The organism is Pseudomonas orientalis (assembly GCF_001439815.1).
In the GTDB taxonomy this organism is placed as follows: Bacteria; Pseudomonadota; Gammaproteobacteria; order Pseudomonadales; family Pseudomonadaceae; genus Aquipseudomonas; species Aquipseudomonas orientalis.
The window spans coordinates 1-57,671 of record NZ_JYLM01000010.1 but is presented as its reverse complement, the minus strand read 5'-3'; the positions used below and the strand labels follow the sequence as shown (position 1 = coordinate 57,671).

Annotated in this window: 30 protein-coding genes and 2 rRNA genes (1 of these 32 running past the window's edge); 9 read left to right on the top strand and 23 right to left on the bottom strand. The window is 60.4% G+C overall.

The window, feature by feature from the left end; all coding sequences use genetic code 11:
• From pgaA to TU82_RS21895, 10 genes are all read right to left on the bottom strand, one after another.
• Positions 1–1,615, bottom strand: partial view of a poly-beta-1,6 N-acetyl-D-glucosamine export porin PgaA gene (gene pgaA, locus TU82_RS21940; RefSeq protein WP_057725320.1) — the 5' portion only. 866 nt of this gene lie to the left of the window's left edge; only the first 1,615 of its 2,481 coding nucleotides appear in the window; its start codon is at positions 1,613–1,615; its stop codon lies beyond the left edge, outside the window.
• A gap of 301 nt (positions 1,616–1,916) precedes the next feature.
• Positions 1,917–3,413 carry a YdgA family protein gene (locus tag TU82_RS21935; protein WP_057725319.1) on the bottom strand — a complete coding sequence of 499 codons (1,497 nt, stop codon included), beginning with the start codon at positions 3,411–3,413 and terminating at the stop codon, positions 1,917–1,919.
• Positions 3,414–3,666: 253 nt separating this feature from the next.
• Positions 3,667–4,299: a hypothetical protein gene (locus tag TU82_RS21930; protein WP_057725318.1), complete on the bottom strand. Its 633-nt coding sequence runs from the start codon at positions 4,297–4,299 to the stop codon at positions 3,667–3,669.
• A gap of 76 nt (positions 4,300–4,375) precedes the next feature.
• On the bottom strand, positions 4,376–5,818 hold the full coding sequence (locus TU82_RS21925; protein ID WP_057725317.1) for an efflux transporter outer membrane subunit: 1,443 nt from the start codon (positions 5,816–5,818) through the stop codon (positions 4,376–4,378).
• Positions 5,815–6,705: an efflux RND transporter periplasmic adaptor subunit gene (locus tag TU82_RS21920; protein ID WP_057725316.1), complete on the bottom strand. Its 891-nt coding sequence runs from the start codon at positions 6,703–6,705 to the stop codon at positions 5,815–5,817. Before TU82_RS21920 ends, TU82_RS21925 begins: the two co-directional genes overlap by 4 nt.
• Positions 6,702–6,911, bottom strand: coding sequence for a DUF1656 domain-containing protein (locus TU82_RS21915; RefSeq protein WP_003187469.1), 210 nt, complete (start codon positions 6,909–6,911; stop codon positions 6,702–6,704). The genes TU82_RS21920 and TU82_RS21915 overlap by 4 nt, the downstream gene beginning before the upstream one ends.
• Positions 6,908–8,986: an FUSC family protein gene (locus TU82_RS21910; RefSeq protein WP_057725315.1), complete on the bottom strand. Its 2,079-nt coding sequence runs from the start codon at positions 8,984–8,986 to the stop codon at positions 6,908–6,910. Before TU82_RS21910 ends, TU82_RS21915 begins: the two co-directional genes overlap by 4 nt.
• Positions 8,983–9,402 (bottom strand): MarR family winged helix-turn-helix transcriptional regulator, encoded by a 420-nt coding sequence (locus tag TU82_RS21905; protein WP_057725314.1) that lies wholly within the window; start codon positions 9,400–9,402, stop codon positions 8,983–8,985. The genes TU82_RS21910 and TU82_RS21905 overlap by 4 nt, the downstream gene beginning before the upstream one ends.
• A 178-nt stretch (positions 9,403–9,580) precedes the next feature.
• Positions 9,581–11,053 carry a Fic family protein gene (locus tag TU82_RS21900; RefSeq protein ID WP_057725313.1) on the bottom strand — a complete coding sequence of 491 codons (1,473 nt, stop codon included), beginning with the start codon at positions 11,051–11,053 and terminating at the stop codon, positions 9,581–9,583.
• Positions 11,054–11,261: 208 nt separating this feature from the next.
• Positions 11,262–12,842 carry a glycosyltransferase family 39 protein gene (locus tag TU82_RS21895; RefSeq protein WP_057725312.1) on the bottom strand — a complete coding sequence of 527 codons (1,581 nt, stop codon included), beginning with the start codon at positions 12,840–12,842 and terminating at the stop codon, positions 11,262–11,264.
• 191 nt (positions 12,843–13,033) lie between these two features.
• On the opposite strand from TU82_RS21895, the gene TU82_RS21890 reads away from it, so the two are divergent.
• From TU82_RS21890 to TU82_RS21880, 3 genes are all read left to right on the top strand, one after another.
• Positions 13,034–15,196 (top strand): PA5441 family protein, encoded by a 2,163-nt coding sequence (locus TU82_RS21890; RefSeq protein WP_057725311.1) that lies wholly within the window; start codon positions 13,034–13,036, stop codon positions 15,194–15,196.
• Positions 15,193–15,897, top strand: coding sequence for a DUF3142 domain-containing protein (locus TU82_RS21885; RefSeq protein WP_057725310.1), 705 nt, complete (start codon positions 15,193–15,195; stop codon positions 15,895–15,897). Before TU82_RS21890 ends, TU82_RS21885 begins: the two co-directional genes overlap by 4 nt.
• 240 nt (positions 15,898–16,137) lie before the next feature.
• Positions 16,138–16,539 (top strand): helix-turn-helix domain-containing protein, encoded by a 402-nt coding sequence (locus TU82_RS21880; protein WP_231982719.1) that lies wholly within the window; start codon positions 16,138–16,140, stop codon positions 16,537–16,539.
• Between the two features lie 26 nt (positions 16,540–16,565).
• Here TU82_RS21880 and TU82_RS21875 read toward each other — a convergent pair whose 3' ends face one another.
• The 8 genes from TU82_RS21875 to TU82_RS21840 form a co-directional block, all read right to left on the bottom strand.
• Entirely contained in the window at positions 16,566–18,008 is a 1,443-nt protein-coding gene (locus TU82_RS21875; RefSeq protein ID WP_057725309.1) for an efflux transporter outer membrane subunit, read from the bottom strand.
• Positions 18,005–19,063: an HlyD family secretion protein gene (locus TU82_RS21870; RefSeq protein WP_057725308.1), complete on the bottom strand. Its 1,059-nt coding sequence runs from the start codon at positions 19,061–19,063 to the stop codon at positions 18,005–18,007. Before TU82_RS21870 ends, TU82_RS21875 begins: the two co-directional genes overlap by 4 nt.
• A 15-nt stretch (positions 19,064–19,078) precedes the next feature.
• Positions 19,079–20,614 (bottom strand): MFS transporter, encoded by a 1,536-nt coding sequence (locus tag TU82_RS21865; RefSeq protein ID WP_057725307.1) that lies wholly within the window; start codon positions 20,612–20,614, stop codon positions 19,079–19,081.
• Between the two features lie 221 nt (positions 20,615–20,835).
• A complete protein-coding gene (locus TU82_RS21860; protein ID WP_057725306.1) occupies positions 20,836–21,765 on the bottom strand; it encodes a LysR family transcriptional regulator in 930 nt (309 codons plus the stop codon).
• Positions 21,766–21,825: 60 nt separating this feature from the next.
• Positions 21,826–22,692: a TauD/TfdA dioxygenase family protein gene (locus tag TU82_RS21855; protein WP_057725305.1), complete on the bottom strand. Its 867-nt coding sequence runs from the start codon at positions 22,690–22,692 to the stop codon at positions 21,826–21,828.
• Positions 22,693–22,906: 214 nt separating this feature from the next.
• Positions 22,907–24,271 (bottom strand): HlyD family type I secretion periplasmic adaptor subunit, encoded by a 1,365-nt coding sequence (locus TU82_RS21850; protein WP_057725304.1) that lies wholly within the window; start codon positions 24,269–24,271, stop codon positions 22,907–22,909.
• Positions 24,261–26,417: a type I secretion system permease/ATPase gene (locus tag TU82_RS21845; protein ID WP_057725303.1), complete on the bottom strand. Its 2,157-nt coding sequence runs from the start codon at positions 26,415–26,417 to the stop codon at positions 24,261–24,263. The genes TU82_RS21850 and TU82_RS21845 overlap by 11 nt, the downstream gene beginning before the upstream one ends.
• Before the next feature lie 41 nt (positions 26,418–26,458).
• Positions 26,459–27,817, bottom strand: a complete 1,359-nt coding sequence (locus TU82_RS21840) for a TolC family outer membrane protein (RefSeq protein ID WP_057725302.1) — start codon at positions 27,815–27,817, stop codon at positions 26,459–26,461.
• 339 nt (positions 27,818–28,156) lie between these two features.
• Between TU82_RS21840 and TU82_RS21835 the strand changes: the two genes are divergently transcribed.
• Positions 28,157–45,223, top strand: a complete 17,067-nt coding sequence (locus TU82_RS21835; RefSeq protein WP_057725301.1) for a retention module-containing protein — start codon at positions 28,157–28,159, stop codon at positions 45,221–45,223.
• Between the two features lie 151 nt (positions 45,224–45,374).
• A complete protein-coding gene (locus tag TU82_RS21830) occupies positions 45,375–45,713 on the top strand; it encodes a hypothetical protein (protein WP_057725300.1) in 339 nt (112 codons plus the stop codon).
• Between the two features lie 166 nt (positions 45,714–45,879).
• On the opposite strand, the gene lapD is transcribed toward TU82_RS21830, so the two are convergent.
• Both lapD and lapG read right to left on the bottom strand, forming a co-directional pair.
• A complete protein-coding gene (gene lapD / locus TU82_RS21825; protein WP_057725299.1) occupies positions 45,880–47,826 on the bottom strand; it encodes a cyclic di-GMP receptor LapD in 1,947 nt (648 codons plus the stop codon).
• 14 nt (positions 47,827–47,840) lie between these two features.
• On the bottom strand, positions 47,841–48,464 hold the full coding sequence (lapG, locus tag TU82_RS21820) for a cysteine protease LapG (protein WP_231982718.1): 624 nt from the start codon (positions 48,462–48,464) through the stop codon (positions 47,841–47,843).
• Between the two features lie 322 nt (positions 48,465–48,786).
• On the opposite strand from lapG, the gene TU82_RS21815 reads away from it, so the two are divergent.
• The 4 genes from TU82_RS21815 (at position 48,787) to TU82_RS21800 (ending at position 54,945) form a co-directional block, all read left to right on the top strand.
• Positions 48,787–49,497: a GntR family transcriptional regulator gene (locus tag TU82_RS21815; protein WP_057725297.1), complete on the top strand. Its 711-nt coding sequence runs from the start codon at positions 48,787–48,789 to the stop codon at positions 49,495–49,497.
• Between the two features lie 371 nt (positions 49,498–49,868).
• Positions 49,869–50,627 (top strand): DUF3050 domain-containing protein, encoded by a 759-nt coding sequence (locus TU82_RS21810; RefSeq protein WP_057725296.1) that lies wholly within the window; start codon positions 49,869–49,871, stop codon positions 50,625–50,627.
• Positions 50,624–51,571 carry a diiron oxygenase gene (locus TU82_RS21805; protein ID WP_057725295.1) on the top strand — a complete coding sequence of 316 codons (948 nt, stop codon included), beginning with the start codon at positions 50,624–50,626 and terminating at the stop codon, positions 51,569–51,571. Before TU82_RS21810 ends, TU82_RS21805 begins: the two co-directional genes overlap by 4 nt.
• Positions 51,568–54,945, top strand: a complete 3,378-nt coding sequence (locus tag TU82_RS21800) for an amino acid adenylation domain-containing protein (protein WP_057725294.1) — start codon at positions 51,568–51,570, stop codon at positions 54,943–54,945. The genes TU82_RS21805 and TU82_RS21800 overlap by 4 nt, the downstream gene beginning before the upstream one ends.
• Positions 54,946–54,996: 51 nt before the next feature.
• Here the strand turns inward: TU82_RS21800 and TU82_RS21795 are convergent, their stop codons facing one another.
• The 3 genes from TU82_RS21795 to rrf (TU82_RS21785) all read right to left on the bottom strand — a co-directional run bounded on the left by TU82_RS21795 (position 54,997) and on the right by rrf (TU82_RS21785) (position 57,492).
• Positions 54,997–56,877, bottom strand: a complete 1,881-nt coding sequence (locus tag TU82_RS21795; RefSeq protein ID WP_057725293.1) for a methyl-accepting chemotaxis protein — start codon at positions 56,875–56,877, stop codon at positions 54,997–54,999.
• Between the two features lie 274 nt (positions 56,878–57,151).
• Positions 57,152–57,267 (bottom strand): 5S ribosomal RNA (rrf, locus tag TU82_RS21790).
• A gap of 109 nt (positions 57,268–57,376) precedes the next feature.
• Positions 57,377–57,492: ribosomal RNA gene (gene rrf / locus TU82_RS21785) — 5S ribosomal RNA — on the bottom strand.
• Positions 57,493–57,671 lie beyond the last annotated feature (179 nt).

The window sequence follows — 57,671 nt, the reverse complement described above, 5'->3', positions numbered from 1 at the left end:
CGGTGTAGGCCTCGACGCGCAGTTCGGCCATGTCATGCACATCGCGCAGGCGGCGCAGACGTTGCACCTGGCGGTTGTCCGGGTTGCGCGCGACCACGTCGTCGGTGAGGGCGTCCATCTGGCGCCACTCCTGCAGGTCCATGGCGGTGTAGGCCTGGGACACTTGCAGGCCGATGTCGCGGGGCGCCTGGGCTTCGGTTTCCTTGAGGGTGCCTTCGGCGCGGCGCGGCCAGTCACGGGCGCGGTACATGTCGGCCTGGGCGATGCGCAGGCCGACATTGCCTGGCGCCTTGGCCACCAGCGCTTCCAGGTTGACTTCGCTGCCCGGCAGGTCGCCGCCGAAGGTGCCGGCCTGGGCGGAGAGTTGCTGCGCGTCCATCCAGTTGTCGTTGGGGTTGCCAATCGGCAAGCCCTTGAGTTCGACGCGGGGTTTCTGTTCCCTGGCCAGGGTGTCGGCGACCTGGCGGGCGTCCTCGACCTTGTCGCTTTCCAGCAGGGCGTAGAACAACGCGGTGCTGTCGTCGACGCGGTAACTGGCGTCGGCGTCCGGCGCGCTCAGCACCTGGCGATACAAGGGTTCGGCTTGTTCCGGCTGGCGCTGGTCGAGGTATGAGGCGGCCACCCAACGCAACGCATACGTGGGCAATTGCACGCCTTCGCGGTTAAAAGTCTGGTACTCGCGGATCACCTCGGCCGTACGTGCCCTGGCCTTCAGCGCGCCCAGGCGGTCGATGCGCCAGCGCACCACGTCGTCATGGGCACTGGCGTCCGGGGTCCAGCGTGCGATCAGTCGGTCGTAGTCACTGAGGGCGCGGTCGGCGACCACGTAGCGTTCTTTTTCGGTGCGCGTGGCGAACTCGGCGATGCGCACGCGCTCGGCGGCCAGGTCGCCTTCCAGGCGGCGCCGGGTCACCGCGTCCACCAGGCCCGGACGCCTGGCCGACAGGCGCAGCGCGGCTTCCGGCAAGCGCGCCTTTTGCAGGGCGACGAGGTATTCACGCGCCACGTCGGGCTTGTCGCCGGCGCGGATGAACGCCTGGTCGAACTCGAACAGCGCGTCGTAGTTCAGCCCGGCGCGGGTCAGCGCGTAGCCCAGGGCCATGCGGCGGTTGGGGTCATTGGGTTGCGCCGCCACCAGCGCGCGCAGGCGTTGCACCGCCTCGCCGGCCTTGCCGCCATCGGCCTGGGTGAGCGCCAGGCCCAGTTGCAGGTCGATATTATTCGGCTCACGCAACAGCGTCTGGCGATAGACCGCCTCGGCCTGGGCCCACTGCTTCTGATTGCGATAGGTGCGCGCCACCGTGGCCAGTGCCTGGGTGGTCAGGTTGCGATGCTTGCCCTGTGCCTCATACACCGTCAACACTTCCACGTCCTGCCCGGCCCAACCGGCAATCACCAGGTGATCGCTGACCTGGCCTGGGGTCTGGCGTTCAGCGGACAGCTGGCGCAGCTGGGTCAGTGCCGGCGCGAAGTGACCGTTGCGCGCCTGGATGATCAGGGCGTCATAGGCGGGGTCGGCCACGGCACAGGCGGGCATCAGCAATTGGCTGCACAGGGCTGCTGCGATAAGCAACCGCAACCGGCCTGAAGCGCTGAGTGGAGGGATTGGCAACATGTCGTCGGCTTCCTTACAAGGAAAGCTGCAACGATGGGTGATCCTGAGCGATGTGCATCAGGGTGTCGGCGTCTCGGGACCCGACCTAGCTTTCCTGGGGGAACTATCCCTTAGCCAGGCAGGGGCAAGGGCAATTCAGAACAATTGTTCAGAATTGACCGGCAGGGATCTTTCGACAGGCACAAAACACAATGTGGGAGGGGGCTTGCCCCCGATAGCGGTGGGTCAGCTGAAAATTTACTGACTGACACTCCGCCATCGGGGGCAAGCCCCCTCCCACAGTTTTAACTGTATTCCAGGGTTACTGCGCGCCGCCCATTGCACCGGCTTTGGACATCACGAAGCTGATGAACTGCTCGACGGTCATTTTCTGGCCGTTGAAGGTCACTTCGTTGTTGGCATAGTGCAGCTTGGACACCACGTCGGTGCCTACCAGGGCTGCCAGTTGCGTACCCACGGCCACACCGCTGACCATCTCGGCCGCCATTTGCGATTGCTGTTCGATGGCTTTCGGGTCGGTCACGCCGCCGACCTGGGCTTGCAGCGCGGCCACGTCGCTGATCATCGGTTTGGACAGGGTGAGGTTGGCGTCCAGCAGCGCAATCATCTGCTTGCCCAGTTCAACCGGTGGCAGTTCCATGGAGGCCGGCTTGGCCAGGTCCAGGACAAGGTTGAACCTGCTCTCGCCATGGGTGGTTTTCAGCGACAGGTTTTCCACCGCCACTTGCGGCTTGGCGGCCAGCACCTGGTTGACGTTGGCTTCGGCCAGGGTCTGCTCGGCTTCGGTCAGTTGCAGCTCGGGCGCGGGTTGGCCGGCAGCGGCGGCGGCTTGCACCGGCTGCATCTTGTCCTGGTAGAGCTTGGTCAACACCAGCATCGCCGGGATGTCGACATTTTTCATGCTGACGGCCATGGCGGCCGAGCCCACAGGCTTACCCTGGTAACCGATCTCGTCGATCTTGTAGTCGACGCGGCCGGCCAGGTTGTTGTCCTGGGTCTCGCTGGAATCTTTCTGCTCGAAGCCCTTGAGGGTCAGCACAGACTTCTGCGGGCCGAAGGTGACCTTGGTGTCGGTCAGTTCGATGGTGTTCTGGCCGGTGTAGAAACCGAACGTGGATTTGGCCAGGTTGCTGGCGACGGTCAGGCCGGCCAGTTCAGCTTCGAACGCGTCGCCATTGGCATCGACGGCCGCGACCTTGAGGCTGTTCATGTAGCCGTCGGCCTTGACCTTCTGGCCTTCGGCGCTGCTGTCGAATTCGAGGTTGGCGCCGGAGAAGCTCACCGAGGACTTGTCGTCCTTGAACTCCAGGGGCAGCAGTTCGACGTTGCCGTTGACCGAACGGCTGTAACCGATATTGGCCACGCCTTTGAGCGGCGACACGTCTTTGGCGGCAGCGAACCATGGTTCGGTGGTGGCGTTCTTTTCCAGTGCGTAGTGACTGGTGGCCATTACCGGCAGCCATTTCAGGCTGACCAGGCGCGAGAACGGCAGCGGGCCGTGTTCGATATGGTCGACGAACAGCAGCTCGGGGTTCGGGTTTTGCTCGCCGAACACACTGCCCTGGCCCTTGAGGCGGTAATGGGCGGTGCTGCTGAACACGCCACGGTCCAGGGAGACCAGCTCCAGGGAGACGCTACCGTCCACGCCGGCCATGGAGGTCTGCAGTTCCTTGTTGGCGTTCTGGATCGCGGTTTGCAGCACCGGCTCCAGTTGTTTACCGGTGTACCAGGCGCCGCCTGCACTGACGACGCCAACGGCGACAACGAAACCCAAAAGAACGACTGCTGGCTTATTCATGAAGTGACCTGATCAAATCCTGTGAGAAGTGGGCTGTCTTCCTTGAACCCCGGAGGGGTCCTTGTAGGAGCGAGCTTGCTCGCGAAGAACTCATAGGCACCGCGTTTATTCAGAATGCACGCGTTATCGTTGACGTTTTTCGCGAGCAAGCTCGCTCCTGCAGTAGTGGCCCGTGTGGCCGAAAGGCTGGGGAAGATTAGCACTGGCGGGCGCAAACGGCCCAGCCTTTCAGAGGGATCAGTTGCGCAGGAGTTCAGGAGTACTCCAGCTCGATTTCATCCAATTGGTGATCGAAGCTCTTCAAGCGCGCCGTCCAAGTGTAGACCAACACCTCAAACTCGCGGTGTATGACCGCATTGCCGGGGGTGTCGGCCTTGGGGTCGCAGAAGTCCAGCTGGTAGCGCTCACGGGCCATTTGCGTGGCGACATCGGACAATTCCCGCGCGTTATTCAGCCAGTGCCTGCCGTCGGCGACCTGCCGGTCGAGCACGACGCATTGCTTCTTCAGCACCTCGAGGCTTTTTTCCAGGGGCGTGCCGGTAAGGTCGCCCATGACTTCCTGGAAGGTGCGACCGGGTTGCCAGTAGCTGCCCCAGAAATAGCGGTCGAACACGGTTTCGACACGGCGCAGCGCCACCTTGGTGTCCCAGATCGCGACGCGGGTCTTGCCTTGTTCCAGCAACTTTCGCTTCACCCGTTGGTTTTGATAGGAGGCCCAGGCCACCACGCCGATGGACAAGGTGCCGATCACCAGGCAGGCGCTGTCGAGAAACACCATGGCCTTGTCGAGTTGGTGGGCGAGCATGACCCCGTAGAAATACGCGGCCGATAACAGCACCAGTGCGAAGAGCACGCACCAGAAAGCGGGAGCATAAGGGTTTTTCATTATTCGAATCCCCATGAGCAACGCGAGCAGTGTCCAGCGAGGCTTGACGCCCCTTGGACAAAGCATAGCTATCACCTCACGGTTTGCCGGGTTTTACCCCTTGCGTTCGTCCGCTTTCCCAGCCGCCGCCCAGGGCCAGGAACAGGTCGATCTGGCTCATCGCAACCTGGGTGTTGGCCGCCGCCAATTGCGCGCGCATGGTGGTGTAGGTGCGCGTGGCTTGCAGGTCTGCCAGGAACGACTCGCGCCCGGCCTGGAAGAAGCGGTGGGTCTGGTCCGCCGCCTCGCGAGCAGAGCGCTCGGCGTCGGCCAACGCTTCACGGCGCTGCAGCATGGCGGTGTACTGCGCCAGGCCGGTCTGGGTTTCGCGGATAGCGTTGAGCACCACCCCGTCGAAATGCGCCAGGGCACCCTGGGTCGCGGCTTCGGCTTCGTGGATGCGTGCACGGGCACCGTTGGTCGGCACCGTCCAGCTGATCATCGGGCCAAAGCCCCAGCGATTGGTCGCCGGCTGGCCGAGGTTGTCGAGCAGGCCCACCGTGCCCACCGTGGCGCCGATGGCGATGTCCGGGTACAAGGCGCCGGTGGCCACGCCGATGCGCGCCGTCGCAGCGGCCAGTTGGCGTTCGGCCTGGCGCACATCCGGGCGGCGCTTGAGCAACGCCGCACCGTCGCCCACCGGCAACAGCTGGGCGATGTGCGGCAACTCGGCGCAACTGGCGGTGCCGGCCGGCAGTTGATCGAGGGGTTTGGCCAGCAGCATCGACAGACGGAACAACCCCGCCTGGCGCGCCGCTTCGTAGCGCGGCATATCGGCGCGCAGGGATTTGTATTGGGTTTGAGAGCGCGTGACCTGGGTTTCGTCGCCACGGCCGGCGTCGCGCAGGCGTTGGGTCAGTTTGGTGCTTTGGGCTTGCAGGTCGAGGGACTCGTTGGCTATTGCCAGCTCTTCGTTGGCGGCGCAGACCTGGGTGTAGGAGCGCACCACATCGGCCACCAGGGTAATGCGCGCGATATCGGCGGCCGCCTGGGCCGCATCGGCGCTGGCCTGGGCGCTTTCGATGCCGCGCTGCAAGGTGCCGAACAGATCGAATTGGTACGAGGTGGTGATGCCCACGCTGCCGATGTTGTCCACCGGGACTTTGTCCGCCAGCAAAAAGGCTTCGCCGGATTCCTGCAACCGCTGCGCTTCAGCCTTGGCCCCGGCACTCCAGCCGCCGGCGGATTCGGCCTGCTGGGTCTGGTAGCGCGCGCGTTGCAAGTTGGCGGCGGCCACGCGCAGGTCGGTGTTGGAAGCCATGGCCTGGCGCACCAGTTCATCCAGGCGCGGGTCTTTGTACAGCTTCCACCAGTCGGTCGGCACGGGCGCCGACACCACGTTATTACCCTCCCCCGCGATAGTCCCTTGCAGGTCGTCACGGTTGACGGCGGCCGTGTCCGGCAGCTTGTAATCCGGGCCTACCACCTGGCAGGCCGACAGCAACAACCCCAGCGCAGCGGTGGCCAGCAGTTGTTTCATGGCTGGTCTCCGGCGTGGGCCGTGTCGTCGATGATCGACACGGTCGCGGTACGCCCGGCGATCATGCGAAAGTCCGCCGGCACCTCATCGAAGGCAATGCGTACCGGAATCCGCTGGGCCAGGCGCACCCAGCTGAACGCCGGATTGACGTTGGGCAGCAGGTTGGAACCGCTGCTGCGGTCGCGGTCTTCGATACCGGCGACGATGCTCTGCACGTGACCATGCAGGCGGGCGTTGTCGCCGATCACGCGGATGTCCACGCCCATGCCGACGCGGATGCCGTCCAGCTTGGTTTCTTCGAAGTAGCCGTCGATATGGAAGGAGTTGCTGTCCACCACCGACAGCACCGGGCGCCCGGCGGTGACGAATTCCTGGGCGCGCGGCGCGCGGTCGTTGACGTAGCCGTCCACCGGGCTGCGGATCACCGAGCGGTCGAGGTTGAGCTGGGCGGAATCCACCGTCACTTGCGCCTCGGCCAGGGCCGATTGGGCACGGGCCACGCGGGACTGGCTTTCTTCCAGTTGCTCGCTGGGCACCAGGTTGCCCAGGCCACGGTTACGCTTGTACTCGCGCTGGGCCTGGGCCAGGGTTTCCTGGCGGTCGGCCACGGCGGCCTGGGCCTGGCGCAGGGCCAGCTTGAAACGGTCCTGGTCGACGGCGAACAGCACCTGGCCTTTGGTCACCAACTGGTTGTCGCGCACGTCGACGCGCTGGATCAGCCCGGACACGTCCGGGGCGATCTGCACGATGTCGGCGCGGATGTGGCCGTCACGGGTCCAGGGCGCAAACATGTAGTACATGACCATGCGCCACACGACGACGACCGCAAACGTCACGATCAACAGCGTGAGGACAACACGGCCGATGGTCAAAAAAGGTTTTTTCATGTCATCAGATATCGACTGAGTGAGTCCACCGCGCCCAGCAACAGCGCGTAGAGCCCCACATTGAACAATGCCCGGTGCCAGACCAGGCGATAGAAGTGCATGCGCGTCAACAGCCCGTGCACCACCAGAAACAACACATAGGTAATGCCCATCAGCACCAGCAGCGTGGGCAGGAAGACGCCGCTGATATCCAGGTCACCGATCATAAAGGCGCTCCATCAGGTAGCGGCGCTTCGATTTCCGTGCCGCCAATAAACTCCACGCCAGGCAACAGCGCCAGGCGCAGGCCGGCCAGGGCATGCAGCAGGTGCAGGCGCGTGTCATCGGCGTCTTGCAGGCCCTGGCCGTTGAGGGCGCGGCGCGTGCGGTCCAGGGTCATCAGCAGACCGCTGGGCGCGGGCAAGCGTTCACCGGCCTTGAGGCAGGCTTTGAAATAACCGCCCACGCCTTCCACCACCTGGTTGAGCAACACACGCGGCACGCCGAGGATGCGCGGCGAGTAGGCGAGCAGATCGAGCAGGTTCAGCGCCACGCGCAGGTCGCGCAGGGCGGTGCCGGTGTCCTGGCCGGTGAGGGCCAGGCGCGGCAGGTGCTGCATCAGGCGGTCGAGCATTTGTGCGGCCATGTGTCGGTGTTCGGCCAGGGTGGCGGGCTCGGTGAGGCTGACGATGTCGCGCCAGCTGAAACGGGTCAGGCGCTTGGCCGCCAGTTCGGCGCCGAAGGGCCGTGCGATCAGGGTCCATACAAAGGCAAACAGCAGGCCCACGGGACCGGCCAGGTTGACATTGGCGAAGTTGAGAAAGTCCGCGTCATAGGCGCCCTGGATGCTGATGAAGGACGAAGTATTGACTAGCGTCAGCAGCATGCCCAGGTAAAACCGTGGCTGCACAGTGAGGGTGCCGATGCAGATGAACGGCACGGCGAACGCCAGCACCAGCATGGGGAAATCGTGCAGGTTGGGCAGCACCAGGAACAGATACAGGCTGGCGAACAGCACCGACATGGCAGTCCAGAAAAAGAACCGGTAGATCTGCGGCGCGGGGTCGTCCATCGAGGCGAAAAAGCTGCACGCCACGGCAGCGAGGATTACCGCGCTGCCGCCATCAGTCCAGCCCAGCAAAATCCACAGCACCGAGGCAACGATGATCGCGGTGACGGTGGAAAACGCCGAGTAGAACATCAGCCCACGGTCGAGGAACGGCGTGAGCCGGCCCAGGCGCCAGTGGCGGTAGACGGCGCGCCAGGTGTCCTGGCTTTCGCACTGAATGGCGGCTTGCAGGCTGCGGCAGTCTTGCCACAGGTCGACCCACTCGCCCAGGCGGTACAGGGCGTTGGAGAACAGCAGCGTGTGACGGTCGTCCAGCGCCTCGCCCTGAGGTTGCGCGGCATCGATCGTGTCGCGTAGTACGCGCCAGCGTTCCAGGGGGGCGGTTTCGGTGGTGCCTTGCAGCCAGGCGCTGGCGGCTTGCAGCAACGGCGTGAGCTGAGCGAGAAATTCCGGCGCGCGATGTTCGATGGCGTACACCGCATCGTCCAGGGCATCGATCACCGGCAACAGGTGGACCATGCGCCCGCGCAATTCCTTAGTGTTGCGCACCGTCTGCGGCCGCGCGCCTTCGTGGGGCAACTGGCCGATCATCAATTCGAGGGTGTTGAAGGTGGCGACCATGCCACCGCGCAGGCTGCTGACCGCTTCAGGCTCCACATCGCGGGTGAGAAAGCGCTGGCTGTAGACCTGGGCGTCGCTGAACCACTTGGCGACCGAGCCATCGAACACCGGCATCAGGCGACGCGGCCAGAACATCGCGCCCACCACGGCGGCCACGGCGATACCGAGAAAGATTTCCTCGGTACGCGCCTCGGCCACATCCCACACCGCCAGGGGGTTGTCCACCACCGGCAGGGCAATCAGCGGCAAGGTGTAGCCGGCCAGCATCAGGGCGTAGCTGTTGGCTGTGCGCAGATGCAGGGAAAGGAACAGCAGGGTGCCCGTCCACAGAGCGATCACCACCACCAGAATGTAGGGTGACTGCACGAACATCGGTACAAAAAACACCGCCGCCGCCGCGCCCATCAAAGTGCCGATCGCGCGGTACAAGGCTTTGGAACTGGTGGGCCCGACAAACGGGCTGGAGACGATATACACCGTGGCCATCGCCCAATACGGACGCGGCATTTGCATGAGCATGGCGATGTACAGCGCGATCATCGACGCGGCGAAGGTACGCACCCCGTAGAACCAGTCGCGGGCAGGTGGAAAACCGGTAAGGAATCCGTTCAAGGCGACACAGCCTCGGCCGCTTCGAAGGCCCGCAGCACCCGCAGCGCGGCTTCCAGATCCGGCGTGGCAATATCCGCCAGGACTTCGTTACGCAGGCGCACCAGTTGCGCCTCCACCGCCTGCACCAGCTCACGGCCACGCTCGGTGAGGCTAAGGGCCTTGGCACGGCGGTCGTGGATGTCTTCGGTGCGGCAGACGTAACCGTCACCGCACAGCCGGTCGAGCAGGCGCACCAGTGATGGGCTTTCCATACCGGAAGCCTGGGCTACTTTGACTTGATGCACACCGTCGCCCAAGCGACCGATCATCAGTAACGGCACGGCGCAGGCTTCGGAGATGCCATAGCTCACCAGCGTGGTCTGGCAGATCTTGCGCCAGTTACGGGCGCCCACCACCATGCTGCTGCTGAGGTTCATCTGGAGTTGTTCGAGGGACTGAGGCATTGGATAGCTTGCATACAGTTAGTTTGCTAACTATTAATATGATGGAGGGACGAGTCGTCGTCAAGTTTTGAAACAGTTTCTCGATGGATGGAGCGATTCAGCGGCACACCACGGCCTCCTCCCACATTTAGATCTGTGAGCAATCGCCCTTTTACTCGCCAATCAACCTCATGGTCTCCTCTTCAATAAACCCGAACACCTCTTCCGCCACGCTGTACTGAAACTGCTTACGCCGGTGCTTCGAGACCTTCCCCCCGTTATCCAGGCACATCATTACCAGCTTCGACAAATCACTCCCACGTACGTCGTAGCGTTGGTTCACCGCCTTGATCACACGGTCGTAGCGGTCGAGGAATTCGGTTTCTTCGCGCAGTTCCACTTCCAGGGCACGGCGGGCCATTTGCAGGGTGAATTCGACGCAGCGGGTCGCATCCCAGTAGCGGTAGATCGAGGGATGGCCGATGAAGTCAAAGGCCATATGCTCCGCATCCAGCCAGGTGACGTTCCAGAATTCACGGGTTGGCTGGGAAAAGGTTTTCAGCGCCTCCAGGTAGGCTTGCTCTTCGTGCTTCATGGCGACGGAGACCGGTAACAACAAGCCGTTTTCCAATGCACCGTAGTGGCAAAGCGTCTGGTGAATCAGGAAGCGAGACAGGCGCCCATTACCGTCCATGAACGGGTGCAGGAAGACGAAGCCGAAAGCGGTGACCGCCGCCGCAACCAAAGGATCGACGTCTCGCACGGGCTGGTTGGCGAAGGCCATCAGCTCCTCCATCAATTCCTGGCAAAGCGCGGGGGCGGGCGGTACGTAGCTCACACCGGCTGCGCCGCGCAGCCCGTTGTGCAGATGGTTCTGTTCGTGGCGAAACGCGACGGCTTTGTCGAAGGGGTTGGAGACGGTGCTGTTTTGCAGCTCGACCAAGTAGTCCTCGGTGAGCAAACGGCCTTCGTGGGCCTGGCGCAGGAGTTGAACGAAGCGACGGGATTTTTCTTCGCTGGGTTGTTCTTTTTCGATGGCAAATGAATCGCGGGTTTCGTGCAGGTACGCCCACTGGATGGCGCGGTCCATCATTTCGGGTGGGAGGGTGGCCATGAAGGATTTGGCGCGAGCCAATACATCAAGCGCCAACAACGCTTCCAGCTCAGGCGTTCGCTCTACGGTGGCGCAATAATGCAAAGAGCCCAAACCATTGAAATCCACTCGCCAACGACTGTTGCGAATACTGGGGCCAGTCACATAGCGCTGGGGATCGAACAAGGGAACGACGCGCCCACGAACAGGAAGGGCGTGATCAAGCATTTTCCCGGTAAAGCCTTCCCAAAGAAAACAGGCTTTTCGGATAAACGCACCGTTGGGCGAGTCGGCCAGCGCCTCTAGGAACGGCTCTGGGCCGAGCTGTTCGAACACTTGGGCAAGTATCGCCAGATTCACCCCTTCATGCTTAAGTGCAAACAGTACGTGCTCAAACAGCGCATGCTGGGCAGGCGCCACCGAATGGGGCACCGCCAGGCAGCCACCGATCAGAGAAATCCTGGTCACCGGCTTGATCATCGCAGCCCGCAGCGGTGCGATCACCTTTAGATCCAGCGCCTCACACAGATGAGCGTATCCGACTGTCGGCATGGCGAGCCCTTCCAGAAAAAATTCACTTGAGCGATTAAAGCCCAGTTTTTTTTACCGCTCACCATTTTTTTTTACATCCCTGCATTTCTTTGGATATTTTTTTACACCGCTCGCCCACCCTGCGACTTCAGATTCAACTCGCTGCCCAGGGCGACTCCATGGAATGTTCCTCACAAGCCTGTTCAAGAGCGAGCCCTTTCAGGAGCGTCTAGCGACAGCCTTCAGGCTGCGGCGCCGGTACGTTGCATAACACGAACAACCGCGCCCTCGCGCCACCGCCGTCCTGGCGACTGAGTTCGCGCCAGCCGTTGGGCAGTGGCGCGAATTCGTCCGGCGCTTCGTTGCTGCTGATCAACCATACCCGCCGCGTTTGGACAGGCAGTGCTGACAGGCGATCCAGATAGATGCGTCCGCCGTCCTGATCCACCAGCGTGCCGAAGCCGTAGGCATTCGGGCGGGTCGAGGTGCCGTCAGGTTTGGGCGGGGTGTAAAGCTGCAACTGCGCATCGGTCTGATCGTAATACACGTAGCTCAGATACCACATCATGTCGCTGAGGACGATGCGGTCGTCCTCCTGGTAATTGCGATTGACGAACTCCACCGGCACGTTGAATTGATCCTGCTCATCCACCTCGAAGTTGTTCTTCAGGCCCAGCAGTTCCATGCCAATAAACAGCACCAACAGCGCTGCGCCCAGCCATGACAGGCGTGACGGCAAGCGGTCGATGGCAAGCGCAAGGGTGATTGGCAGACCCAGGGCATACACCGTGAGGTAGCGCTCGATAAAGACCGGCGAGATAAACGACACGCCGTACACCAACAGCAACGGCAGCAGGAAAAACAATGCAGGCAAATGAGCCCCGGGGTTGCGCCATGCCGTCACCAGGACCACCGCGACCAACAACAGCGGAAAAATCCAGAACAGCGGCGCCCAGAAATCAACGCCTTCATCCTGCAACACGAACTGCCAGATCATCGAGGGCAGGGACAGCAGGTTGACCGGCTCTTCCCAACCAATGTCCCCGCCTACCTTGAGCTGTTCGACGTGCTGCACCAGGTCCAGAAGGTTCGGCAGCCAGGGCAGGTACAACACCACAATCGTGGCGTTGGCCGCCCACCATGCCGGGCGCGTGAGCAAACGCTGGCCGGGCGGCTGCAGCCCCAGGTATGCCCAGTGCACCAGCACGCACAGCGCGGTGAAGTAATGGGTATAGAAACCGGCACTCATCAGCAGCACGTAAGCGGCCAGGTAACGCGTGCGCTCGGGCTGCCTCATCCAGTACACCAGCGCCAGCGTCGCCCCCAACAGCCATACGCCGAGCAGCGAATACATGCGCACTTCCTGGCTGTAGCGCACCGCCGTCGGCAGCAGCGCCAGCAGGATACCCGCCAGCAGCGCGGCGCGACGGCTGGACAATTGACGCGTCAGCCAGACCCCCAGGCCCACCACGACGGCACCGGGGATGGCACTCATGCTTCTGATCGACCAGATGCTGTCGCCAAACACTTCGATCCAGCCGCGCAGCAGCAGAAAATACAGCGGCGGATGCACATCGTGGGCGGCGTGAAACCACAGGTCGGCCACCGCATATTCGCTGAGCAAGAGGCTCGAGCCCTCGTCACCCCAGATCGCCGCCGACGTCATGTGGTAGAACCGCAGGGCCATGGCCAGCGCCAGGATCGGCACCCACCAGAGACGGCTGAGCCATCCGGCACCGTCCCGGGTCAGGCGATTGAACGCAGGCAAGGCCCGGACTTTTTCATTTTGCTCTACCACAGACCGACGCATATCGACTCCGTTACGACTGCCCACTACGGGACAAATACTGCGCATATGCAAACACCGCCACTGTAGGGCAAAAGCCCTGGGGCCGTTGCTGGAATCGGACAAATCAACAATTTGCGTAGGCCTTCACCGAAGCACTCGTAGGATCAGGCTATGATTGCCCTCCTCCACGGACTCAGGATCAAGGAAACGTTATGCGCATCGGTTTGCTGTCACCTCTGGCTCTGGCCCTGCTGGCCGGTATTCCCCTGGCGGCCCAGGCCAGTTCCGACGACTCGTGCTACCCCGACTGGCGGGTGTCGCGTGACAGTCTTGAACCCTGCAGCAACCAGCCTTTTCTCAGCCCTGGCAACGATAGCCGGGTCAACCTGCGCCTGTTGCTGGCCGATAAAAAAGCCGCGCCGCTGACCCCTAATGCCTTGGGCGAAGACGACCTGGCCCAGGGCTTCGGCCCGGTGCCGTTTCCGGTATACCGCCTGGTGCCGATCCCGGCCGCGAGCGATGAACCCGATAACCAGGCGGACGACTCGCGCACCGCCGAACTCGACACCCTGCTTCAACCGCTGGGCATCAAGCGTGAGGAATACAAGACCGCCGGCGAAGCCTTCCTCAATGGTGAGGGCAGCCGCTGCCGCAGCAACGATGACGACAGCGCCACGGCGTTTATCAGCCAGGTGATCAAGGCCGATATGCCGCCGGCCGAGCGCGACGTGTTGGTCAAAGCACGTTTGCAGTTGCTGACAACCTGTGACTGGGACGGCCAGGTGGTGGACGCACCGTTGACGCCCTCGCCCAATGCCCAACTGTTTCGCACTTATTTGCAGGCCGCCGCTGATTTCTACAGTGGCCGCTTCGGTGATGCCGAGCGCGGTTTCGCCGCCGCACGGGCCAGCGATGTACCCTGGCTGAAGGAAACCGCGCTGTACATGAGCGCGCGTACCGCGCTGAACCAGGCCCAGGCCCAGGCGTTCGACGAATACGGCATGCCGCAGCGCGAGCAGGTGGACAAGCCCGCGTTGAACGCCGCCGAACAAGGCTTTCTCGGTTACCTGAAAACGTATCCACAAGGCGATTACGTGGCCTCCGCCCGTGGCCTGCTGCGCCGGGTGCATTGGCTGGCGAAGGACGATGCCAAGCTTGCCGAAGACTTCACCTGGCAGTTCACCGAGGCCACCGACGCACAGCGCAATGTCAGCGTGGACGAACTGGTGGAAGAGGCCGACCTCAAGCTGTTGATGGTCGGCAACCAGTCGGCGAACAGCCCGATGCTGCAGGTGGTCAGCGACCTGATGGCGATGCGTGCCCACACCCCGCCCCTGTTGAGCCGCGAAGACCTCGACAAGCAAAAGAGCACCTTCGCCAACGAGCCGGCGTTGTTCGACTACCTGCAAGCGGCGTATGCCCTGTACGTCGAGCATCAGCCCGATACGGCCCTCAAGCATCTGCCGGCGGACGTGCCGTCAAACCTGGACTATTTCGCCTTCAGCCAGCAGACCCTGCGCGCCCTGGCCCTGGAAGCCAAACAAGACTGGGCAGGTGCGCAAGCCCTGTGGCTGCAACTGTTGCCCCTGGCCAAGCAACCGCTGCAACGCGACCAACTGGAGCTGGCCCTGGCGATGAACTACGAGCGCAGCGGCCAGTTGGTCAAAGTGTTCGCAACCGACTCGCCGATCAGCGCCAAACAGGTGCGTTACATCCTGCTGCGCAACGTCGCCGGCCCCGAGCTGCTGCGCCAGCAGATCGCCAATGCCAGCGACCCGACCGAACGCCAGACCGCACAGTTCGTGCTGCTCTACAAAGACCTGCTGCACAGCCAGTTTGCGACCTTCGCCGACGACCTCAAGCAAGCCTCGTTCTCCGAAGACAAGCTCGGCACCAGCCTGGGCTACACCTACACCAGCGGCCAGACCTTGAAGCTGTTCCAGTGGAACGGCGACAAAGCAGAATCCGGCTACGCCTGCCCAAGCATCGCGCAAACCGCCGCGACCTTGCAGAACGACGCCAAAGACCCGCACGCACTGAATTGCTTCGGTGAATTCATCCTGCGCAACGGCCTGGACGGCATGCCCCTGGAACAACCCCGCGCCGCCGGCAGCCTGGGCAGCACCGCCTCGCAGTTCAAAGGTGAAACCTTCTCGCGTCTGGACGGCTACAAGCAGGTGATCGCCAACGCCAAGGCACCGAAAACCGACAAGGCCTACGCACTGTTTCGCGCCATCAATTGCTACGCGCCGGCCGGCTACAACAGTTGCGGGGGTGAAGACGTGGCGCCGACGGTGCGCAAGGGCTGGTTCCGCCAGCTCAAGAGCGGTTACGCCGACACCCAGTGGGGCAAATCGCTGCAGTACTACTGGTGAAAACCCTGTGGCTGGGCTTGCTGCTGCTGGCAAGCCCGGCCTTCGGCGGCGTCGACGCCCGCGACTATGACGCCTTCTGGCTGTGGAGCGGTGTCACGCCCCAGCCGGTGATCAAGCAGGCCAGAACCCTGTATATTCTGCAAGGCCAGATCAATTCCACCCGCCGCGCGCCCCAGCGCGGCGTGCAGCTGATCGCCCAGGGCATCAGCGTGCCACGCATTACCCAAGGCGAAGTCTGGGTGGTCTACCGCGCCCACACTCTGCGATGGCCGGAGCAGGTCTACACCCAACTGCTCGGTCAGGTGCAACGCTGGCGTGACGCGGGCAATCCGGTAATTGGCATCCAGATCGACTTCGACGCCCGCACCCAGTACCTGCACGAATACGCCGCCTTCCTGCGCGACCTGCGCCAGCGTCTGCCGGCCGACCTGCGGCTGAGCATCACCGGCCTGATGGACTGGAGCAGCAACGCCGACCCGGCCGCCATCGCCCAGCTCAAGGGCGTGGTGGATGAGGTGGTGGTGCAGACCTATCAAGGACGTCAAAGCATCCCGGATTACGCGGCATATTTGCCGCGGATGAATCGGCTCGGCGTGCCGTTCAAGATTGGTTTGATTCAGGGCGGGGAGTGGCAAGAGCCGGGGTATCTGCGGGGCAATGAGTGGTTTCGGGGGTATGTGGTGTTTTTGCAGAACCTTTGAATCTTCCAACCATGGAAAAAAAACGGGCATCGAGCCAAATGTCCTCTGTAGGAGCGAGCTTGCTCGCGAAAAACGTCAACGATAACGCGTGTTTCCTGATTGAACGCGGCGCCTGTGAGTTTTTCGCGAGCAAGCTCGCTCCTACAAAAAGCCATTAGGGCATTGAGTCGGTTTTTTGCAGGTGGCCTCAGATACTTGGATGATATAAGTTACCTTTACTGCTTTAACGGGTGATATATCATGCAAGAAACAGCGAAGCCCTATCCCCACAAAGGGTATATTTCAGAGAGAAGCGCTGAACTGATAAGAGGTATCGGGAACGGCATCGAAATAGCCCGCATTCGTCGTCGGTTGAAAATCTCCACCATCTGCAGCCGCGCGGGCATCACAAGGCAAACCTATCAACGGCTGAGACAGGGCGAGGCAGGCGTATCCCTCGGTGTGCTGATGAATGTGCTTAGCGCGATGGACCTGGAGGAAGGTATGGCGAGCATTGCATCGCCGGAACTTGACCAGGTTGGGATTACCATGAGCCTCGCCCGTGAGCCTGGGCGAATTCGCACTGAAGGAGAACCCGATGCCCACCTGGCGGCAACAGCGCGCACCCTTGACGGGTGCGCAACTGAAGACGACGTCACGTAAAAGGCACGCTCGGCTTCCCACAGTCATCAGTGAGCGGCTTGCAACGGATACACCGACTCCCACCCTCCTCCCAACGCCTTGTACAAGCCGACCATGGCCAACGACACGCCCGTGGAGCTTTCCACCCACTGCTCCTGGGTCGCCAGCAGCGCGCTTTGCACGGTGAGCACATTGACGAAATCCGCCACGCCTTCGACGTACTGGTGTTGCGCGGTGGTGAGTGCGATCTGGTTCTGGCGCACGGCTTCGGCCAGGCTGTCGCGGCGCAGTTGGCTGGCGTTGTAGCGGGTCAGTTGGTCGTCGATCTCGTGCCAGGCGCGCAGCACGGTTTGCTGGTAGGAAATCGCCGCTTCCTGTTGCTGGGCTTCACGCAAATCCACCCTGCCTTGCAGGCGCCCGCCGTTGAACAGCGGCAGGCTCAATTGCGGGCCGAAGGCGAAGGCGCGCGAGCCCCAGGAGCCGAAGTCCGAGAGCTGCATGGCTTGCGAGCCAAGGCTGCCGGACAGGGTGATGCGCGGGTAGAAATCACCCTTGGCCACGCCGATGCTAGCGGTGGCGGCGTGCAAACGAGCTTCGGCCTGGCGGATGTCCGGGCGGCGCTCGGCCAGTTCCGACGGCAGGCCGATGGCGACCTGGCGCCGGGTCTGCGGCACGGCGGCGTCCTTGGACAGCTGCGCGTGCAGGGCTTGCGGCGGCTCGCCCATCAGCAGGCTCAGGGCGTTGATCAACTGGTCCTGGCGCTGCTGCAAATCCGGCAGGCGCGCTTCGATGGCGGCGACCTGGGCGGCGGCTTCGGCCACGTCGAGGTCGGTCGCCACGCCGTCGGCCAGGCGCAGTTGCGAGAGCTTCAGGCTGTGGCGGGCGACATCGAGGTTTTGCTCGGTGACGGCGCGGGTGTTCTGTACGCCGCGCAGTTGGATGTAGTCCTGCGCGGTCTCGGCCAGCACCGACAGCAACACGGCGCGGCGGTCGTTTTCGGCGACCTCCAGGGTGGCGTCGGCGGCTTCGGTCTCACGCTTGACCCGACCCCAGAAATCCAGCTCCCAGGCAGCGGAAAAGCCCATGTCCCATTGGCTGAAGGCCGAGCGGCCGTTCTCGCCGGAAGGATCGTTCAAGCCTTTGCCACTGTTGCGCTTGCGCTGGTAACCGCCGCCCGCATCGACGTCGGGGTAACGCTCGGCGGTGGTCACCTGGCGCACGGCGCGGCTCTGTTGCAGACGGCTGCCGGCCAGTTTCAGGTCGAGGTTATCGCTGAGGGCGCGGCGTGTCAGCGCTGACAACTGTTCGTCGTGGAACACGTCCCACCAGCGCTCCTGCAACGGGTCGCTGCTGGCACGACTGGCTGCCTGACGCCCCTGGGGCTCACCCCATTGGGCGACTTGCGGGCCTTGGGGCCGTTGGAAATCCGGGCCGACGGTGCAGGCACTCAGGCTGATGAGGCTCAAGGTGAGCCAGGCGACGTGTTTCATTGCTGGGCCACCTCAGGGTGTGGCGCGACCGCCTGCGTGTCGACGCTGGCCTCCACCGACATACCGACGCGCAAGCGCTCGGTCAGCGGCTGATTGGGCTCCAGCACGATCTTCACCGGAATGCGCTGTACCACCTTGGTGAAGTTGCCGGTGGCGTTGTCCGGCTTGACCGAGGCGAACGTCACCCCCGTAGCCGGCGCCAGGCTTTCCAGATGACCGTTGAGCACCTCGCCGTCGAGGCTGTCGACGCGCACTTGCACGGCTTGGCCGGCATGCATATGGGACAGTTGCGTCTCCTGGAAATTGGCCACGACATAGGCCTCGGCCAGCGGCACCACCGCGAGGATCTTGCTGCCCGGTGTCACATAGGCGCCGACCCGTACCGCCCGCTCACCGACCATGCCGTCGACCGGCGCGACAATGCGCGTGTAGGACAGTTGATAACTGGCCATTTCCAGCGCGGCCTGGGCGCGCTTGAGCCCACCTTCGGCGGCGTCGCGCTGGGCCGTGAGGATTTCCACTTGCTTGCGTTCGGCGGCCAGCACTGCGGTGGACTTGGCCAGGCGCGCAGTGGCCTGGTCGATGCGGGTCTTGGCTTGCTGGGCGTTCTGCACGGTGCCTGCGCCGACGCCGGCGAGGTGGTTGTAGCGGTTCAGTTCGTGTTCGGCAAAGGCCACTTCGGCACGGTCCGCCGCGACTGTGGCCTGGGCCTGGGCGATCACCGAGCTTTGGCGTTCCAGGGTCGCGCTGGCGTTTTTCAGTTGCGCCTGGGCGACCAGGGTGTCGGCGTCGGCGGCCTGGGCGGCGGCGCGAAAGTCACGGTCGTCGATCAACGCCAACAGCTGGCCGGCCTTGACGCGCTGGTTGTCTTGCACCAGCACTTCCTTAATGAACCCGGCCACGCGGGGGGCGACCAGGGTGAAATCGGCGGCGACGAAGGCGTCGTTGGTGGCCTGGCGCCGGCTGCCCAGGATGCCCGGCGCAGCCAGGTACACCAGCACGCCGACGGCAAACACAGCGATAACGGAGACGGCAATTTTGTCTTTGCGTTTCATGGGAAATCCTTGGGGTCAGGTCGGTGCGCGAGGCGGAAAGATCCGCGTGGGCATCCAGAAAATCAGCAGGATCAACGCCACCGCGACACCGGCCATGACGACGTAAAGATCCGAAGAGGTCAGCACCACGGTCTGCTCGTGCAAGCGGTGGGCGAGGCCCGGCGCGTCAGCGTCGGCAAGGGGCGAGTTGCCCAGCCGGTCCACCAGCATGGTCGAGTGGAAATGCCCGCGCCGGGTGGTCAGCGTATCCAGCACGGCGGCGGCGATCACGGCGGACAGGCCCTTGATGGTGTTGAACCAGGCCGAGGCGAACGGCCCTTCGATGGGCTGGATACTGCCGGTGGACAGCATCAGCAGCGGCAACACGGCCATCGGCTGACCGAAAATCTGCAGCAGGTACCAGCCATAAAAATCATCGCGGATCCACGTCGAGGTCAGGTGCGAACTGCCGATACAGCACAGCACCAACATGCCCAGGCCTATCCCCAATACCCAACGGCAATCGACCCAGCGCAGGTTGCACAGCGCCGCCACCAGTGGCAGCGCGATCAACTGCGGCAGCGCCATCAGCAGCATCACCGGCGCGGTTTGCAGGGGGCGGTAACCCTGGACCTGAGCGAGAAAACTCGACGGGATGATGATGACCGAGGTCAACACCATCAACACGCCGGCCAGCACGATCAACGCGAACGACAGGTTGCGCAGGCCGAGCATCTGCAACTTGAAGAACGGCAGCGGATGCGACCATTCATTGAGCATGAACAGCACCATCAGCAGCGTGCCGCCACTGAGCAGGAAGGTGATCAGGCCCGACTCGAACCAGTCCAGGCGATTGCCTTGCAACAGGCCGATCACCAGCATGCAGATCGCCGGGAAGCCCAACAGCAGACCACGCCAGTTGAAGTGTTTGAAACGCTCCAGGCGCAGCGGGTCCTGCGGCAAGCCGTAGGCCACGGCGGCCATCGCCAACAGGCAGGGCCCGACGATCTGCCAGAACGCCCATTGCCAGCCGACATATTCGGTCCACAGCGCCGCCAGCGGCGTGCCCAGGCTTGGGCCGAAGGTGGCCGTCAGGGCATAACCGGCCAGGCCGTACAACTTGACGTTGGCCGGCAGGAACCGCAGCGCCACGGTCATCAGCATCGGCGGCAACGCGCCACCGGCCAGGCCTTGCACGGTGCGCAACAGCAGCAGGCTTTCGTAGTTCGGCGCAAACGGGCACAGGATGCCGAGCAGGGTAAACAAACCGATGGCACACAGGGTGAACCGCCGCAGCGAGAGCGTCACCGCACACCATGGTGCGAACGCCATCGCGGCCACGGAAGTGGCGGTGTAGGCCGCCACCAGCCAGGTGCCTTCGTCAAAGCCGATGTACAGCGCCCCACGGATGTCGGCGAGGGCGACCTTGGTGACCATCTCGTTGAGGCCGGACACCAGCACCGCCAGCAACACGCCGACCAGGCCGATGATGATGCGCGGGCCGAACACCGGTGGGCTGGGCGCAGTGGGTTTGGCTGCGGCCTCGAAGGCGGGGGCAGCGAGGGACGTCATGGTCAGGTAACTCGGAATAGGAATACCCGAGTAGTTTAATCAGGCAAATGCATGACAAAAAGTGACTTGTTGGCAGGTTATAAGTGCGTCATGCGCAATCCATGATCGGAGGGGGGCAAGCCCTAATGTAGGAGCGAGCTTGCTCGCGAAAAACCCACAGGCGCCGCGTTCATTCAGGAAGCACGCGTTATCGTTGACGTTTTTCGCGAGCAAGCTCGCTCCTACAGACTGGCTGAGGGCTGCGCTGCGAGCCAGGTGGCGTGGCAGCTCTCGCGCATGGTTTCGCGCAGCCATTTGTGCGCCGGGTCCTTGTCGAAGCGCGGGTGCCAGGATTGCGCCAATACCAGGGTCGGCAGCGAAATCGGCAAGGCGAACGAGCGCAGCGGCAGGTTCAAGCGCCTGACGCTCAGGAGCGCTTCCTTGGGCACCGGCAGCAGCAGGTCTGAGTCGGGCAGCATGAACATCGCACCGTGAAAGCCCGGAGCGATCATGGCTACGCGGCGCTCCAGGCCCTGGGCATTCAACGCGGTATCGATGGGCCCACGGGCGATGCCGCGCCGCGAGATGCTGATGTGGGAATAGCTGGCAAAGCGTGCGGTGGTGATTTCTTCGTCGAACAGCGGGTGGTCTTGCCGCGCCAGGCCGACGAACGTGGTCGAGAACAGGTTTTGCACCTTCGCTTCGGGGCTTGCCGGCATGGTGTTGCTCACCCGCAAGTCCAATCGCCCCTCGCGCAGCGCTTCGTCGTCGGTGTCGCCTTCGGGCACGAAGCGCAGTTCGCACAGCGGCGCCACGCGCTGCAGGGTGTCGAACAAGCGACCGCCATACACGCCGATGAAAAAGTCATTGGCGCGCACGCTGAAGCGGCGGCGCAGGGTGCTCAAGTCCACCTGATCGGCGGAGCGAAACAGCAACGCCGCCTGCTCCACCACGTTGCGCACCTGGCCTTGCAGCTCCAGCGCCTTGGGCGTCGGCACCAGGCCGCGACCGGCGCGTACCAGGATCGGATCGCCCACTGCTTCGCGGATACGCGTGAGGGTGCGGCTCATGGCCGCCGGGCTCAGGTTCATCCGCCGCGCCGCGCCCACCACGCTGCCTTCATCAAGCAAGGCGTCGAGGGCGACGAGCAGGTTCATGTCCGGTAGTTGCATGCCAAGCACTCGTGATCGATCGGGAGTGAACTGGGCGCAATCCTAGCAGGCTTTATCGGTTCAGAACGGCGCGTCGCCCTGGATGGTGGTACGGAGCAACTTACGGCGCAGGTGGCTCGGGCAACCGGCGGCCAGGTGGATCAGCGAGCGGTTGTCCCAGAACACCAGGTCGTGGGGCTGCCACTGATGGCGGTAAATGTTTTCCGGCAGCACGCTGTGGGCGTAGAGCTGGGCCAGCAGGTCGCGACTTTCGTCATCCGGCAGGCCGACGATGCGGGTGGTAAAGCCTTCGCTGACGAACAGCGCCTTGCGGCCGTTTTCAGGGTGGGTGCGCACGATGGGGTGCACCACTTCGGCCACCTGGGCGAGCTGTTCCGGGGTCAGGGTCGGGCGCCAGTTGCCTTCGAATTTGGTTTCGCTGTAACGCGCGGTGTAGGAATGCGCGGCGCGGCGCCCCTCGACGGCTTTGCGCAGATGCCCAGGCAGTTGCTCCCAGGCTTTGTGCATGTCGGCAAACAGGGTGTCGCCACCTTCGGACGGCAGTTCCTGGGCATGCAGCATCGAGCCCAGGCTGGGCAACTCCTTGTACGACAGGTCCGAGTGCCAGAACTTGCCTGCATCACCCAGGCCGATGGATTCGCCGTTTTCGATGATGTTGGAGACGATCAGGATTTCCGGGTGATTGGCCAGCAGGAACTGCTTGAGTACATGAATTTGCAGCACGCCGAAGCGGCGGCTGAAAGCGATCTGTTGTTCAGGGGTGATGCGCTGGTCGCGGAACACGATGACGTGGTGGTCCAGGTGCGCGCGGTGGATGCGGGCGAAGTCCTGGTCGTTGACGGGTTGGGACAGATCCAGGCCGATGATTTCGGCGCCGACACTGCCGGGGAAGGGGCGGATGTCGAAGGTTTGGGGGGTGGCGGGCATTGGGTTCACTTCCGGCGGACAGGGGAGTGAATTTATAGGCCTGGGAATGGAAGTTTAAATACTGTTAGGGCATATCCATATGCATTGGTGATGCTGATGGCCTCATCGGGGGCAAGCCCCCTCCCACACTTGATTTGTGAACACACTTAAAATGTGGGAGGGGCGGTGCGACGATTCGACTTGCCACCGATGAGGCCGGCACAGGCAATGAAGATTAACGCTCGTGCAACGCCTCCGCCCGCGCCTTGATGATCGGCTTGAGCAGGTAGCTGAGGATGCTTTTCTTGCCGGTGATGATGTCCACCGAGGCGACCATGCCGGGGATGATCAGCAGCGGTTTCTCATCGGTGCCCAGGTGGCTGCGGTCGGTGCGCAGGGTGATCATGTAATAGGTGGTTTTCTTGTCTTCATCGGTGATGGTGTCGGCGCCGATGCGTTCGAGCTTGGCCTTCAGGCCACCGTAGATGGTGTAGTCATAGGCGGTGAATTTGACCACCGCTTCTTGCCCAGGGTGCAGGAAGGCGATGTCCTGCGGGCGGATCTTGGCTTCCACCAGCAGGGTGTCGTCCAGCGGCACGATTTCCACCATGTCGCTGCCCGGCTGGATCACGCCGCCGACGGTGTTGACCAGCAACTGCTTGACGATGCCGCGCACCGGCGAGGTGACCAGGGTACGGCTGACGCGGTCTTCCAGGGCGCGGCCGGTGGATTCGGCCTTGTTCAGTTCGGTGCGCGCCTCGTTGAGCTGGGTCAGGGCTTCGCTGCGGAATTTGCCACGGGTCTCGTCGATCTTGCGCTGCACTTCCTTGATCGCCGATTCGGCGCGCGGGATCGCCAGGGTGGTGGCGTCCAGCTGGCCTCGGGTTTCCATTTCGGCGCGCTTGAGGCGCAGCACTTCCACCGGCGATACCGCGCCCTGGGCCACCAGCGGCTCGGACATGTTGATTTCCTGGCGTTGCAGGGACAACTGGCTGCGGTACTGGCTCTGCTTGGAGGTGAACTCACGCAACTCCTGTTGGCGCTGCACCAGTTGCTCCTGCAAACCGCCGACTTCGTCTTTCAACTGCTGGCGGCGGCTTTCATACAGTGAGCGCTCGTTGGCGGCCTGGCTGGGCGCGGCCTTGAGCACATCGTCGGGAATATTCAGCGGGCGGTCGTCCACCTGCGCACTCAGGCGCTCGACGCGCAGTTGCATGGCCAGGCGCAGCGCTTCGGTTTCCCCGGCGTTGGACACGAACCGCGTGTCGTCCAGGCGAATCAACGGCGCACCGGCGTCGACGATCTGGCCTTCCTTGACGTACAGCTCGGCGACGATACCGCCTTCCAGGTTCTGGATTTTCTGCAGCTTGGACGACGGAATCGCCTTGCCGTCGCCACGGGTCACTTCGTCGATTTCGGAGAAACCCGCCCACACCACCAGGAACACAAAGAAGGCGATGATGGCCCAGATGGTCAGGCGGATGACGCGCGGCGCATCTTCGATCAGCGCTTTGTTGACCTCGGGCAGCGGCTGGCCCTGCAGCGAGTCGGAACCTTTGAAGTAGCGCGCGACCGCGCTCTTGATGGCATTAAGCGACACTGATCTGCCCCTTCTTCAGCGCTTCCATGACCACGGCTTTCGGGCCGTCCGCTAGGATCTGCCCACGGTCGACCACCAACAGGCGGTCCACCAGGGAGAGCAGCGAGGCACGGTGCGTCACCAGTACCACGGTCTTGTTTTGCACCACGGCGTGCAGGCGTTGTTTCAAGCGTTCTTCACCGGTGTTGTCCATGGCGCTGGTGGGTTCGTCCAGCAGCAGGATGGGCGGGTTGAGCAGCAGCGCACGGGCCAGGGCGACGTTCTGGCGCTGGCCGCCGGACAGGTTCTGTCCACGCTCGCCAACCTGCAGCTCATAGCCTTGCGGGTGCAGGCGGGCGAATTCGTGCACGCCGGCCAGTTCGGCGGCTTGCAGGACCATCTCATCCTCGACGTAGCGCGCACCGCTGACCAGGTTGTCGCGCAGGGTGCCGGCCAGCAGTTGGATGTCCTGGGCGACATAGCCGATGTTGTGGCGCAGTTCGCTGACGTCGATCTGGCGTACATCCACGCCGTCCACCAGCAACGCGCCGGAGTCGGGTTGATAGAGGCCGACGATCAATTTGGCCAGGGAGCTTTTGCCCGAGCCGCTGCGGCCGATGATGCCGATTTTTTCCCCTGGCTTGATCACCAGGTTGATGTTTTTCAGCGCAGGATTCTGTTGGTTCGGATAGGTGAAATTCAGGTTCCGGCACTCGATGGCGCCTTGCAGGGTGCGACGGCTCATGGGGCGCTCTTCGAAATTGCGCTCCTGGGGCAGTTCCATCATCTGGTCCACCGAGGTCATGGTGACCTTGGCTTGCTGGTAGCGCGTGAGCAGGCCCGACAGCGAGGCCAGCGGGCTCAAGGCGCGGCCGCTGAGCATGTAGCAGGCAATCAGGCCGCCCATGCTGAGGTTGCCGTCGATGATCTGGTACACGCCGAACACGATCATGATCACGCCGGCCAGTTGCTGGATCAGCAGGGTCATGTTCATCGACAGGCCCGACAGCAACTTCACCCGCAGTTCGAGCCGGCTCAAGGTGCCGATGGTCTGTTCCCAGCCGTACTGGCGTTCGCTCTCGGCGTTGTTGACCTTGACCGCATCCAGCCCGGCGAGGGTTTCGATCAGGCTCGACTGGCGTTCGGCGGCCAGGGCCATGGTGCGTTCCATGGTCGCGACCAAAGGTTTTTGCAGGGCGTAGCCGATACCCAGGGCAATCGGGAACGCCAGCACCGGAATCCACACCAGGTGCCCGCCGAGCAGCGCAATCACCAGGAAAATCAGCAGCGTGAACGGCAGGTCGATCAGGCTGGTGAGGGTCAGCGACGCGAGGAAGTCGCGCAGGCTCTGGAACTCATGGATGTTCTGCGCAAAGCTGCCGACCCGTGCCGGGCGGTACTTCATCGACATGCCGACGATACGCTCGAACAAGGTGGCGGAGATGATCAGGTCGGTTTTTTTACCGGCCAGGTCCAGGCACAGACTGCGCAGGCTCTTGAGCACCAGGTCGAACAGATACGCGCCGCAGATGCCCACGGCCAGCACCCACAGCGTGGCGGTGGCCTGGTTCGGGACCACGCGGTCGTACACGTTCATCACGAACAGCGGCGCGGCCATGGCGATGATGTTGATCAGGAAGCTGGCGGCGATGGCGTCGGTATACAACCAGCGCGAACGCTTGAGCGTGTCACGAAACCACGACCGCGCCCGGGGAATCAGCGTGCCGTGATTGACGTCGAATTTGTGCTGCGGCTGGGCGAAGAAGACTTTGCCGGTGTAGTCGTCGGCCAGCAGCTCGCGCTTGATCAGCACCTCGCCGCCATCGCTTTCGCTGAGCAGCACCCGCGCCTGATCGTTGCCTTCCCAGCCGACCAGCACGGTACTGCGCCCGTCCTTGAGCAGCAGCAGCGCCGGTAAGGCGATGGCCGGGATCTGTTCGAGCTTGCGTTGCAGCAGCCGGCCCTGCAGCCCGGCACGCGCGGCGGCGCGCGCCAGCAACTCGGCACTCAGGCGCTGCGAAGGCAGCGGCAGGCCGGTGGTGAGCATGGCCGCACTGGCCGGTTTCTGATGCAGGGCGCAGAGTGCCAGCAACCCGTCGAGTAACGGGTCGTCGTGCAGCGTGCGTGGATCATGACTGAGATGAACTCGACTGACTTCGGATTCCACGCGGGGGCACTCTCGACTAACAGATGGGGCGATGGGGTGACTCAGTTCATTCCAGGCAGTTGGACTTTGGGCTTCACATCGTTTTGCACGATGGAGGCCATGGGAGCGACGACGCCTTGGCTTTTGAGCAATTCGCCCATGGTCGCCTTGATTCGGTACTGAGTAAATAACTGAATGTTCTTGATCTCTTCCAGGCGACGCGAAGCGGTGAACAATTCGTTCTCGCTGTCGAGCAAGTCCAGCAGGGTACGTTGGCCCAGGCTGAACTGTTGCTGGTAGGAGGTGCGCACGCGGGTGCTGTGGTCCACGTACTGCTGGGCCACCGGCAGTTGCGCGTTGGCGTTGTTCAAGGCGTTCCAGGCCAGGCCCAGTTCTTCATTGAGCTGGCGCAGGGCGTTGTTGCGAATGTCCAGGGCCTGGTTGGCCTGGTACGACTTCGACTGCAGGTCGGCCTTGTTGCTGCCACCGGCAAACAGGTTGAAGCGCATGCGCACCATGGCTTCCCAGCCGTTGCTGTGGTTGGCGTCACCGGAGACGTTGTTGTCGGCATTGGTGCCAAGCTCAGCGTCAAAGCGTGGATAAAAGCTGGATTTGGCGGCCGCGTATTGCTGCTCGGCGGCGGAGATGTCCGACTCGGCCGAGCGCAGCACCGGGCTGTTGTCGAGCATCTGGCGGCGCGCTTCATTAAGGTCGGCCGGGAGCATGGCCATGAACGGCGCCGGGCGCTCGAGCTGGTCGGGCATCTGGCCAACGGCGCTGAGGTAGTTGGTCTGTGCATCCGCCAGGTTGGTCTGCTCGGTGATCAGGTTGTTGCGGGCCTGGGCCAGACGCGCTTCGGCCTGGTCCTGATCGGCACCGTTACCGACGCCGCGCTGGGTGCGCAACTTGATCTGGTCGTAAATGCGTTCGTGGTTGCGCAGGTTGTCTTCGGCCAGGCGCACGAACTCACGACGGGTCAGCACTTCCAGGTAGACCTGGGCAACGGTCAACGCGGTGCGCTCGGACGTACCGAGCAGCGAATAGGCACGGGAGTTGACGTTGGCTTGTTGACGTCCGACTTCGCTGGAGGTGGCGAAACCGTCAAAGATCATTTGCTGCAGGCGCAGACTGGACTCGCCGCGATTGAGGGTTTCCCAGTGGTTGCCGCCCGTGCCATTGGCGGCGCGGGTGGAAGCATTGTCAGTGCCGGCACGGCCATAGCCGGCATTCAAATCGACACGCGGCAGATACCCACCCTGCGCCGCGCGCAATTGGTAATCGGCGGCGATGCGGCTGTTTACACCGGCCTGAATTTCAGGGTGCACATCCAATGCCTGCTGCATGGCTTGGGGCAGCGTCTGGGCTTGTACAAAGCTGGCGGCGAGAACGAACGGTATTGCCTTGAACAGGTGCAGACGCATTAAAAAATTCCCCAGGACTTTCTTGTCTCAAATCACAGCGATTGGCGCCGCCGCGTCGGATAATGGCTACCGTAATGACCGTACGTCGGAAAGTTCAAAAAGCGGAACTGCTTCACACATGTAGGACGGTTCGCCGCATAAATATCAATGTGACATTACGGGGGCGATTGTTTAGGATGGCGGCCATAAGGTCAATAGTTTGGCATAAACTAGATAACTAAAAATTCTAGCCAATAATTTGACGCCAGTAACTGTTCAGACTACGCCCCCTCCCGTTTGGCCCTCCCTCTTGAGCGGCCACATGGAATCATCAGAAACGGATCGCCGGAGAAATATTTAATGAGCAATGTTGTTGCCATCGTCAAAAGCATTGTTGGTCAAGTGTTCGTTATTTCTCCGGAAGGGACACGCCGTGTTCTTGTTGAGGGTGATCGCCTGTTCGCGGGCGACCAGATTGATACCGGCCTGTCGGGCGCAGTGAGCCTGGAGCTGGCGGATGGGCGCACGCTGGACCTGGGCCGCGACACTCAGTGGAGCGCCGACATGCCGGACTCCACCGCCGACCTGGCCGCCGCCACCGAGCAGGCCGCGCCATCGGTGGCCGAACTGCAGCAAGCCATCGCCGCCGGCGCCGACCCGACCACCGAACTGGAAGCCACTGCCGCCGGCGCCACCGCTGCCGGTAATGGCGCGGCAGGCGGCGGCCACAGCTTTGTGGTGCTGGACGCGACCGCCGGGCGTGTCGATCCGACCATCGGTTTTCCCACCGCCCCTATCGGTCAGGGCACAGCAACGCTGAATACCTTTAACGGTGCTCAAGCTTCCGCAGGCAACGGCAACCTGGCGCTGCAGCCTGCGACCCTGAGCCTGAGCGCCACCCCGAGCATCACCGAAGCCGGAGGCGTGCTGACTTACACCGCCACCGTGACCCAGGCCGGCACCAGCGACCTGGCCATCACCCTGTCCAACGGCGCGGTGATCACCATTCCTTCGGGCCAGCTGACCGGCACCGTCAACGTGCCCCTGGCGCCTAACGACAGCCCGTATCTGGACGCCAGCCAAATCAGCGTCAACGTCACCGGCATCACCGGCGGCAACAACCTGGTGCTGACCCTCGACCCGAACCCGGCCGTGACGCAGATTACCGACACCCTCGACACCACTACCGTGACCTTGACGGCGGGTTCGAGCGTGACCGAAGGCGGTCAGATCACTTACACCGCGACCTTGACCAACCCGGCGCAAACCCCGGTGAGCGTCACCTTGAGCAATGGCTCGGTGATTACCATCAAGGCGGGTGAGTCGACGGGCACGGTAGTAGTGGATACCCCGGCCAACGATGTCTACGTTAACGGTTCGACCGTCAGCACTACGATTACCGGCGCCACCGGCGGCAACTTTGAAAACCTGGTGCCGAGCACGACGCCTGCGGTCACCACCATTACTGATTCGGTCGATACCACCACTGTCACCCTGACGGCCGGTTCGACTGTGACCGAAGGCGGTCAGATCACCTACACCGCCACCTTGACCAACCCGGCGCAGACCCCGGTGAGCGTCACTTTGAGCAATGGCTCGGTGATTACCATCAAGGCGGGTGAGTCGACGGGCACGGTAGTAGTGGATACCCCGGCCAACGATGTCTACGTTAACGGTTCGACCGTCAGCACTACGATTACCGGCGCCACCGGCGGCAACTTTGAAAACCTGGTGCCGAGCACGACGCCTGCGGTCACCACCATTACTGATTCGGTCGATACCACCACTGTCACCCTGACGGCCGGTTCGACTGTGACCGAAGGCGGTCAGATCACCTACACCGCCACCTTGACCAACCCGGCGCAGACCCCGGTGAGCGTCACTTTGAGCAATGGCTCGGTGATTACCATCAAGGCGGGTGAGTCGACAGGCACGGTAGTAGTCGATACCCCGGCCAACGACGTCTACGTTAACGGTTCGACCGTCACCACCACCATTACCGGTGCAACCGGCGGCAACTTTGAAAACCTGGTGCCGAGCACGACGCCTGCGGTCACCACCATTACTGATTCGGTCGATACCACCACTGTCACCCTGACGGCCGGTTCGACTGTGACCGAAGGCGGTCAGATCACCTACACCGCCACCTTGACCAACCCGGCGCAGACCCCGGTGAGCGTCACTTTGAGCAATGGCTCGGTGATTACCATCAAGGCAGGTGAGTCGACAGGTACTGTTGTTGTCGATACCCCGGCCAACGACGTATACGTCAACGGTTCGACCGTCAGCACCACCATTACCGGCGCAACCGGCGGCAATTTCGAAAGCCTGGTGCCGAGTACGACGCCAGCAGTTACTACTATTACCGATTCCGTCGATACCACGACCGTCACGCTGACCGCGCCGGCTGAAGCAAGCGAGGGTGGGCAGATTACTTACACCGCCACGCTTTCCAATAAAGCGGGCAGTGACGTGACTCTGAAACTTGATAATGGCTCGTCGATAACCATCAAAGCTGGCGATACCGTCGGCACGGTGACCGTGCCTGCGCCAGGCGATGATGTGTTTATCGACAAGAGCACCCAGACCGTTCAGATCACTGAAACCAGCGGCGGCAACTTCGAGAAGCTGGAAGTCGCAGGCAACGGCGCAACCACCACGATCAATGACACTATCGACAAGGTCGATGTAGTCCTGAGCGCTACAACCACCGTCGGCGAAGGCGGCAACATCGTCTACACCGCCAGCCTTGTGGATAAAAACGGCGCGCCGGTGACTAATGTCACCAACCCGTTGACCGTAACCCTGGATAACGGCCAGAGCATCACCATCGGTGTGAACCAGTCGAGCGGCAGCGTTTCGGTTGTTGCGCCGGATGATGTGTACAAAGGCAACCAGACTGTCACCGCCGCTATCAAAGGCGTAACCGGTGGCGAGCACTTTGAGAATTTGGCGCCAGGTACCACGCCGGTTAACACCACCGTTACTGATACTCCAGGCACTGATAACACCACAACCGTTACCCTTACGGCTCCAGCCCAGGCGAACGAAGGTGGTCAGATTACTTACACCGCGACCTTGAGCAACAAGGCCGCTACTGACGTCACGCTGAAACTCGATAATGGTTCGAATATCACTATCAAAGCCGGTGAAACCGTCGGCACCGTGACCGTGCCAGCCCCTACCGATGACGTGTTCATCGACAAGAGCACTCAGACCGTTCAAATCACTGAAACCAGCGGCGGTAACTTCGAGAAGCTGGAAGTTGCAGGTAACGGCGCAAGCACCACCATCAATGACACCATCGACAAAGTCGACGTTGTCCTGACCGCCACCAACTCCGTCGGCGAAGGCGGCAACATCGTTTACACCGCCAGCCTTGTGGATAAGAACGGCGCGCCGGTGACCAACATCACCAATCCGTTGACCGTCACACTCGATAACGGTCAGAGCATCACCATTGGTGTGAACCAATCGAGCGGCAGCGTTTCGGTTGTTGCGCCGGATGACGTGTATAAGGGCAACCAGACCGTCACCGCTGCTATTCAAACCGTCACTGGTGGCGAGCACTTTGAGAATTTGGTGCCTGGCACCACGCCGGTTAACACCACCGTTACCGATACACCGGGTACCGACAACACCACCACCGTGACACTGACGGCTCCGACCCAGGCGAATGAAGGTGGTCAGATTACGTACACCGCGACCTTGAGCAACAAGGCCGGTACTGACGTCACGCTGAAGCTGGATAACGGTTCAAGCATCACCATTAAAGCCGGTGAAACCGTCGGCACCGTGACCGTGCCTGCTCCAAGCGATGACGTGTTCATCGATAAGAGCACGCAGACGGTCAAGATTACCGACGCAACGGGCGGCAACTTCGAGAAGCTGGAAGTTGCAGGCAATGGCGCAACCACCACGATCAACGACACGATCGACAAGGTGGATGTGGTCCTGACCGCTACTACCACCGTCGGCGAAGGCGGCAACATCGTCTACACCGCCAGCCTTGTGGATAAGAACGGCGCGCCGGTGACTAACATCACCAATCCGCTTACCGTCACCTTGGATAACGGCCAGAGCATCACCATCGGTGTGAACCAATCGAGCGCGAGCGTTTCGGTTGTTGCGCCGGATGATGTGTACAAGGGCGACCAAACCGTCACGACCGCCATCAATGGCGTAACCGGCGGCGAGCACTTCGAAAATCTCGTTCCAGGTACCGACAAAGTCACTACAACCGTGACTGATACCCCAGGTACTGATAACGCCACGACTGTCACGCTGACCGCGCCAACCGCCGTCAACGAAGGTGGCCAGATCACCTACACCGCTACGCTCTCTAACAAAGCGGGCAGCGACGTTACGCTGAAACTGGACAACGGTTCGTCGATTACCATCAAGGCTGGCGACACCGTCGGCACCGTAACCGTCCCAGCGCCAAGCGATGACGTGTTCGTCGACAAGAGCACGCAGACGGTCAAGATCACAGACGCAACGGGCGGCAACTTTGAGAAATTGGAAGTTGCAGGCAACGGTGCGAGCACCACGATCAACGACACCATCGATAAAGTCGACGTAGTCCTGACCGCCACCACCACCGTCGGCGAAGGCGGCAACATCGTCTACACCGCCAGCCTTGTGGATAAAAACGGCGCGCCTGTAACCAACATCACCAATCCGCTGACGGTGACGCTGGATAACGGCCAGAGCATCACCATTGGTGTGAACCAATCGAGCGGCAGCGTTTCTGTTGTTGCGCCGGATGATGTGTATAAGGGCGATCAGACCGTCACCACTGCTATTCAGACTGTCACTGGCGGCGAGCACTTCGAGAATTTGGTGCCTGGCACTACGCCGGTTAATACTAACGTTACCGATACTCCGGGCACTGATAACACCACTACCGTTACCCTGTCAGCTCCGGCCCAGGCCAATGAAGGTGGTCAGATCACGTACACGGCGACCTTGAGCAACAAGGCCGGTACTGACGTCACTCTGAAACTTGATAACGGTTCGAACATCACCATCAAGGCCGGCGATACCGTCGGCACTGTGACCGTCCCAGCGCCTACCGATGATGTGTTCATCGACAAGAGCACTCAGACGGTCAAGATCACCGACGCAATGGGCGGCAACTTTGAGAAATTGGAAGTTGCGGGCAATGGCGCAACGACAACGATCAACGACACTATCGACAAAGTCGACGTAGTTCTGACGGCCACCACCACCGTCGGTGAAGGCGGCAACATCGTCTACACCGCCAGCCTTGTGGATAAAAACGGTGCACCGGTGACTAACATCACCAACCCGTTGACCGTCACACTCGATAACGGCCAGAGCATCACCATCGGTGTGAACCAATCGAGCGCCAGCGTTTCTGTTGTTGCGCCGGATGATGTGTACAAGGGCGACCAAACCGTCACCACAGCTATCAAAGATGTGACCGGTGGCGAGCACTTCGAAAATCTGGTTCCAGGTACCACGCCGGTTAACACCACCGTTACTGATACGCCGAGCACCGATAACACCACTACCGTCACGCTGACCGCGCCTAGCGCCGTCAACGAGGGTGGCCAGATCACCTATACCGCGACCTTGAGTAACAAGGCCGGTAATGACGTCACGCTGAAGCTGGATAACGGTTCAAGCATCACCATTAAAGCTGGCGACACCGTCGGCACTGTGACCGTTCCTGCGCCAAGCGATGACGTGTTCATCGATAAGAGCACACAGACCGTTCAGATCACCGAAACCACCGGCGGTAACTTCGAGAAATTGGAAGTTGCGGGCAACGGTGCGACCACCACGATCAATGACACCATCGACAAGGTCGATGTAGTTTTGACCGCTACCACCACCGTCGGCGAAGGCGGCAACATCGTCTACACCGCAAGCCTTGTGGATAAGAACGGCGCGCCGGTGACCAACACCACCAACCCGCTGACCGTCACACTCGATAACGGTCAGAGCATCACCATTGGTGTGAACCAATCGAGCGGCAGCGTTTCAGTTGTTGCGCCGGATGACGTGTATAAGGGCGACCAGACCGTCACCGCTGCTATTCAAACCGTCAGTGGTGGCGAGCACTTTGAGAATTTGGTGCCTGGCACCACACCCGTTAACACCACCGTTGCCGATACACCGGGTACCGACAACACCACCACCGTGACACTGACGGCTCCGACCCAGGCGAATGAAGGTGGTCAGATTACGTACACCGCGACCTTGAGCAACAAGGCCGGTACTGACGTCACGCTGAAGCTGGATAACGGTTCAAGCATCACCATTAAAGCCGGTGAAACCGTCGGCACCGTGACCGTGCCTGCTCCAAGCGATGACGTGTTCATCGATAAGAGCACGCAGACGGTCAAGATTACCGACGCAACGGGCGGCAACTTCGAGAAGCTGGAAGTTGCAGGCAATGGCGCAACCACCACGATCAACGACACGATCGACAAAGTTGATGTAGTCCTGACCGCCACCACCACCGTCGGCGAAGGCGGCAACATCGTCTACACCGCCAGCCTTGTGGATAAGAACGGCGCGCCGGTGACCAACATCACCAATCCGCTGACGGTGACGCTGGATAACGGCCAGAGCATCACCATTGGTGTGAATCAGTCGAGCGGCACAGTCACCGCTGTGGCACCAGATGACGTCTATAAAGGCGATCAGACCGTCACGACCGCCATCAATGGCGTGACCGGTGGCGAGCACTTCGAAAACCTGGTGCCTGGCACCACGCCAGTTAACACCACCGTAACTGATACGCCGGGCACTGATAACACCACTACCGTCACGCTGACGGCTCCGGCCCAGGCGAGTGAAGGTGGTCAGATTACGTACACCGCGACCTTGAGCAACAAGGCCGGTACTGACGTCACGCTGAAACTGGATAACGGCTCGTCGATCACTATCAAAGCCGGCGATACCGTTGGCACTGTGACCCTGCCTGCTCCAAGCGATGACGTGTTTATCGACAAGAGCACTCAGACCGTCCAGATCACCGAAACCACTGGCGGCAACTTCGAGAAGCTGGAAGTTGCTGGCAACGGCGCAACCACCACGATCAACGACACCATCGACAAGGTCGATGTGGTTCTGACCGCCACCACCACCGTCGGCGAAGGCGGCAACATCGTTTACACCGCCAGCCTTGTGGATAAGAACGGCGCGCCGGTGACTAATATCACCAACCCGTTGACCGTAGCGTTGGATAACGGCCAGAGCATCACCATTGGTGTAAATCAGTCGAGTGGCAGCGTTTCGGTTGTGGCGCCTGATGATGTGTACAAGGGCGACCAAACCGTCACCACCGCCATCAATGGCGTGACCGGTGGCGAGCACTTCGAGAATTTGGTGCCAGGCACCACGCCCGTTAACACCACGGTTACCGATACGCCGGGTACCGATAACACCACCACTGTTACGTTGACAGCACCAAATGCCGTTAACGAAGGTGGGCAAATTACGTACACCGCGACCTTGAGTAATAAGGCCGGTAGCGACGTGACGTTGAAATTGGACAACGGCTCATCGATCACTATCAAAGCTGGCGATACCGTCGGCACAGTGACTGTGCCTGCACCTACCGATGATGTGTTCATCGATAAGAGCACCCAGACTGTTCAGATCACCGAAACCACTGGCGGCAACTTCGAGAAGCTGGAAGTGGCGGGCAACGGTGCGACCACCACAATCAACGACACCATCGACAAGGTCGACGTCGTCCTGACCGCCACCACCGCCGTCGGTGAAGGCGGCAACATCGTTTACACCGCAAGCCTTGTGGATAAAAACGGCGCGCCGGTGACTAATATCACCAATCCGCTGACCGTCACCTTGGATAACGGCCAGAGCATCACCATTGGCGTAAATCAATCGAGCGGATCTGTTTCGGTTGTAGCGCCGGATGATGTTTACAAAGGCGATCAGACGGTCACCGCTGCTATTAAGGCCGTCACTGGTGGCGAGCACTTCGAAAATCTGGTGCCAGGCACCACGCCGGTTAACACCACCGTTACTGATACTCCAGGCACTGATAACACCACCACCGTTACCCTGACGGCCCCGACCCAGGCGAACGAAGGTGGTCAGATTACGTACACCGCTACGCTCTCCAACAAAGCGGGCAGTGACGTCACACTGAAGTTGGATAACGGCTCGAACATCACCATCAAAGCCGGCGACACCGTCGGTACCGTGACCGTGCCTGCGCCAAGCGATGACGTGTTCATCGACAAAAGCACCCAGACGGTCAAAATCACCGACGCTTCCGGTGGCAACTTCGAGAAACTGGAAGTTGCAGGCAACGGTGCGACCACCACGATCAATGACACCATCGACAAAGTCGATGTGGTTCTGACCGCTACCACCACCGTCGGTGAAGGCGGCAACATCGTTTATACCGCTAGCCTTGTGGATAAGAACGGCGCGCTGGTGACCAACATCACCAATCCGCTGACCGTCACCTTGGATAACGGCCAGAGCATCACCATTGGCGTAAATCAGTCGAGCGGTTCTGTTTCGGTTGTTGCGCCGGATGATGTCTACAAGGGCGATCAGACGGTCACCACTGCAATTCAGACTGTCACTGGCGGCGAGCACTTTGAGAACCTGGTACCTGGCACCGCGCCGGTTAACACGACCGTTACTGATAATCCGGGCACCGACAACACCACCACCGTCACGCTGACCGCGCCAAGTACTGTTAACGAAGGTGGCCAGATCACCTACACCGCGACCTTGAGCAACAAGGCCGGTACTGACGTCACGCTGAAACTCGATAATGGTTCGTCAATCACCATTAAAGCCGGTGACACCGTCGGCACCGTGACCGTCCCTGCGCCGACCGATGATGTGTTCATCGACAAGAGCACCCAGACCGTTCAGATCACTGAAACCACTGGCGGCAACTTCGAGAAGCTGGAAGTTGCGGGCAATGGCGCAACGACAACGATCAACGACACCATCGATAAAGTCGACGTGGTTCTGAGTGCCACCACCACCGTCGGCGAAGTCGGCAATATCGTCTACACCGCCAGCCTTGTGGATAAAAATGGCGCGCCTGTAACCAACATCACCAATCCGCTGACGGTGACGCTGGATAACGGCCAGAGCATCACTATCGGTGTGAACCAGTCGAGCGGTAGCGTTTCGGTTGTTGCGCCGGATGATGTGTACAAGGGCGACCAAACCGTCACGACCGCCATCAATGGCGTAACCGGCGGCGAGCACTTCGAAAATCTCGTTCCTGGTACCGACAAAGTCACTACAACCGTGACTGATACCCCAGGTACTGATAACACCACGACTGTCACGCTGACCGCACCGAATGCTGTTAGCGAAGGTGGCCAGATTACGTACACCGCGACCTTGAGCAACAAGGCCGGTACTGACGTCACTCTGAAACTTGATAACGGCTCATCGATCACCATCAAAGCCGGCGATACCGTCGGCACAGTGACCGTCCCTGCACCGAGCGATGATGTATTCATCGACAAGAGCACTCAAACGGTCAAGATTACCGACGCAACGGGCGGCAACTTCGAGAAGCTGGAAGTTGCCGGCAACGGCGCAACGACAACAATCAACGACACCATCGACAAGGTTGACGTAGTCCTGACCGCTACCACCACCGTCGGCGAAGGCGGCAACATCGTTTACACCGCCAGCCTTGTGGATAAAAACGGTGCGCCGGTAACCAACATCACCAATCCGCTGACCGTCACACTCGATAACGGCCAGAGCATCACCATTGGCGTAAATCAGCCGAGCGGATCTGTTTCGGTTGTTGCGCCGGATGATGTGTACAAAGGCAACCAGACCGTCACCACTGCTATCAAGACTGTCACTGGTGGCGAGCACTTCGAGAACCTCGTGCCTGGCACCACGCCGGTTAACACCACCGTTACTGATACCCCGGGCACTGATAACACCACCACCGTTACCCTGACGGCTCCGCCCCAGGCGAATGAAGGTGGCCAGATCACCTACACCGCGACCTTAAGTAATAAGGCCAGTACTGACGTAACGCTGAAGCTGGATAACGGTTCGAACATCACCATCAAAGCTGGTGAAACCGTCGGCACCGTGACCGTCCCTGCGCCAAGCGATGACGTGTTCATCGACAAGAGCACTCAGACGGTCAAGATTACCGACGCAACGGGCGGCAACTTTGAGAAATTGGAAGTTGCGGGCAATGGCGCAACGACAACGATCAACGACACCATCGATAAAGTCGACGTGGTTCTGAGCGCCAGCACCACCGTCGGCGAAGGCGGCAACATCGTCTACACCGCAAGCCTTGTGGATAAGAACGGCGCGCCAGTGACTAACATCACCAATCCGCTTACCGTCACCTTGGATAACGGTCAGAGCATCACCATCGGTGTGAACCAATCGAGCGGCACAGTCACCGCTGTGGCACCAGATGACGTCTATAAAGGCGATCAGACCGTCACGACCGCCATCAATGGCGTGACCGGTGGCGAGCACTTCGAAAATCTGGTGCCAGGCACTACGCCCGTCAATACCATCGTTACTGATACTCCGAGCACCGACAACGCCACCACTGTCACGCTGACAGCGCCAAGCGTAGTCAACGAAGGTGGCCAGATCACCTACACCGCGACCTTGAGCAACAAGGCCGGTACTGACGTCACGCTGAAACTCGATAACGGTTCGAACATCACCATTAAAGCCGGTGACACCGTCGGCACCGTGACCGTTCCTGCGCCAAGCGATGACGTGTTCATCGATAAGAGCACGCAGACCGTTCAGATCACTGAAACTACCGGTGGCAACTTCGAAAAACTGGAAGTTGCAGGCAGCGGTGCGACTACCACGATCAACGACACTATCGATAAAGTCGACGTGGTTCTGAGTGCCACCACTACCATCGGTGAAGGCGGCAACATCGTTTATACCGCCAGCCTTGTAGATAAGAACGGCGCGCCGGTAACCAACATTACCAATCCGCTGACCGTCACCTTGGATAACGGCCAGAGCATCACCATTGGCGTAAATCAGTCGAGCGGTTCTGTTTCGGTTGTTGCGCCGGATGATGTTTACAAGGGCGACCAAACCGTCACGACCGCGATCAAAGGCGTTACTGGTGGCGAGCACTTCGAAAACCTCGTTCCAAGTACCGACAAAGTCACTACAACCGTGACTGATACCCCAGGTACTGACAACACTACGACTGTCACGCTGACCGCGCCAACCGCAGTCAACGAAGGTGGCCAGATCACTTACACCGCTACGCTCTCTAACAAAGCGGGCAGCGACGTTACGCTGAAACTGAACAACGGCTCATCGATCACCATCAAAGCCGGCGATACCGTCGGCACCGTGACCGTGCCTGCGCCAAGCGATGACGTGTTCATCGACAAGAGCACCCAGACCGTCAAAATCACCGACGCTTCTGGCGGCAACTTCGAGAAACTGGAAGTCGCAGGCAACGGCGCAACCACCACGATCAATGACACCATCGACAAGGTCGACGTAGTTCTTAGCGCCACCACCACCGTCGGCGAAGGCGGCAATATCGTCTACACCGCGAGTCTTGTGGATAAAAACGGCGCGCCGGTGACCAACATCACCAATCCGCTGACCGTCACCCTGGACAACGGCAAAACCATCACCATCGGTGTGAACCAATCCAGCGGAACCGTCACCACCGTGGCACCAAACGACGCCTACAAAGGCGATCAAACCGTCACGACCGCCATCAAAACCGTGACCGGTGGCGAGCACTTTGAAAACCTGGTGCCAGGTACTACAGCGGTTAACACCACTGTCACCGATACCCCAAGCACTGCTGATACCACTACCGTCACGCTGACTGCGCCAACTGCCGTCAACGAAGGTGGCCAGATCACTTACACCGCTACGCTCTCCAACAAAGCAGGCAGTGACGTCACACTGAAGTTGGATAACGGCTCGAACATCACCATCAAAGCCGGCGACACCGTCGGCACCGTAACCGTGCCTGCACCAAGCGATGACGTATTCATCGACAAGAGCACCCAAACGGTCAAAATTACCGACGCAACGGGCGGCAACTTTGAGAAGTTGGAAGTTGCTGGCAACGGCGCAACCACCACGATCAACGACACCATCGACAAGGTCGACGTCGTCCTGACCGCCAACACCACCGTCGGCGAAGGCGGCAACATCGTCTACACCGCCAGCCTTGTGGATAAAAGCGGCGCGCCGGTGACCAATATCACCAGCCCGCTGACTGTCACCCTGGATAACGGCAAAACCATCACCATTGGCGTGAATCAGTCGAGCGGCACAGTCACTACTGTGGCACCCAACGACGTTTACAAAGGCGATCAAACTGTCACGGCCTCCATCAAAACCGTCACCGGTGGCGAGCACTTCGAAAACCTGGCGCCAGGTAAAACGGCAGTCAATACCACCGTCACCGACACCCCAGGCACTGCTGATACCACTACCGTCACGCTGACCGCGCCAACCGCCGTCAACGAAGGTGGCCAGATCACTTACACCGCTACGCTCTCCAGTAAAGCAGGCAGCGACGTAACGCTGAAATTAGATAATGGTTCAAGCATCACTATCAAAGCCGGCGACACCGTCGGCACTGTGACCGTCCCAGCGCCGACCGATGACGTATTCATCGACAAGAGCACCCAGACCGTCAAAATCACCGACGCAACGGGCGGCAACTTTGAGAAATTGGAAGTTGCTGGCAACGGCGCAACGACAACGATCAACGACACCATCGACAAGGTCGACGTAGTCCTGACCGCCACCACAACCGTCGGCGAAGGCGGCAACATCGTCTACACCGCCAGCCTTGTGGATAAAAACGGCGCACCGGTGACCAACATCACCAGTCCGCTGACCGTCACCCTGGATAACGGCAAAACCATCACCATTGGAGTGAACCAATCCAGCGGCACGATCACCACCGTTGCACCCAACGACGTCTATAAAGGCGATCAAACCGTCAGCACTGCGATCAAAACCGTCACCGGTGGCGAGCACTTTGAAAACCTGGTGCCAGGCACCACAGCGGTCAATACCACCGTGACCGACACCCCTGGCAGCACCGATCTGACCAGCGTCACGCTGAGCGCGCCAAGCGCGGTCAACGAAGGTGGCCAGATCACCTACACCGCGACCCTGAGCAACAAGGCCGGCAGCGACATGGTGGTGCAGTTGGACAACGGTTCCAGCATCACTATCAAGCAAGGTGCAACCGTTGGCACAGTGACGGTTGCGGCACCAGGCGATGACGTGTTCATCGACAAGAGCACTCAGACCGTCAAGATCACCGGCACCACCGGCGGTAATTTCGAGGGTGTGACCGTCACCCCGGGCGGCGCAACCACTACGATCAACGACACCATCGACGATGTGACCGTGGTGCTCAAGGCCACCGGCTCGGTCAGCGAGGGCGGGCAGATTGTCTACACCGCGTCGCTGGTCGACAAGAGCGGCGCGGCAGTCACCAACCTGGGTTCCGACCTGGTGGTGAAGCTGGATAACGGCTCGTCCATTACCATCGGCAACGGCAAGTCCAGCAACTTCACCACGGCCACCGTGCCTAACGATGCGTATGTCGGCGCCAGTGATGTGACGGCCAAAATCAGCGGCGTCGTCAGCGGCGGCGACAAGTACGAGCACTTGATGGTGGATGGCAGCACCGTGGTCACCAAAGTCACGGACGTGGTCACCAACACCACCCTCAGCCTCAGCGGCGACGCATCGGTAACTGAGGGCGGCACGGCGCATTACACCCTGGCCTTGAGCAACCCGGCGCAAACCGATGTGACCGTCACGCTCAAGTACAGCGGCACGGCCACCGACGGCTCGGATTTCAATGGCGTGTACACCGTGAAGATCCCGGCAGGCGCCAGCAGCGTGCCGTTTGATATCCGCACGTTGGACGACAGAATCACCGAGCCGACGGAGAAAATCGTCATCACCATCGACAAGGCCACCGGTGGCAATTTCGAGAACCTGGTGATCGACAAGGGCACCGTCAGTACCGACATCCTCGACAACGATGCGCCACCGGTCATCGACCTGGACGCCAACAATTCCAGCGGCGCCAGCGGCAACGATTACAAGACCACCTTTACCGAAGGCACCGCAGGGCCGGGTGTGTCGATTGCCGACACCGATATCAAGATCACGGATCCGGACAGCACGCTGCTGAGCGGTGCAACGGTCACCCTGACCAACGCGCAAGCCGGTGATGCCTTGAACCTGGGCAACAGCGTGAATGGCATCAGCGTCAGCACCAATAACCAGACGGGCACCATCACCCTGACGTTGTCGGGCAGCGCGACGCTGGCGGACTACATGCAGCGTATCCAGAACATCACATTCACCAACAGCAGCCACGACCCAAGCACCACGCCGCGCACCATTACCGTGACGGTGACCGACGGCGGCAATTACTCCAACGTCGCCACCACCACCGTGAATGTGCTGGCGGTCAACGATGCGCCAGTGGCAACAGGCGCAGCCGTGACCGGTACCGAAGACACTGCGCTCGCGCTGACCTGGGCCAACTTCGGCGTGACCGACGTGGACTCGCCACAAGCCAGCCTCGGCGTGAAAATCACCGACCTGCCGGTGGCCGGCAAGCTGCAATACCTGGCAGCCGACGGCACCACCTGGACCAATGTGACCAGCGGCCAGACCTTTACCAAAGCCCAGGTCGATGGCGGTCAGTTGCGCTTTATGCCCAACGCCAACGAGTCCGGCGCCGACGGTTATAGCGGCACCGGCATCGGGAACAAGCAGGCCGATTACGCACAGTTCAAGTTCCAGCCCACCGACGGCAAGGACCTGGGCGCCAGCGCCACGGTGAAAGTCGATATCACCCCAGTGGCCGATGCACCGACCTTGAACGTGGCAGATAACAACGTCACCTCGACCGGCCTGGTGAAACAGGCCTGGAACAGCATTGCCAACCTCGGCAACAGCGGCAATGGCGCTGCGCCCGACGTACTGAAAAAAGCCATCGACAATGCAGGCACACCGAACAACACCTCTGTGGTGACCAACGTCGAGTCCGTCGACAACGTCAACGCCGGCTCTGGTTCCAAGATCTCCGGCCTGATCTACATGGAAGCCGGCAAGAGCTACACCTTCAGCGGCATCGCCGATGACAGCGTGGTGGTCAACGTCGGCGGCAAAGATATTGCCAGCGGGCTGTGGGGCACCAACAGCGGCAAATTCAGCGGCGCGTTCACGCCAACGGTCAGCGGCTATTACAGCCTTGAGATCTACCAGGCCAACCAAGCGGGGCCTGGCAGCTTTGATGTCAACCTGTCGATCAACGGCGGGGCCGTGCAAAACCTGAGCACCGGCACCGTGCCGCTGTACACCGGCATCACCGACCTGACCAACGCCGGTGTGACCGTATCCGATCTGCATGGCAGCAACGGTGACGGTTACTACGTGGGCTACAAGCTCAACGAAGGCCAGGAAAACGGCAGCGTCAAACTGTCCAAGGTCACCACCGCGCTGACCGACACCGACGGTTCGGAAACCCTGAGCGTGAAGATCAGCGGCATCCCGGCAGGCGCCGTGCTGACCGATGCGTCGGGCCATACCTTCACCGCGAGTAAAACCACGGGCGAAGTCAACGTCACCGGTTGGGACCTGGGCACCTTGACCATCAAGCCGCCGACCTACTACAGCGGCCAGTTCAACCTCACGGTGACTTCGACCTCTACCGAAAGCATCGGCGGGTCGGCGACCACCACCGCGCTATTGCCAGTCACGGTCTACCCGGCGACCTATAGCTCGATAACCGGCACTTCGGGCAGCGACTCGATTACCGGCACCGACGGTAACGACATCGTCGTGGCCGACATCGGCGGCCTGAACGTGGTGCAGGGCAAGAATTACAATATCGCCTTTATGGTCGACAGCTCCGGCAGCATGAGCTCGGCGTCGATCGATGCGGCGAAGGCGTCGTTGACCACTGTGTTCAACTCGCTCAAGAACAGCCTGGGCACCAATACGTCGGGCACGGTGAATATCTTCCTGGCCGACTTCGATAGCCAAGTGAACAAGTCGATTGCGATCAACCTCAACGCCCCCAACGCGCTGACGCAGCTCAAGGCAGTGCTGGATTCGATGGTGTCGGAAGGCGGCACCAACTACGAAGACGTGTTCAAGACCACCGCCAACTTCTTCCAGAGCGACCTGGCGAGCAAAAACACCGGTGCGACCAACCTGACGTACTTCATCACCGACGGCCAACCGACGTTCTACCAGAGCGGCGAGCAGACCAACCTGACGCTCTACGGCAACGTCAAGTTCGATGATGTGGTGACGACCGCCAACTACACACCCGGGACCTCGGTCGGCAAGTATCTGGATAACACCCACTATTTCAGCATCGACACCTCGGGTGCCGCTCAACTGCAGACCTGGAACGGTTTCTGGTGGACGGCGAACAATCTGGGCACGGTTCGCGCCCAGGGCGACGGCACCTATGAATTGTCCAATCTTGACGGTCGCGGCAACGCCACCGACACGGCAACAGTGGCCAATTCCAAGAGCGCCTTTGCGCTCCTGGGCGGGCTGTCGCACGTGGAGGCGATCGGCATCAACGGCGATGTCAGCCTCACTGATTTGAAGCCGTACGACAGCGATGGCAAGCCGCAGAGCAACATCGATCCGAAGGACCTGGCCAATGCCATCCTCGGCCACACCGAAGCGACTCTGCCAGGCGCGGACTCCATCAGCGGTGGCGACGGCAATGACATCCTGTTTGGCGACCTGGTGAGCTTCAGCGGGGTGACCGGTGAGGGTTACAACGCGCTGCAGGCCTTTGTGGCACAGAAAACCGGTATGGCCATCGCGTCGGTCACCACCTCGAACGTGCACCAGTACGTCACCGAGCATTACGCGGACTTCGACGTATCCGGCGCCAAGGACGGCAATGACACGCTGCTGGGCGGCGGCGGCGATGACATCCTGTTCGGCCAGGGCGGCAACGACGTGCTGGACGGCGGCAAGGGCAATGACATCCTCTTGGGCGGCACCGGTAACGACACGTTGATCGGCGGCCAGGGCAACGACATCCTGATCGGCGGTTTGGGTGCCGACACCTTCGTGTGGAAGGCCGGTGACATCGGCAACGATGTGATCAAGGACTTCAAGGCCTCGGAAGGTGATCGGATTGACCTGCGCGACCTGTTGAAGGGCGAGACGGACAGCACCATCGACAACTACCTCAAGATCACCACGGTAGAAGGCGTGTCGACCCTGCAAGTGAGCAGTGAAGGCAAGCTCAACACCGCTGGCGGCGTGGCCAATGCGGATGTGACCATCAAGCTGGAAGGCAACGATTGGTCCCATACCAGCATCAACTCGCTGATCAGCGGTGCCGACCCGACCATCAAGGTCGATCATACCGCCTGAGCTTGAGTGTATCGGCCGCCCTCGAGGCGGCCGATTTATCTGGGTGATACGTTGCTGGCCCTGGCGGCCGGTTGCATCGCATACTCGCGTTTATCAACACACAGCCAGCCTGTGGGGCTGAAGGTGTGTGGCTCATTTCCGAGGGATTCTTATGTTTTACGTGCAACGTGATGCGCAGGGTGCGTTGAGTCGCGTAGAGGCCGCCGCCTTTGCCGAATCCACCGAAACGCTGCCGGCCGATCACCATGAGATCCAGGCCTGGTACGCCAACGAAGTAGTGGAAACCAGCCTGGCCCAACTCAAGCAGAGCGACCTGGAGATGATCCGGGTACTGGACGACTTGATCCAGGTGCTCACCCGCAAGGGCGTTATCAGCGTGACGGACCTGCCGCCCGCGGCCCAGGCCAAATTGATGGACCGTAACCAGGCGCGTGAAGCGTTGGGCGGGTTGAGTCAGTTGATCAATGATGATGAGAAAGGGCTTATCTGAGCCCTGGAGTTCCACCGGTTCTAAAATGTGGGAGGGGGCTTGCCCTGATACCGTCTGTAGGAGCGAGCTTGCTCGCGAAAAACGTCAACGATAACGCGTGCTTCCTGAATGAACGCGGTGCCTGTGAGTTTTTCGCGAGCAAGCTCGCTCCTACATGGATTCTGTGTTATTTCCAGGGCGCCGGTTCGCCGAACAACTGGCCCTGCACGCCAAAAATCCCCATCTCGCGAATCACCTTCAGCTCACCCTCGGTCTCCACACGCTCGGCAATCAACGGCAGGTCGATGCTGTGGGCCGCGCGCTGGATGGCTTCGATAAACAGGCGCTTGTCGCTTTCCTGGTCGATGGCGCGGATGTAGCTGCCGTCGATTTTCAGATACGCCAGGCCCAGGCGCGCCAGATTGCCGATCATGCTGAATCGACCACCGAAACGCTGGAGGCTCAGGGAGAAGCCCAGTTCGCGCAGGCGCTGGGTCATCTGTTCCAGCACAGGCTGCTCCGGCAGTTGCTCTTCACCGATTTCCAGGGTGAGGCGCGGGCCCAGGTTGCTGTGCTGGCGCAGCAGGTCATAAATGCGCTGCAGGGCCTGGGGGTCCTGCAAAGTCGCGGCTGAGAGGTTCAGCGCCAGGTTATGGCTGTGGCCGGTCATCTGTTCAAGCACTTGCTCCAGCATCAAGCGATCCAGGCGGGCGGACCAGCCGAAACGCTCGAGCCACGGCAGGAAACGCCCGGCGGGTAGGGTATGGCCGTCAACGTCGTGCAAGCGTGACAGCACTTTGTAGTGCAGGACCAATTGCGGATCCTGGCTGGCGACGACCGGCTGGAAGTACAGCTCGAAGCGCTGCTGGGTCAGCGCCTGGTCCAACAGCGTGTGCCAGGCGTGGTGATCGTCGCCGACGTTGGCGGTAGCACTGTGATCGAGGCACACCCAAGTGCTGTCACCCTGGGCTTCGGCTTGCGCCAGGGCCTGGTCGGCGCGGGTCAGCAGCGCCTGCGGCGCATCGCCATGGTTGAACGGTGCCAGGCCGATATAGGCCACGGGCGCGACATCGCTGGCGCCGGTGGTCTGCAGGCTGAGCAAGGTGCTTTCCAGGTTCTGCGCCAATTGCAGTGCTTCTTCACGCGTCAGCCCAGGCGCCAGCACGGCGAATTCGCCGCCACGGATCCGAGTCACGAGGTTGTGGGTTTCCGGGTATGGCTCGCACTGGCGCAGCAATTGTGCGCCGACCGCTTGCAGCAGCTGGTCGGTACGCTGGCCCCCCAGGCGCTGGTTCAGGCCGGCCAGGTCCTTGATGCGCAACACCAGCAAGTAGCCGGAGTTGGTTTCTTCAGGGTTGCTGACACGGGCGTTGAGCTGCATCTCGAAGTAACGCCGGTTAGCCAAACCGGTGAGGTTGTCCTGATAGGATTCGGTGCGCAGCTTTTCGCTGCGCTCGGCCTGCTCCTGGAACAGTGCCTTGAGCTTTTCCACCATTTGATTCATTGCCTGCACTACCCGGCGCAATTCCGGCGTGCGCGGCAGGTCGGGCAGGCTGAGGAATTCTCGGCGGGCGATCGCGTGGGACTGTTTGACCATGTAGTCCAACGGTTTCAATTGGCGGCGCAGCAATAGGCCGCCAAGCACTACACTGACCGCGCCGCACAGCAGCAACCAGCCCAGGCTGCCCAAGGCGCTCTGCCAGAGTTTGGCCAGGGCGAACATCGGATGGCTGACCACCTCGACGCGCGCCGCCTGCTCCCAACCGCGGCTCACCAGCGCATCGCCGCCAGCCGGCTCCAGGCCGATCAATTTTACGAACCAGTTGGGCACGCCGTTGTTGTCCGGAATGCCGCTGCGCTCAACGATGGTTTTGTCCGTCGTCAGATCCACCACCCGGATACTGGCGTAGTAACCGCTGTCGAAGATCGAGCTGACCAGCAGCTCCACCATGGCCGGGTCATCGATATTGGGGGTAAGCGATAACGCCAGCGCCGTCGCGGCATCCTGCGCATGGGAGCGCAACTGGTTGACGTATTGCGTGCGCGAACTTTCCAGGCTGACCATGAAGCTGCCGCTGAAGGCGACCACCAGGAACAGACAGATTGCGATCAATAGCTGTTTGAACAGAGACATCCGATCAGTTACTCCTAGTTGGCAGGCTCGGCTGGAAAGCCTTCCGCACGCATTTTTCTCAACACATCCTGCCAGCGCGACAAACGTTTGGTATCGCCGACCTTCTTGTTGCCCTTGGCGCCGGGCAGGTACAGCCCCTCGGCGTTGAATGAATACACCGGGATCAAATCGGTACGGCGGGTAGCCGGCAGGATTTCATCCATCAGGCTGTCGAGCACCAGCGGGATCGCGTCGGGGGTCGAATAGTAGGTCAAGACCATGTGCGCGCGATTCTGACGCAAGGCCTTGACGTAGGTAATGCGCAATTTGTCGCTGGACACGCCCAGGTGACGCAAACTGAAATACTTGGCGATGGCGTAGTCTTCGCAGTCACCGGCCCCCTTCCAGAGGCCTTCGATGGGTGTCTCCCAATAATCGACCGCGTGCCAGAGATCGATGTCTTCCACGTAGGTCATTTGTTTGTTGAAAAACAGGTTAACGACCTTGAGCTGTTCTTGTTCGCTGACCTGCTTTTGGCTGGCCAACAGCCTCTGCCAGGCGTCGATACGCTGCTGGCCTTCGCCCAATGGCCCGTACAGGTCGCTGGCCTTGCGGCTGATCTGCGAGAAATCCCAATCGGCATGCAGCCCGCCAAGCATCAGGCCGGCCAATAAGATCGCTGATAAAAACCAGCAAAGAACTCGATAGGGAATAAAACTTACCGCCAAGGCGTTCAGTCCATTGAAGAGAGACGGAATATCAAGGGATGGTGAAGCTTCGTCTCGGAAAAAACAATGGCATAGTGAGATCATCGAGCGGTAGAGCGAGTTTATGACCGTCTCATGTGAGACGCACAAAATACACGCTGTAGGCCCTTACAAACGGAAACTTTGGTTGTTTGACAAGCGCCTGGGCCATCTCTAGTGTGCATTGGATCCAATAAACACACTTAATTATTCAACAAAGGAGGGCAGCGTAACCGTGACGCCGAAGCCGAACCCTTTAAGCAGCATCAAGGTCAGCGGCCCTATTCCCGCTCACCTTGCCCGCGCCGTTATTGAAGAAACGTTGCGCAACGCCATTCTCGATGGACGATTGCCCTGTGGCACCGCCATGCGCCAGCAAGAGCTCGCCAGTCTGTTCGGCGTCAGCCGCATGCCGGTGCGCGAAGCATTGCGCCAGTTGGAAGCACAGTCCCTGCTGCATGTGGTGACTCACAAGGGTGCGGTGGTCGCCCCCTTGATTGAGGACAACTCGGCTGAGACCTATGCCCTGCGCATGCTGTTGGAGTCCGAGGCCTTGCGCTTGTCGATCCCACTGCTCACTGAGGCTGATATCGCCGAGGCAGAGGCCTGCATCAATGCGCTGGAGTGTGAGAAAGACTACAGCGAGATTGGCCGTCTCAATCGCCTGTTTCACATGGTCTTGTATGGCAAGGCGCCTAACCATCGCCTACTTAAGCTGGTGGAGCATGGGCTGAATGAGGAAGAGCGGTTTCTGCGCTTCAACCTTGAAGCAATGGGACTGGGCGAGACGTCACAAGAGGACCACCGCGAACTGCTCAGCCTGGTGGTGCAGAAGAAAATCGAAGAGAGCATCCTGACATTGCGTAATCACTTGATGCGCGGCATGGAGGTCATCAATACATATCTCAATGGCCTCGAAACTGCGAAAAGAGAAAATATATCGTAAGGCGTTCGCACCTTTCTTTTAGCCTTTACACCGCGCGGCGCCGTCCTTTGTCAGGAAGCGTCCCGCGCAGGTAACGCTGCAGTCAACTCGCAATTCTTAATAATCGACGTTATATAAAGAAATCTCTCACACTTAAACCAACTATCTCTCTCGGAAGCTTATTCTCGAAAAAACAGCTAATACATTTACAAGCTCATCCAAACGTTTAATCAGTTTATTATCACCCGCCAACCCAATAAACCTTTCAATCAGCTGGCCGCGCAATAAGCCTGGGCTTGCCGCGTGAGCACACCTTAACGTTAATCCTCTAACAACTACAAAACTCCATCACTGCAACCAGTGCAGTCGCAACAATTTTATAGGCGTCAACCATGCATCATCATTTGCTTGAACAAAAAAAACTGCAACTGTGCAACCATCCGTTATTTATAGAAATAACTTCGCTTAAAAAATTACAATACTTTATGGAGAGTCATGTATTTGCGGTCTGGGACTTCATGACCCTGACCAAACGCCTGCAACAAGATCTTACTTGTACCCAGATACCGTGGCTTCCACCCACTGATTCACAAGCCGCACGGCTGATCAATGAAATCGTGCTGGGTGAGGAGTCGGATGAACATCCGACGCGGGGCCATTGCAGTCACTTTGAGCTGTACCTGGACGCCATGGTGGAAGTCGGGGCTAACACCCGCGTCATCACGCGCTTCATTGATCTGCAACATCAGGGCGTGGAGGTAAGCGCAGCGCTGCAAATGATCGGTGCGCCCCCCGGTGTGCCCCGCTTTGTCGACAGCACATGGCAGATCGCACTCAGCGCCCCGACTCACTGCGTAGCGGCGGCCTTCCTGCATGGCCGTGAGGGCGTCATTGCATCGATGTTCGAGCGTCTTCTGTGCAGTAGCCCCTTCATTGCTCATCAGGCGCCCACGCTGTGTCACTACCTCAACCGTCATATCCAATTGGATAGCCAGGAGCATGGCCCGGCGGCGGAGCAGGTGCTCCAGCGCCTGATCGGCGCAGACCCGATTCGCCAGCAACAAGCCGATAGCGTTGCCCTCGAGGCACTGGAAAGCCGCATGACCTTCTGGCATGACGTACAGACCTCGATGCAAGAGGTTCACCCATGAGCGCTATCGACTACCGCTCCTTCGCCGAAGACTGGGAGCGTCGCGCAACCATCCGCACTCGCCCGCGTCGCGTGTTGGAAAACGACGGCAAGCTGATCTTCCCCCTGTACCGCCAACCGCTGGTGCTGAGTGCGACCTTTCTCGAGCACTGTCCGCAATCGCGCGACTTCGTGCTGGCGCAAAGCTTTTATCGATTCATCCATGACATCGTGGTTTTCGAAACCGAGATCGTCGACAAGACTGCCCGCAGCATTGCCAAGAATCGCTTCCCGCTGCGCCTCCCCCTCGCCTGCCGCTACGACGCGATGACCGTCGTGGTGGATGAGGATTACCACGCCCTGGTAGCCCTGGACTTCCTGCAGCAAGCCGTCGAGTTGACCGGTATCGAACCGCTCGACTTGCCCGGGCAGATCGAACTGAGCCGAGCCTTGCCGGCAGCGCAGGCGCAGGCGCCGGAGCACTTGCGCGATGCGGTTGAGTTGATCGTCGTGGCCATCGCCGAAAACACCGTCACCCATGACGTGGCGGCCTTTTCCAAGGACGACAGTGTCAAGTCGTCCGTGCGCGGCTTGATGGCCGACCATCTGTTTGACGAAGGGCGCCACGCACAGTTCTGGACACAGTTGGTGCGCATCTACTGGCAGTCGGCAAGCGCGGAGGATCGCGACAGCATTGCTGCTGTGCTACCGACGTTCCTGGCCCATTACCTGACCAACGACCTACAGAAAAGCTTCGACCTGCAGTTGATCGAACACCTGGATATCAGTGCCGATGTTCGTTTGGCGCTGCAGGGTGAAATCCTGGCGTTGGATTTTCCCATCACTCGCCAGCACCCGTTGGTCGGCAACATCATGAGCTTCCTGCACCACAGCGGCGTGTTGCACACGCCTGGCGTGGCTCGAGCCCTGGACAGCTACCTGCCCGCAACGGGGAGGTCGGCATGAGGCGCTTGACGATCGAATGGGGCGTGGCCAGCCAGGCGCTGGAAGCCCTCAAGCAAGTACTGGAACAGTACGGGCATACCGCCGGGACGGGGACAGTCGACCTGGTCATCGAGGACGGTAGCCAGCCAACGTCAGCCTTATCCACCGACGCGTGCTGGATGAGCCTGCGCGTGGGCATCGGCCCTGTGTCCGAGCACGGGCTACCCGAACTTCAGTTTCGCTGCTACGACCGTGAGCGGCACTTGCTGGCCGTGCACAACGTCGCCGATGAGCCCAGCGGCAACGGCCAGCGGTTGCGCCGTCGTGCGGAACACGCCTTGGTGGAGTGGGCAGCGTCGTTGGTCAGCGGATTCTCAAGAGACCCCGGCTATTTCTGTGCAATGGCCCGCTCCGACACCTCGCCCGAACAGGGCTTGCAAGGGCTGGAGGCGCTGGCATTCATGCACCGATTCAACCGTACGGCAGATCCCGCGCTGCTTCGCGCGGCACAAATGCCCATGATCGAACGCTTGCAGGCCAGCCTTGGTGCCTTTGCCAATCGTACAGCGCTGAATATCGCGGGTGGCCTGGTGACTTATCGCCAACTTCAGGAAACAGCCATGGCGATTCAGCAACGCTTGCTGCTCCTGCTGGAGGGCATCGAGACACCACCGGTGGTGGGTGTGTGCCTGGAAAAGTCTACCGAACTCTACGCGAGCATTCTCGCCGTGCTGGGTTGCGGCGCGGTGTATCTGCCACTGTCTCCGGACCATCCGGTAAAACGCCAGCACAGCATGCTGACAAGCGCAGGTGCCTGCGTATTACTTGCCAATGGCGTGCATCCGTTGGGCGATCATTTCGTATCACTTGATGTGAGTACATTTGCCTTACACGACGTCGACCCTGCTCAACCGCTGATGCGTCATCGTCCCCACGCCGATGCGCCGTGCATGGCACTTTTCACCTCCGGCACCACCGGGCAACCCAAGGGGGTACTGCTCAGCCAACATAATCTGGCGCATTTCACCGCCTGGCTCAGTACCTGTGTGGCGCTGGATGACAAGAGTCGCGTGCTGCAATTTTCACCGCTGAGCTTTGACTCGTCGCTGATCGATATTTTCCCCGCCTTGATGGCAGGCGCAGAGCTGATTGTCCCCAGCGCAGACCAGCGTCATGATCCTCAGCAATTGGTCGAATTGATTCGCCTGCAGCGAATTACCCATGCTTTTCTGCCACCGGCATTGCTCAGTATCCTGCCGCTGGACCAGCCGCTGGGCCTCTCACACCTGCTCACCGGCGGCGATTTCTGCGAGCCCTACGTGATCGAGCGACTGGCCGGCCAATGCCAGCTGCACAATCTCTATGGCCCCACCGAAGCCACGGTACTGGCAACCCATCGAACGTTTCGGCCCGGTGACAGCAATCGCAACATCGGTGTGCCCATGGCCAACAGTCAGGTGCTGATCCTCGACGACCACTTGCAACCGGTGGATGAGCAAGTGATGGGCGATTTGTACATCGCAGGCCCGGGCGTCAGCCAGGGCTACATGAACGGACTACCGCAAGCTGACTCCCCGTTCGTCAAGCTGGCGCTGCCTGATGGACAATGGCTGCAGGCTTATCGTAGCGGCGATCTGGCGCAATGGACGCCGGAGGGTATCGAGTTGGGCGGTCGACGGGATGATCAGGTCAAGATCCGCGGTTTTCGAGTCGAGCCTCAGGAAATCGAGCAGTGCCTGCGCAGCAGTCGGTTGTTTCGCCAAATAGCAGTGGTGGTTGATCAGGCGTGCAGAATCCTTGTCTTTGCTGCCCAGCCCGAACCCGGCGTCACGCTGGACAGGCTGAAGGATCACGCCCGGCAGTGGCTGCCTGAGCATATGCAACCCGTGGCCTGGAGCGAGCTGCCGAGCCTGCCCTCTTCGAGCAACGGCAAGATCGATCGCAAGGCGTTGCGGGCGGCGTCGAGTACCCGCGCCGAGGAGATGACTCGTTGCGGCACGCACACGCCGGTCCAGGCGCAGTTGGTTGAGTTGTGGGGGGAGTTGTTAGGGTTGTCTGCCGGCGAAGTGTCGATCGACGAGAGTTTTTTCAACCTGGGTGGCCATTCGATCCTGCTGTCCACCTTGTTACTGCGCCTGCGCGAGCAATTTGGCCGCAGCTTCTCCTTGAGCCAATTTTTTGAAGCGCCGACGATTCGTACTCTGGCCTCACAGATGGAGGGCGAAGCGCTGCCGGATACATCTTTCAGCCAAATGGAAAACGATGCATCCCGAGCATTGAAACTTGAGGTGCTACTTGAGACCCGCGCCGGAGATCCGCGCAAGGCGATTGTCACGGGGGCCAACAGTTTCGTCGGCGTGCATATCGTCCAGGCATTGCTGGCGGATGGAGCGCAAGAAGTAGCGTGCCTGGTGCGGGCGCTCCCAGGCCAGTCGGCGGCGGATCGATTCACTCAGGCGTTGCGCGAATATCACCTGGAACACCTGGACCTGAGCCGAGTGCAGGTGTACGCCGCAGACCTGCGCCAACCGCGCCTCGGCCTGTCATGTGAGGCGTACGAGTACCTCGCTCGCAATCATGGCGTGCTTGTGCACAATGCGGCGCAGGTCAACCATGTGATGGACTACACAGCACTCGCCAGGGATAACGTCGAACCGGTGTTTGAATGCCTGCGCCTTTGCGAGACCCACTGTAAGAAGGTCTTCAATTTCATTTCGACGCTGTCGGCCTGCAGCAGCATCGGCGCTGATCGGTATGTGCTTGAAGCACCTGCCAGCCGCGCGTTGCCACTCTATGTGAAAAATGGCTACAACCTCTCGAAATGGGTGGCCGAGCGATTGCTGGGACGTGCTGGCGAACAAGGTGTCTGGGTGAATATTCATCGGCCGGGGAATATCAGTTTCAACAGTCAGAACGGCGTCTGCCAACCCGATAAGAATCGCTTGATGTTGATGCTCAAGGGGTCGCTGCAGTTGGGAATGGTCCCTCGATTCGAAGGGAACTTCGACTTGATGCCGGTGGACTTCCTGGCGCGCTTCATCGCGTTTCATGGCATCCGGTTTATCGCTGGGAGAAACGTATTCAATCTGCATAATCCACAACCGTTGAGCTGGGACCACTACCTTGATGCGTTCAGCCAGGCCGGACACACCTTTGAACGAATAAGCCTTCAACAGTGGCAACGGGCATTGCGAACAGTACGCCATGACAATGCGTTGTTCGGCGTACTGGGCTTTTATCTTGATGGGGTGAGTGAGGACATCGGCGACACTTCAATGATTCGTTACAGCAATGCCCAGTGGGGGTTGGAGCAAATGGGCACACAGTATCCGTCAAAGAGCCCTGATCTCTTGCGCAGGGGTTGCGACTACCTGAGGAGCATCGGCTTTCTCTGAGCGGCTCCAGGGCAATCGGAGCGGGAAGTCTCGCTCCGACTGGCGCCGGGATCAGATTTTGAAGCTATCGACCAATTGCTTCAATCGACTGGCCTGCTGCGACAGCGCATCGCAGTCCTTGAGCGTTTCGTTGAGATTGGCCACGCCTTGCTGATTCAGCAGGTTGATCTGGTTGATGTCGACGTTGAGGGTTTCAACCACCGCCGTCTGCTCCTCGGTCGCTGCGGCGACCGATTGGTTCATGCCATCGATCTCAACGATTCGCTGCGTCACGCTGACCAGACGCTCGCCGGCCTGGTTAGCCACTTCAACGCTTTCTTCGCTGGAAACCTGGCTGGCGTTCATGGTGGTCACGGCTTCACGCGAACCCACTTGCAGTGAAGTGATCATCTTGTGGATCTCTTCTGCCGACTCCTGGGTACGGTGGGCCAGGTTACGCACCTCATCCGCTACCACGGCAAACCCGCGCCCAGCTTCGCCGGCACGGGCCGCTTCGATGGCCGCATTCAGCGCGAGCAAGTTGGTTTGCTGGGAAATGCCCTTGATCACATCGAGGATGTGGCCAATGTTGTCGGTACTGGCGTTAAGGGTCTCGATCTGAGTGCAGGACAGGCTGATTTTCTGCGACAGTTCCGACATCGCCTGGATAGTTTGCTCGACGACCTTGCGTCCATCGTCAGCTTGTTCACTGGCACCGCTGGCATGCTGAGACGCATCAGCGGCGTTACGTGCGATTTCCTGGGTGGCGGCGCCCAGCTCGTTGATCGCTGCAGCCACGCTGTTGGTACGTGCACTCTGCTCGTCAGAGCCGATGATCGATGCGTTGGACGATGCCATCACACGCTGGGACAAGTCATGCACCTGGCGTGTCGCCGAGGACACTTCGGAAATCGAGGCGTGGATACGCTCGACAAACTGATTGAACGCGCTGCCGACTTCGCCGAACTCGTCTTTGCTCGTGACGTCGAGGCGTCGGGTCAGATCACCTTCGCCTTGGGCAATGTCCTTCATGGCCACGCCCATGGTGGTCAGCGGACGCAACAACACCTGAATCAACAAACTCAACAGCACGGCAATCGCTACCACGGCGATGAGCATCGCTATCAACGCTGAAGTACGAAATTTACCCAGTGCGGCATAGGCTTTGTCTTTGTCGATAGACAGACCGATATACCAGTCTGCGCCCGGCAAACCGCTGATTGGCGTAAACGAGAGAATACGGTCTTGTCCATTGAGGACAACTTCCTGGTTAACCTTCTCGATGCGTACCTGGGTGCCGGGGTAGATATCCTTGAGGTTTTTCATCACCTGGTCCTGGTCAGGACTGACGATGACCTGGCCATCCCCACTGACCAGGAACGCATGGCCAATCCCGCCAAAATCCACCGAATTGATGATCTTTACCAAGGTTTGCAGGCTCAAGTCTCCACCCACGACGCCCAACAATTCGCCGTTCTTCTTCACCGGCATGGCGATCGTCACGATCTGGCCGCCCACAGCCGCCATATAAGGCGGGGTAAGCATGGTTTTGTCGGCTGCTACGGCTTGCTTGTACCAAGGGCGCTGACGCGGGTCATAGCCTTCGGGCATCTTCGCATCGGGACGCTGGGTGAACACCCCGTTGATTTGGCCCACATAGGTGAACTGGAAGTTGGCGGTGAACGCCGGTTGATCGACCAGGCCGGGCAGGTCGGCGCCGCTACCTTGATGAGCAACGTTTTGCGCCAGGTTTTCCAGAACCAGAATGCGGCCGCTGAGCCAGTTCTGCACACTGCTGGCGGTAAGCTCGCCGGATTGCTGGATGGAGGACGCGAGGTTTTGCCTGATCGTATTGCGCTGCAGGTAATCGTTATAGAACGTGAATAGCGCAAAGGCCAGAACCACGACGCCTGACGCCGCCAACAGAATTTTATGACTGAACTTGAGATTCATTTCATCGACTTCTTTTGCCAAAGGGGGGTGAGCGTGCCGAGTGGAACATTCCATGTAACGCGATAGGCGGACTCTGCGACCGCTCTATTTCGGTGCACGCATGGCTCGTCAGGCTTTCGGCCAGAAAGCGATAAATCTTAGAGGATTGTGTGAATCTTCCTCTTTTCGAGCAATAGGCCGACAGGCGGTAGAAGTGCAGTCGATTATGAGCAACATGCAGCCTTAAACGACAAAACCCCTGTCTGCGTTAGCAGACAGGGGTTTCGGAATTCAATCTTGACGATGACCTACTCTCACATGGGGAAACCCCACACTACCATCGGCGATGCATCGTTTCACTGCTGAGTTCGGGATGGGATCAGGTGGTTCCAATGCTCTATGGTCGTCAAGAAATTCTGTGTACCAAGCCGTTGCGCTGGCAACGTCCCGGTGAAATTCATGAGCTTCTACATAAACAAAACCCCTGTTTGCATACGCAAACAGGGGTTTTGGAATTTAATCTTGACGATGACCTACTCTCACATGGGGAAACCCCACACTACCATCGGCGATGCATCGTTTCACTGCTGAGTTCGGGATGGGATCAGGTGGTTCCAATGCTCTATGGTCGTCAAGAAATTCGGGTACTGAGTCGCGACCTGTTGGCCTCGCTTCAGCAAATTGGGTATGTGATAGTTTTCGGTGTTTTGTGAGCGTCGAACTTTCGGCTCATCTCGTCTTCACACACCGCAATCTGGTGCCTTCTCAGGTCAGCAAATTGCTTGGGTGTTATATGGTCAAGCCTCACGGGCAAT

Excerpts from the sequence above, each read along its gene's own strand:
- TU82_RS21810 (WP_057725296.1), top strand. The coding sequence starts at position 49,869 with ATGCATCATCATTTGCTTGAACAAAAAAAACTGCAACTGTGCAACCAT.
- TU82_RS21920 (WP_057725316.1), bottom strand. The coding sequence starts at position 6,705 with ATGAAAAAACCTTTTTTGACCATCGGCCGTGTTGTCCTCACGCTGTTG.
- TU82_RS21875 (WP_057725309.1), bottom strand. The coding sequence starts at position 18,008 with ATGAAACACGTCGCCTGGCTCACCTTGAGCCTCATCAGCCTGAGTGCC.
- TU82_RS21935 (WP_057725319.1), bottom strand. The coding sequence starts at position 3,413 with ATGAATAAGCCAGCAGTCGTTCTTTTGGGTTTCGTTGTCGCCGTTGGC.
- TU82_RS21800 (WP_057725294.1), top strand. The coding sequence starts at position 51,568 with ATGAGGCGCTTGACGATCGAATGGGGCGTGGCCAGCCAGGCGCTGGAA.
- TU82_RS21890 (WP_057725311.1), top strand. The coding sequence starts at position 13,034 with ATGCGCATCGGTTTGCTGTCACCTCTGGCTCTGGCCCTGCTGGCCGGT.
- TU82_RS21865 (WP_057725307.1), bottom strand. The coding sequence starts at position 20,614 with ATGACGTCCCTCGCTGCCCCCGCCTTCGAGGCCGCAGCCAAACCCACT.
- TU82_RS21840 (WP_057725302.1), bottom strand. The coding sequence starts at position 27,817 with ATGCGTCTGCACCTGTTCAAGGCAATACCGTTCGTTCTCGCCGCCAGC.
- TU82_RS21905 (WP_057725314.1), bottom strand. The coding sequence starts at position 9,402 with ATGAACCTCAGCAGCAGCATGGTGGTGGGCGCCCGTAACTGGCGCAAG.
- lapD (WP_057725299.1), bottom strand. The coding sequence starts at position 47,826 with ATGTCTCTGTTCAAACAGCTATTGATCGCAATCTGTCTGTTCCTGGTG.
- TU82_RS21880 (WP_231982719.1), top strand. The coding sequence starts at position 16,138 with ATGCAAGAAACAGCGAAGCCCTATCCCCACAAAGGGTATATTTCAGAG.
- TU82_RS21860 (WP_057725306.1), bottom strand. The coding sequence starts at position 21,765 with ATGCAACTACCGGACATGAACCTGCTCGTCGCCCTCGACGCCTTGCTT.
- TU82_RS21835 (WP_057725301.1), top strand. The coding sequence starts at position 28,157 with ATGAGCAATGTTGTTGCCATCGTCAAAAGCATTGTTGGTCAAGTGTTC.
- TU82_RS21930 (WP_057725318.1), bottom strand. The coding sequence starts at position 4,299 with ATGAAAAACCCTTATGCTCCCGCTTTCTGGTGCGTGCTCTTCGCACTG.
- TU82_RS21855 (WP_057725305.1), bottom strand. The coding sequence starts at position 22,692 with ATGCCCGCCACCCCCCAAACCTTCGACATCCGCCCCTTCCCCGGCAGT.
- TU82_RS21830 (WP_057725300.1), top strand. The coding sequence starts at position 45,375 with ATGTTTTACGTGCAACGTGATGCGCAGGGTGCGTTGAGTCGCGTAGAG.
- TU82_RS21795 (WP_057725293.1), bottom strand. The coding sequence starts at position 56,877 with ATGAATCTCAAGTTCAGTCATAAAATTCTGTTGGCGGCGTCAGGCGTC.
- TU82_RS21900 (WP_057725313.1), bottom strand. The coding sequence starts at position 11,053 with ATGCCGACAGTCGGATACGCTCATCTGTGTGAGGCGCTGGATCTAAAG.
- lapG (WP_231982718.1), bottom strand. The coding sequence starts at position 48,464 with ATGCTTGGCGGGCTGCATGCCGATTGGGATTTCTCGCAGATCAGCCGC.
- TU82_RS21925 (WP_057725317.1), bottom strand. The coding sequence starts at position 5,818 with ATGAAACAACTGCTGGCCACCGCTGCGCTGGGGTTGTTGCTGTCGGCC.
- TU82_RS21915 (WP_003187469.1), bottom strand. The coding sequence starts at position 6,911 with ATGATCGGTGACCTGGATATCAGCGGCGTCTTCCTGCCCACGCTGCTG.
- TU82_RS21895 (WP_057725312.1), bottom strand. The coding sequence starts at position 12,842 with ATGCGTCGGTCTGTGGTAGAGCAAAATGAAAAAGTCCGGGCCTTGCCT.
- TU82_RS21805 (WP_057725295.1), top strand. The coding sequence starts at position 50,624 with ATGAGCGCTATCGACTACCGCTCCTTCGCCGAAGACTGGGAGCGTCGC.
- TU82_RS21870 (WP_057725308.1), bottom strand. The coding sequence starts at position 19,063 with ATGAAACGCAAAGACAAAATTGCCGTCTCCGTTATCGCTGTGTTTGCC.